Below are 46,700 nucleotides of genomic sequence, written 5' to 3'. Positions count from 1 at the left end.
GAGAGTAGGTCGTTGCCAGATTTTATCAAAACCCTTTACTTTTATAGTAAAGGGTTTTTTTATGTCCAATATATTGTAGCAATAAAAAAGCATGCCTTTTAGCATGCTTATAATAACTCGCCTTTAATCAATAACTTATCCCACTGTTACGATTGTCATATCCTTTAAGGAGAAATACTCATTAGCGGTATTTAGGATTGTATAGGGATCGATGGATTGTATGCTGGTGATGTAATTATTATAAAAAGAGTAATCTAGTCCGTGCATATGGATATTTTTGAATTTACTCATTATGGCAAAAGGTGTGTTAATGCTTGATTGGAAAGAGCCTATTAAATGATTCCTTACGGCATCTAACTCACTGCTAGAAATTGGTTCGTTCTGTAGTATCGAAATCTCTCTTCGAATCTGAGCCAATGTATCATCGAGGCTTTCTTTTATGATATCTGATCCGATCACCAAATAGGAGTCATATTGTAAGTTTACGATACTACTGTATATACCATATGTATAGCCTTTATCTTCCCGTATATTTTTCATGAGCCTAGACCCAAAGTAGCCGCCTAGGATATGATTAGTTATTAGGAGTTTTACATAATCATTATGTGATTTTGATATTATCGGTTTACCTACCCTAACAGAGGTCTGCGAGGAATTGTCTTTGTTTTGATTTATTATTTGAGGTTGAAAATGATATTGAATGTTACTGGAATTGGAATACTTTGCTTTGGGCTTAGTGTTTTGGAAATTGCGAATAATGCTATTTAAGTGTTGATCTAGAGCGCCAGATACAAAAATTTCAAATTGACTTAGGTTTGATGTAAAAAAGGCTTTGATGTCATCAGTTGTGATGTTTGTTATGTCTGTTTCACTGATTATTTTTCCATATGGATACTCATCTCCGAATAAGGCATTCCTGAAGTTCTTGCTAGCGATAACATTATTTTTCCGATTCTGATTCTTGAGATTTTGGATTTGTATGCGCTTTAATGTTTCCAATTCTTCATCAGGAAATGAAGGAGATAATAGAATATCACTAATTATTGGCAAAAGGCTATTAAGATGTTTATTTAAGCAAAGGAGACTGATGGATGGTGCGTCGAATGAAGGGTTAATATCCAAAAATGCACCAAACTGAGCTAGGCTATCAGCGATTTGTTTACTAGTATAATTTGTAGAGCCTTCTTTCAATAACTGCAAACATAGCATGGAGACACCAGGCCTCGGTTCATAATAGTTTCCTCCAATGGGAAACAAAAACTCTAGTTTAATTACGGGTTGAGTTCCTGCATTTAAATAGTAAATATCTACATCGCCTGATGTGGTTTTGCTAACCTGCTTGAGGTCGAAGGTAGATATATTATGAGTTATTGGAGGTAGAGTTCTGTTCAGCATAAATTAGTTAACAACTGACTTTTGGTCTTTCGAAGCTTGATCAAAATTAAAGAGAAGTGTAAATCTTAATGTTTCAGCTAGAGGATGTTCTTGTTGGGACGGAACCAAATAAGCAAAGTCTATACCGAATACTTGATATCTGAAGCCTAGACCTAATGTTAAATATTTTCTATTACCTTTATCTTTAGACTCATAGAAATATCCTGCTCTGGCTGCAAAAGTTTTGTTATACCAATATTCTAATCCTGCAGAAATAGTCACTTCTTTTAATTCTTCACTAAAGCCTCCTTGTGCATCTGAAAATGAACCAAAAATTCCACTGAGAAGCGTTTTATCTGACGCACTACTATCCGCTTGTGGGCTTGGAACTAGAAGTTTATTGAAATCTAATCCAAAAGTAAGTGAATTATAAGGATTGAAGTTGGTAGTAAATGCTGTTCCCAATCTAAGGTTAGTGGGGATAAAGTCTTTATTATCTTCATCCGAGTAGGTAAGCTTAGAACCTATGTTAGATATTACAGCAGCTAGGGCAATGTTAGAATTACTTCCACTAAGTAGTAAATCTTTGTTATAATACATTGCCAAGTCAGCAGCCACACTGTTACCAGGTTGAGCACTCGCACTGCCAGAAGTATAACTTCCTGTAAGGTTAGAATGGATGTATCTTCCTGCCACACCTATGCTAAGGTTCTGTGTAAGTTTTCTTGAATAGGCTGCGTCAATAGCAAATTCTCTTGGGTTAAAATTGCCTTCATCTGCTCCAGTTTCACTTGTGAAGTATATTTCACCGAGATTAAAGTATTTCATTGATAATGATATCGCTTGTTCTTCCGATAGTTTATAGTAACCAGAAAGATACGATATTGACATGTCATTGATTATTTTACCTAACCAAGGGGTATAAGATAAGGAAAACCCAATATCATTTTCTATATATACAAGTTTTGCGGGGTTCCAATATACTGAGTTCGCATCAGCTGAAGTTGCTGCGCCAACATCTCCCATACCACCAGCACGAGCATCTGGTGTAATGGTTAAAAAAGGAACGGCTGTGTTAATGACCCTGCGGTCGTCGTCTGCTCCAGTTAGATCACTTGGATCAGTTATCTGAGCATATAATGTAGTTGTAAAGCTATTGAAGAAAATAACGATAGCTCCTAGGATTATGGTTGATATATATTTCATAAAATAGTGATATTAAACAAATATAATTAATTAATAAGAATAAGTTTTTGGAATGTATGGTTTTTAGCGCCGTCTACGTTTGAACGAACGGATACCTTATAAATGTATAACCCAGCTTCTGTTTTTTTGCCTATTGAATTTTTTCCGTCCCATTCGAACAAATTGATTTCACCAGGTGCATTTTCAAATTCAAAGCTCCTTTTAAGTAATTTCTCTCCTGATATATTTATAATTTCTAATTCAACCTGCAAGTTGTCACCAGCTCGGTTGTGTTTAAAACTAATTACGGTTTTAGATACAAACGGATTAGGAGAGTTTTTTAATTGGCTTATCGCTAATGAACCCTCAGCACCTACAAGGAACTCTACAGTTTTTTCACTACTATTGTTATGTGTGTCCCAAGCTTTGATGGTTAGAGTGTGAAGCCCCTCACTAAGGTTGTTTAAAGGGTATCTGAGCCACCCTTCTTTATAAGTGTTTTTCTTAGCCTTATAGTAATCATTAACTACTACTGATTTCTGATCGTCTAGCTGAACTGTAAGACTGTTATTTACATTATAATTAGAAATGTTAATGCCATGTTCATCCTTTAGATTCGCGACTAATAGGGTGTTGGTGTTTACAGGTATTTTGCTTGAGTAAGTCGAATCTCCAAAGAAGATGTCTATCTCTGGTCCCGTATTGTCATGTGGATAGGAGTCTGTAGAACCTCCTACAATGACATTAATATCTGCTCCATTGGCGTCACTGTTTTTTTGTGCATTTACAGCGTACATACTAATTTTCCCTTTTTCTAGTTGATAAGAAATGTTTTTAGGAACGATAAATTCAGCATCGAATACGCCTGAATTAATACTTACATCACCTCTAAAAAGCGTGTTTTCTCTAGATTTGTAACTGTATGTTAAGCCATTATCTTCATCGCCTAATGTGGTAAGGGTAGCTTCTTTATCAAAAACGGTAATTTCTAAGTCTCCACTAAATTGGGAATCCGTATTGCCAGCAGATTGAAGAACTTTGCCTGTAAGAGATATTTGATCTAATGCACTCAGGGTATCAGTAGACTGTGTTCCTGAAATGGATTCAATAATAATATTTTTTTCCGGATAGTTGAGTCTTAGTGCCGGATCTCCAAGTAAGATGAAATTCCTGTTGCCTACTTGGTTTTGATCTACAGCGTTATTAGCACTGTTATTTTTTGTAATGCGAATAATATCTCCTAATCTTAAATATTGACCATGTGGCTTGGAGAATACGGTATTATAAAAAGCTTGATTTAGTTGAAAATTGGACGAGGCATAAACAGGTCTGCAAGTGCTTATGATGGCGATTCCCCCTTTTTCAGCACTGTTTATAATCACTTCTCCTCCTGATCTGATGGCACTTATGTCATCATGTCTACCAAACTCACAGGTGGCCGTAACAAATAGTGGTAATCTATTTTTATTATCCCAATTTTCTATCTGGGGTATATTTAGAATAGTCTCTTGAGCCCAGACGTTTTTCCCTCCGTGTCCTGTATAATTCATAATAAGGGTGCCTTTTTTAATACTTGCGTTTATAGCCTCTACCATCTCTGGAGACTTTATACTTGGGGCGGAAGCATCTTGCTTATAAGCATCAAGAAATAATTTATTGTAATTGAATGCTGAATAAGTGGTGTCCATGAGCTCACTAAGCTGGTTACTTTGATCAATGTGTAAGTTGTTATCACCATCGTCAGCCACAAAAGCAACAGTGTTTCTCCATGCTCCGTAAGTTTGAGGAGATGAGTAATTGATAATTTTATCTACCACATTCTGCGCTTCTTGTGTCGTAGCTGCAGGAATTCTACCTACTCCTATTTCCAATGAGTGATTTCCTCCTGCTATTTCTGCCCATTCACCTTCTTCATCTTCCATGAAGCCGAAATAATCATCAGAACAATATGTCTGAAGAGGATGCAAAGAATTTCTGGATTCATATGTGGGGACAAAATTAGTGTTGTTAGCCTTGATGTCTTTATAGTCAAAAGTGGCTTTACCAAAGAGCAATACATATTTAAGTGAATGGCTTTGGTCATAGAGGTATTTTATAAAATCCCTCATGGCCGTGATATCTTGTTTGCCACTGCTAAATTCATTGTAAACCTGTTCCGTAGTAACTACAGTAGTGGAAATACCGTCTGCGCGCTCATGGTGGTTAGCCAATTGTAGTGCTTGGCTTTGAAAATTTTTATGAGTAATAATTAATAATTCAGGAACGTTTATATTATGAATGTTCTGATTTTCAATTCTTGATAGAAATTTAGGAGAAGGTAATTGGTTAGGGTCAAAAACTACAAATTCTTTATTGTTCGTAGAGTTACTACCAAATGATATGGTTCCATTTTCATATACAGTGCGTTGTAAAGTAGGGCCGGTAGGGATGGTGACATCAAATACCAGGCAACTGTTTTTGCAGTTATTAATAAAATAAGTAGAAAGGGTAGTTGATGTATTAGCAAAAGATCTAAAAGCAAGTTGATTATCATCAAGTGACATGCTTCTGGTAAACTCAACTATTATTTCTTTAAGAAAGCCTAGCGATCTTCCACTATTATTTCCAGTATAAGAAATACCTAAGTTTAGCGAATTAACTGTAGATGCAGTTTTGGAGGAAAAAGTAGATGTATTTTCTAACCCTTTTACACTATATCTATGCGGATTATTCTGGCTTGGTGTCATGAAATTAGGCACACTATTTACAATTTGTGTCCCTATCTGGCTGCCATTTAGACTTAAAGTAAAACTGCTCTGAGAGAAAGATTGAGCCATTACCGTAGAAGTAACTTGTATGTTGGTATTCGCAGTAATGTTTGGTATTTCTAAAATAATCTGTTCGTTGGATATTCTAGAGTACCAATCTCTACCAGAAAGCAACAAGTTTTCCTCTTCTTTTTTGTAGTAGGCGAAATCAGTGAAAGTAGTAATACGATTATGATTCTGTCCCAGGTCATCAGAGGATTTTACTCTTTTGCCATTTTCAGCACCAATAGACAGGTAATAATAATTGTGATTGCTGTAAATATTTCGTTCATAAGTAATTTCACCATCAGTAGAGTAATTATACTTGTCCGGCCCTTGAGCATAGAAAAGAATGTAATCATCTGAGTTAAATTTACCATCATCCTCTCCTTTCACATATATGTGATTATTTATAAGATCCGCAGGTCTGGGAGCACTATTTTTTTGGGGCAATGTTCCTCCGCCATTGCCATAGATAGCTATCTTCTTAGGATCAATTCTATCAATGGAAATGCCTATAGACTTAAGAAAATTATAATCTATTTTATAAACACCATTATGGTCTATCTCAAGCTTATACCAATCTCCACTTCTTAAAACAGAATTTATTTTCTGTCCGTATAAGTGATAATTAGTGGAAACGGCAAGAGCAAGAAGCGTAAAAGAAAGTACTTTAATGGCTTTAGACATTATGAAACAACATTTGTCTTAACAAACAAGATAGCAAAGTTTAACGTTTCCTGTAATTCTATAATGTTTAAAGTATAGTCTTAGTGACATTTTTAATTAATGACAAAGCGATATATGCTACTATTATAATAGGAATAGCAAAAATCTTAAATACTAGAATAAGAATCACGCTTATAACTAATAGCAAAATTTGAAATATATTCTCTTTCCAGTTCATGGATTTTAATTTAAGAGAGAATAGCTCTACTGGAGCTACCAGTAATAAAGAAAAGATTACAGTTATAGATATAAGAATATCGAAGTTGATTAAGTCCCGGTATTCAGAACTAGTAATAAATGCAATGCTAGAAATAAATAAAGCATTTGCAGGTGTAGGTAAGCCTATAAATACAGACTGCTGCCTGTCATCTATGTTGAATTTAGCTAATCTCAGCGCAGAAAAGACGGCGATCATGAACCCAACGTAGGGCATAATAAAGTGTACAGTGTATGCTGATAACAGTTCAAACATGATTAAGCCGGGCAGTACACCGAAAGTTACCATATCAGCTAGTGAGTCAAGCTCTTTTCCAATAGGAGAACTTACTTTAAGTAGGCGTGCTACAAAGCCGTCTAGAAAGTCAAATATTAGAGCAGCCCAGATCATATAAGTAGCAAAGATTAGTTCACCATTAGCCGCAAGCGTAACTCCTACGCAACCACAGGCCAGATTACTGGCTGTAAGCGTATTAGGTATGTGTTTTTTTATATTCAATCTATTAGTTTTTTAAAGCACAGAAAGGATTAGTTTTTTTCTCTATTTCAGTAGAAGTGGAACCTCCATGCCCGGAGTACACGGTATAATCAGAGTCCCACTGAAATAATTTATTGTGAATACTAGATATTAAAGTTTCAAAATCACCACCTGGTAGGTCAGTTCTTCCTATACTACCCTGAAACAATACATCGCCACTAATACATAGCTTATGCTCATGGTTAACAAAGGCGATATGTCCTGGCGCATGTCCTGGCACAAAAAGTACCTCAAATTTATGACTCCCAATTTCAATAGTGTCTCCTTCTTCTAAGTATTCATCGGCCTCGCTAGGGTTAAACTTAGTGAAACCATATGACGGAGCATATACTTCAACGGATTTTAACGTAGGAACATCCGCCTTGTGTATGTATAATTTTACTTTGAATTTATCTTTTATAAGCTGATTTCCCAAAACATGATCTATATGGCAATGCGTGTTTAAAAGCTTATTTACCTTAATGTTATTATTGTCTATAAAATCAATCAGCTCTTTTGTTTCATAGTCTTCATAGCACCCCGGGTCAATAATAACTCCATCTAAAGTTTCGTCATCATAAACAACATAGGTATTTTCCATAAATGGATTAAACACAAAAGACTGAATCTGTATCATATTATAATTAAGTTTGCCGTATCAAAATTTGTTTTAGACTTTTCAAAAATAAGTCATTTAATTAAATCATTGTGATCAATGTCTGTAATATATGATTATCTCATAGTTGGGCAAGGGCTTGCTGGGTCCGCATTAGCCCATCATCTGCTAGCATTAAATAAGAAAATACTAGTAATAGATGAAAACAGAGAAAATACCTCTTCCAAGGTGGCAGGGGGGCTGTACAATCCGATTACAGGTAGAAAGATGGTAAAGACATGGAAAGCTGATACGCTTTTTCCTTTTATGCACGAATTCTACCAAAACATTGAAAAACAACTGAATACTAAGTTTTTATATGACACACCCATTTATAGACCCTTTATTTCTATGGAGGAGCAGAATGAATGGATGGGGAAAAGTGCTACTCCTGAATATAGCTTATTTATTAAGAAAGTGCATCAGGGGAATCTGTATGATTTTAGTAAAGATAAATTTGGTGGAGTAGAACTTAATTACTCTGGCTATCTGGCTGTTCCAAAATATTTGGAAGCATACCAGCAGCACCTAAAGGCTCAAGGTTGCTTTTTAGAAGATAAGTTTGTGTACAATGACTTGGAAGTAGGGGCAGAAGAAGTTAAGTATAAAGATATTACCTGTCGGAAAATTATATTTTGCGACGGGTTGGGATCACTAGATGGAAAATATTTCTCCTGGCTGCCTTTTAGGCCAGTAAAGGGCGAGGTTATACAACTTCGTGCTAATATTGAGCTGAGACATATTATCAACCGTGGAGTTTTTGTAGTGAAAAAAGATGATAATTACTTTGAAGTAGGGTCTAATTATGATAATAAAAACATGGATCTTGAACCAACCGAAAAGGCACGAGAAGAGATTCTAGGAAAGATGTCTGACATCACTGACTTTTCTTATAAGATTACGGATCAGAGAGCTGGTATAAGACCTGCTACTGCTGATAGAAGGCCTATAATCGGCATGCATCCCGAGTATAAAACTATTGGAATCTTTAATGGATTAGGAACAAAAGGAGTTTCATTAGCTCCGTTTTTTGCTCACCAATATGTTGAATATTTGGAGGCGGATAAAGAACTCATGAATGAGGTCAATATTAATCGGTATTTTTCGTTATATTAGAATTCTTGTCTAGTTATAAATGATAGTATTTAAAAAGTTTATTCTAATTCTAGGTTTCTTGTTATACGTAACTGGGGGTGTGTTGGCTCAGGATGCTGCAGAGAAGTTTGGTAGAAATCGCTTACAGTACGAACAGTTTGAATGGAAGTTTTTAAGTTCAGACAATTTCGATATATATTTCTACGAAGGCAATGATAAAATTGCTAATGACGTAACAGAATATCTGGAAGATGAATTTGAGAAAATAACTGATCTCATTGGCTACCCACCTTATTCTAAGACAAAAATATTTCTTTATAATTCAGTTTCTGATCTACAGCAAAGTAATGTAGGGATAGATGATAAGAGCATAAGCCCAAGCGGACAAACAGACTTCATTAAGTCTAGCATAGAAGTAGCTAACCCTGGCAATATAGAGCAATTAAAAGAAGAACTGTTATATAAGGTAAGTAGCCTTATGGTTAATGAGATGATGTTTGGCGGAAGCTTGAAAGATATGTTTCAAAGTTCTGTGCTACTAAACTTGCCTGAGTGGTTTATAGACGGGGCCGCATTATATGTAGCTAAAGGGTGGAGCATAGAAATGGATGATTATGCCAGAGAGCTAATGAAGACCAAAAAACCTCAAAAACTTAACCGACTTACAGGTAAGGAGGCAGCATTGGCAGGTCAGTCTGTATGGAATTACATCGCTCAAAAGTATGGTAAAAGTAATATTTCTAACATTCTTAACTATACGCGGATCATTAGAAATGAAGAGAGAAGTATCGGAATTACTTTGGGCCGATCTTTTGATAGAGTGCTGCAAGAGTGGCAGGAGTTTTACACTGATATAGATAAGCAGGTTGCTCAGAACTATGAGGATGCAAAAAGTGAACGAGTTATTATAGACCGAAAAAATAAAAAAGGCATTGTTTATAGTTACGTGAAGTTAAGTCCTGATGGTACCAAAGTAGCTTACACTGCCAACGATAATGGCAAGTATGAAGTGAGAATCAGCAATGTAGATGGTAAAAGGAACCGGAAAGTACTAGATGGAGGCTATAAAGTAATTGATCAGGAGGTTAATTATGAAATGCCACTTATCGATTGGGTTGATGATAATACCTTAGGAATAGTAAGAGCTAAAAAGGGGCAATATTATTTTGTGCTTTATGACCTGGCTTCTAAAAGTAAGTTACAGCGTCCGCTTAGAAAGTTTGATAATATAAAAAGCATAGATTTTTCAGATAACGGTCGGCTATGGGTAGCTAGCGCTACTATCGATGGGGTAAATGATTTATACCTAATGACCACGAAAAGAGACAGAATAAAAAGGCTCATGCACGATATCTATGATGATATGAATCCTTATTTCCTGCCAGGAACGAACACTATTGCTTTTAGTTCTAACCGGCTTTCTGATACTCTTAATGTGGAGACTAAAGATTTTGCTAAGGTTACGGATAACTATAACATATTTTACTATAACCTAGATACTACAGATAATGTAGTAAAGCGTGTAACCAACACTATTAGCTCAGATGTAAATCCTTTAGCTCTGAGTTCTGATAAGATTTTTTACCTGAGTGATCAAAAGGGAATAGTTAATATATTCAGTTATAGCCTTAGCACAGGCATCTACACGCAGGTAACTAATTTCTCGAAAAGTATTAAAGAGTTTGATATTAATTTCGAACATAATGCTTTGATTTTTACCATGCTCGAGGGGGACAATGATTATATCTACTACTATCCTGATTTCGATTATAACCAACAAACTTTTACCCCTCTTACAGTAAGGCAACAATTGGAGCAAGTAAAAGCGTTTAAAAACAGAAAAAATAAAGAGCGTAAAGAAGTACTAACCGTAAAAGAAATTGTAGAAAAGAGACTGGCTGAAGCTAAGGAAGAAATGGAAACTCCTGCCGATACTATCAGTACGCCTCCAGCTGACAGCATAACAATAGAGCCAATAGTACAGGATGAAGCAATTATAGATACTGATAATTATTCTTTTGATTCAGCCACGGTAGATGTTCCTGAAGATGATACCGATGTAGTCAATACTAGTAATTATACCTTTGATAATGATGTGGTCAAAGAAGATCAGAATGACTCCTTCCTAGCTCAGTATCGAAAACTAAGGTCTGAAAAGAAAATATCAGGCCCTTTTCCTTATGATAACCGTTTCAGCGCGGATAATGTGGTCACCTCGTTGATAATACATCCACTTATGGGGTTCGGTGTACGCCTAGAAACAGGTATGACTGACATGCTTGAAAATCATAAGTTTAATGGAGGGGTCATGACTAACTTTGATTTACGCAGCGGAGAGGTGTTTGCTCAGTATCAGTATTTGAAGCATTTTGTCGATTATAAAGTTCGCTATGATCGTAGTGTATATTTCTTTGATGACGTATTTCATAAATTTGTAAAAAATTCATTTCAGGTAGGTGCTTCTATCCCTTTTAGCACTAGGGCAAGATTAAGTTTGGAGCCTTTTTATAGCCAAGTAAAATCATTAGATCTTAATAACTTTAATACTAGTTTATCGCCTAATACCATTTTGGATCCTATTACGGATAATTATGGAGGAGCCAATGTGGAATTTGTCTATGATAACTCTACCATCAATGGTATGAACCTTATTGAAGGTTCTAGAGCTAAAATTCAACTTAAGCACTATGAAGGGCTCGATAAGAAAGAGCTTTCTTTCACAAATCTTACCGCTGATGTAAGGCACTATCAGAAGATATATAAAGAAATAGTTCTGGCTACACGAGTGTTCTATGGACGTTCATTCGGCAATAGCCCTAAGCAATTCCTTTTAGGAGGTATGGACAACTGGATTCTTTTCGATGAGAATACATCTGGAGATAATAACCCTTTAGACTTTACCAGTGAACGGTATAATACTGATATTATATTTGCTCAATATGCCACTAATCTAAGAGGCTTTGATTATGCCACTCTGGTAGGAGAAAATACTTTGGTTTTTAATGGAGAATTGAGATTGCCTCTTATAAGAGCTTTATCTAATAAGCCTATTTCATCTAACTTCTTTAGAAATTTACAGTTCATAGGATTTTTTGATATAGGTTCTGCCTGGACTGGACGCTCTCCTTTTCATGAAGATAATAACGTAAGCACAGAGACTATAACTCAAGGAAACTTCACCATATCACTGAAGAATTATCGAAATCCTTGGCTTTATAGTTATGGTGCAGGTTTGCGTACCATGTTGCTGGGCTATTACGTGAAAGTTGACTTAGCATGGCCTGTAGAAGATTATGTTGTAGACTCCCCTAAGATTATGTTTACATTAGGATACGACTTTTAAGTCATTTAAATTTGCCCAACTTTTAATAAAAGACACATTATGCTCATATCCATGACAGGTTATGGTGCGTCATCATATTCTGATGATAACCTTAGTATTAATATAGAAGTAAAGACCCTTAACTCTAAATTTTTGGATCTAAACTTTCGTTTGCCAAAATCATTTTCAGAAAAGGAAATTGAAATAAGAAATATAGTTTCAGAAAAGCTGCAAAGAGGAAAGGTAATGCTTAACATAGATTATGTTAATGAGCAGGATACTACCCTTAAGCAAAGATACAATGAAGAGCTCTTTACACGATACTATCAAAATTTACGCAATCTCGCGGATAAGGTGGTAGCTTCCGATTCAGAGCTTTTTAAAATAGCTCTTAGTGCGCCAGATGTGATTATTAACGATCAGAAAGAAGAAATATCTGATCAGGAATGGGATAAGTTACGATCACTTATAGTGCAAGCAATAGAGCAGTGTGACAGTTTCAGAAGAAGGGAAGGTGCCGAACTTCAGCAAAAATTGGAAAGCTATATTAGCACAATTGCAGAGCATTTGGAAGCTGTGGCTAGTCTTGATCCGGAGCGTGTAGAGCGAATAAGAACCAGAATAAAAAACAACCTTTCCAAGTTTGTAGAGGAAGAAAGCCTTGATAAAAATAGATTGGAGCAAGAGCTGGTTTATTACATAGAGAAGTTAGACATAACAGAAGAAAAGGTCAGGCTGAAAAGCCATCTTGATCATTTTACTGAAGTGCTTAGTGATGAAAATTCCTTGGGTAAGAAGCTGGGTTTTATTTCTCAGGAAATGGGACGAGAAATCAATACCATAGGCTCTAAAGCTAATGATGCAGGGATTCAAAAGCACGTGGTAACTATGAAAGAGGAGCTAGAGAAAATAAAAGAACAGGTGTTGAATATTTTATAAATATTCAACAATCTCTTCTAGTCCCAGGCTGCGTGAGGCCTTTATAAGAATGACAGAATCTGAAAATTCTGTTTCTTTTAAAGCTTCTATAAGCTCTTTTCGGCTGGTGAAATAATTGGCTTCTGGCACATGTTTTAGTGCTGGTTGTATTAATTCCCCACAGAGGTAGATATCAGTGAATTGTTTTTCTGATAATGTGGCACCTAATTTTTCGTGTTCCAGATCGCTTTCAGGGCCTAATTCTTTCATATCTCCCAGAATGATTATTTTTTTCTGAGTTTTCATTAAGAAAAGGTTTTCAATGGCTGAAGCCATAGAGCTGGGGTTAGCATTATATGCATCTAGTATTATGGTGTTAGAGTTCTTTTTAATGACCTGAGATCGATTATTGCTTGGAGAATATTCGCAGACCGCCGTATTAGCAATATTTTCATCAACCTTAAAAAATTTGCCTATACATAATGCTATAGCTATATTTTCGAAATTATATTTACCAATGAGCTGAGTAATTAGTTCTTCTTTATTTTCAGCAACTAAGGTAACATAAGGAGAAGCTTCTTTGAACTCACAGTGATAATAATCACCCTCTGAAGGATAGAATAAAGGAGACTCAAATCTTTTAGACATGTTGGTTAAAATATCATTATTAGAGTTTATCCAAACAGTGCCATTTGTTTTTATTAAGTAATGGTATAGCTCACTTTTAGCTCTTATCACGCCTTCAAAACCTCCGAAACCTTCCAGATGAGCTTTGCCTATGTTAGTAATTAATCCATGTGTAGGTTGTGCTATTTCACATAAAGCCGCTATTTCGCCAATATGGTTAGCCCCCATTTCTATTATAGCTATTTCATGAGAGCTGTCTATATTTAGCAAAGTGAGAGGAACACCAATATGATTATTCAGATTGCCGGAAGTAGCTAGCGTTTTATATTTTCTTGAAAGTACCGCATTAATAAGCTCTTTTGTGGTGGTTTTACCATTAGATCCGGTGAGGCCTATTATGGGTATGCTTAATTGGGACCGGTGATGTAAGGCCAGAGACTGCAAAGCCTTGAGAGTATCCTCTACTACTATATACCTTTCATCAGCCTTATAATCCTTATTATCTATTACAGCCAATGATGCTCCTTTCGATAGTGAGTCGGCAGCAAACTTGTTGGCATCAAAATTTTCTCCTTTAAGAGCGAAAAATACATCCCCTTCTTGTATTTTTCTAGTGTCGGTAGAAACTCGACCACTTTTTAAATAGACGTTATATATTGCTTCTAATTCTTCCATGATTACAAACTTAATATTACTAAGTTATGGTAAAAACTATTATTTAGAACTTATGCTAACTATTTGTAAATCTAGCGCTCTATTCAAACCTTATTTTACAGATGTACGTTACCAAATGTAATTACTTGCTTACACATGAGATTATTTTTAACCTTAACCTGCTTCCTTTTTTTATCTTCGGTTTGCAAATCACAATATGCTTATCAAATTGAAAATGATGTTAAAATCAGGGGCCTTTCTATGCCTTGGGCAGGAGGGATAAACTCAGCTCAGTATAGTAATATAGATCTTAATGGAGATGGCAAGCAAGATCTGGTGGTTTTTGACAGAACCGGAAACAAGGTCAATACATTTGTTTATAAAGAAGGAAGGTATGTCTACGAGCCTGAGTATGCTTATTATTTTCCTGAGAAACTTGATCGATGGCTTTTGCTTAGAGATTTCAACTGTGATGGAAAACCAGATCTCTTCACTGGAGATGCACTTGGTATGAGGGTGTATGTAAATACAACAAAAGAAGGAGAACATCTCAGCTGGAGATTATTTAATAGTAGAGATCCACAACCTTCACCATTACTTTCTCAAGGATTTTCTTCAGCAGTTAACCTTCAGGTAAATACATCTGATTTGCCAGCTATTATAGATGTTGATGGAGATGGAGATCTTGATATTCTTGTTTTTAGACCTAGTGCAAATTCGACCATAGAGTATCATAGAAATATGAGCATGGAGAACAATGGAAATTGTGATTCATTGCAAATGAAACGCATAACCCAGACATGGGGTGGGGTGAAGGAATGTGGTTGCGGCATTTTTGCCTTTGATGGTGATGACTGTGGGCTAAGTGGAGGAAGAGAGGAGCATCAAGGAGGAAAGGCCATGTTTCTTTATGATAGAGATGGAGATGGAGACTTGGATTTGGTAATGTCTGAAGAGACTTGCAGTGGAACCTATTACTTTGAAAATAAAGGAGATTCTCAAGAGGCATATTTTAATGAGGTTGAAACCAATTTTCCTAATGCAGAAGACCCTGCGTGGTTTTATATTTTCCCTTCCGCTCATCATGCAGATGTAGATATGGATGGGCTTGATGATATTATGGTTTCTTCTAATTATTCCTCAAATACCACAGGTAGAATAGATTTTAGTGCTTCCAGTTGGTACTATAAAAACACTGGGGATGGCTATGATCTAATTCAAAAAGATTTTTTGCAAGATCAGATGATTGATCTTGGAGAGAATGCTGCACCAGCGTTTATAGATGAAGATGGAGACGGAGATTTAGACATGATAGTAGGCCAGTTTATTGATAATACGCAAGGAATCTTGACAGCCTCTTTGAAACTATATGAAAATGTAGAAACAATATCAGAACCAGCTTTTGAACTAAAAAACAGTGATTATTTAGGTCTTTCTCAGAGAGGACTTTTTAATTTCAGACCCAAGTTTTATGATGTGAATAATGATGGTAATCCTGATTTAGTAATTAGTGCTACTGATGTTACAAACTCAACCACCTCGATTTATTATATGCTTAATCAGAGTAGCTCTTCATTTGTAGGTTCTGGTGTTTTAGTGCAGTTTTTTAGTTTGAGCGGCCTTGGAGATTACTCAGAAAATTACGAGATAGCGGATATTGACCAAGACGGTCGTTTTGATATTTTGGTAGGAAGGATGACTGGAAGAGTAGAGTATTATCGGAACTTAGGCAGTTGGGGAAATTCTTCTTTTACTCTAGAAAATAATGCTTTTTATAACCTGGATTATAGCACTTCTAGGATAAACCCATCGATTGAAATTGCAGATCTTAATGCAGATGGTAAGTCAGATTTGCTAATAGGAGATCAAAGAGGAACATTAACTATTTTTGATGATTTCAGAAATCATCTAGAAGACCCTGAACCTGGAGTTACAGCCTTTATGAGACCTCGAGGGGAGGATTACCTTACCACATTTGCCTTCGGGAGCAAAACGTACCCAGTAGTTATTAACTTGTTTAATGAAGATCATCCTGCTATTGTAGTTGGGACAGGACAGGGGGGAGTAAATATTTTGCGTAGCACAGAAGCGGTAGAAGGAAGAACTAATTTATATGATTTGGATATATATCCTAACCCTGTAATTAAATCTGAAACCGCTACTGTTAATATTAGTTCAAGATATAGTGGAGAGGCGGTGATTTTGAATATGCTTGGGCAAGCCGTTTCTCAGAAGTTTTCGTTACGTGCCAATGTTTCTAGTAAGGTATATATAGAACATCTGGCAGAGGGAATATATATTATCTATGTAAACGGCTCAAAAAGCATAAGCCAAAAATTTATAGTTGTAGATTGAGATTATTACTTTATATAAAAATAGCTGAAGATCGCTTCCATTTTGAGAAGGTTAACTTTTTAGGTGTTAAGGAGGCAGATGTGTTTGATGTAGATAATTATTCAGACGGACTGACCATTGATTTGGCTATTAAAGCCATGCAGTTATCAGAAAAATTATTGGTTTATATTGATGTAAGAGAAGAGGTGGATATCAAAGGCCTATTCAAAATTTTCCAATATCTTTCAAGGCCACAGCAGCCGCTTACTGTAGTCTGTTCTGGAAAGGGACATCATTTATTAAGTAACCTTTTACGAGCAGTAAAAGGGGATGTTTTCATTCAGAAAAATGAAGAACTAAAGCAATCTATCACTTGGCTAGAGGGTTGATCGGACTTTCAAGGGTGAACTTATCCGCATCTAATTGGGCCGGAAATTTATTTCTGAAACTAATCAGTTCATTTCCGTTCAGACTTGTCGTGTGTATTTTTTCGTCAAAGAGGTTGTGGTAAATCTTTTCACCTTTCGGAGAAATAATAGCAGAGCTGCCGTTATAATTAATGCCTTTTCCATCTTCTCCTGTACGATTTACTCCTATGGTATAGCATAAGTTTTCTATTGCTCTAGCTTGTAATAACACGTCCCATGCAGCTACTCTTGCCTCAGGCCAGTTCGCTACATATATAGCCAAGTCATATGCCAGCTCTCCTTCTGAACTAATGTTTCTACTAAAAACAGGGAAACGAAGGTCATAACACACTAATGGGCAAATGCGCCATCCTTTCAAAGAAACAACGAGTCTTTTACTACCAGCTGAGTAATGGTCATGTTCATTGGCCATTCTAAAAAGGTGTCTTTTGTCATAAGTATGGTATTCTCCAGAGGGAGTCATCCATAGGAGGCGATTGTAATAATTATCATTTTCTTTCACTATGTAACTTCCGCACACGCAGGCTTTGGTTTGTTCAGCCATTTGTCGCATCCATTTAAAAGTGGTGAAGTTCATCGGCTCAGCCAATTTACTTGCCTCCATGCTAAAGCCTGTGGTAAACATCTCAGGGAGTATTATAAGATCAGTACTTTCCTCTATCTGCCATATTTTCTCTTCAAACATGGCGAGATTAGCACTAGTATTTTGCCAGTGGAGGCTTGATTGTATGATGGATACCTTTAAATCTTGCATAGTATTTCAGCGGCTTTTGAAAGAGTAGATTCATTTTTTGCAAAACAAAATCTCAGTACTTTATGATCAGTTTTAGCTTGATTAAAAACAGAAATAGGTATAGACGCAACCTTATGTTCTTTAGTTAGCCATTCAGCCATAGCTACATCTCCCAATTCTGAAATTCCTTTGTAAGATAGTAATTGAAAATAAGTTCCTTTAGATGGTAGAGGCTTGAATCTCGATTTTTTTATTCCTTCTAAAAATATATCTCTTTTCTCCTGATAAAAGTTAGAGATGGAGTTGTAATGACTTTCCTCTTCAAGGAAATCGGCCAATGCCATTTGAGTAGCAGTATTTACACTGAAAGTGACATACTGATGTATTTTTCTTATTTCCTTGGTGATATATTCTGGTGCTATGACGTATCCCACCTTCCAGCCCGTTGCATGAAAGGTTTTTCCAAAGGAGAAAACGGCCATACTCTTTTTAGCTAATTCAGGATATTGCATCACCGTTTTATGGTTATTACCATCAAAAGTAATATGCTCATATACCTCGTCACTTAAAACGTATAGTTGCTCGTACTTTTGGGTTAATTCCTCTAGGGCTAGCAAGTCCTCACTACCTAATACCGCCCCTGTAGGATTATGCGGCGTATTGATGATAATCAGACGAGTTTTGTTGGTTATAGTTTCCTCTACTTGTTCCCAATCTATCTTGAAGTCGGGCCAACTTAGGTCTATGTGTATAGGTTTGCCACCACTGAGTCTTACAGCAGGAGAGTAGCTATCGTAAGCAGGGTCGAATATGATTACTTCATCTCCTGGGTGTACTACTGTTTGTATGGCCACAAATAGCGCTTCAGTGGCTCCTGCTGTTATCGTAATTTCGGTTTCTGAGTTGATTTTAAGCTGATATTGCTTTTGGAAGAGCTCAGCAATTTTTTGTCGGAGTGCAGGAGCTCCAGGCATAGGAGCATATTGGTTATGCCCCTGCTTCATGTAGTAATTAACCAACTCAATAAGCTGAGGAGATACCGGAAAATCAGGAAAACCTTGAGAAAGATTAATGGCGCCATATTCGTGCGCCATTTTAGACATTGTACTAAATATTGTAGTACCTACTTCCGGTAGCTTAGATACTAATTGAAACATTATCGTTTAGCAGGTATTGCTACACGGTAATCTACTTTCATTTTGCCTTTAGTAATGTTTTGAAGTTTACCTTTTAGCATTCTTTTTTTCAAAGGAGAGAGATAATCTGTGAATAGTACTCCCTCAATATGGTCATATTCGTGTTGGATAATGCGCGCCTTCATGCCGTCAAACTCATCTTCGTGCTCCACCCAGTTTTCGTCAAAGTACTTTATTTTTATTTTAGCATTTCTGCTCACTTCCTCTCTAACATTAGGTATGCTGAGACAACCCTCTTCAAATGCCCATGCCTCGCCTGTTTCTTCTATCATTTGAGGGTTAATAAACACTTTTTTGAAGCCTTCCATATCTTCGTCTTCAATAGGAGTACCGTCTACTACAAACATGCGAATGCTTTTTCCTATCTGTGGAGCAGCTATTCCGATACCACTAGCGGCATTCATTGTTTCAAACATGTCTTCGCTCAGCGTTTTTACATCTATCTCCCCTTTTTTTATATCTTCAGCTTTTTTCTTTAATACAGGGTCCCCATAAACCACTATAGGATATATCATATCTTTCTATTTGTTTTGAATAGCAAAATTAAGGATTATTTTAAAAAGAAGCGGGGCTATCCAGATAGGATTGTAATATCAAAGCAGCACTTACTTTATCGATATTGCCTTTTTGCCTTCTATCCTTTTTTTTCATGCCTCCGGAAAGCAGGCTATCTGTAGCTATCTTGCTGGTAAATCTTTCATCTACCTCATGTATTGGTATATTGCTAAAGTTTTTTTGAAGCTTCTCTATAAATTTTTTTACATGACTGGTAGCATCAGTATCTTCATTTTGAAGATTTTTAGGCATGCCTATTACAAATTTTTCCACTTCTTCATTGCTACTATATTCCTTCAAAAAAGAGATAATCTCTTTAGTAGGAACTGTAGTTAAAGGAGATGCGATAATTTTTAAAGGATCAGTGGCTGCAAGACCTACGCGCTTGGTGCCAAAATCAATAGCTATAATTCTACCCACTTAGTTAAACCCTACTTTTTGCGAAAATTTATTTTTAGCTTCTTTTTCTAGCATCAGCGCTTTCGGAAAAAGTATTTCATTTTCTACATGAGCATGGGTAACAAGGCTTTTCTCTAGTTCTTTGAGCTCTTCATAGATAACTTTTACATGCAGAGGTGTTTTGTCATCCATGCTGTAGCCATTGGTTATTTTACGAATGCCCTGCATTTCATCATCATGCTCTTCATGCTCTATGGCATATCGCTGTAACGAGCTTCTCTCCATGAGATAGTACACATGAGAAATGTTGCCTTTGTTTTCATTAATGAACTTATCCAGTGTTTTAATGTAATAAAAAAGCGTATCCTCTTCTTCATAGATATGATGGATAAAATCTTCTACAAATAGAGGGAATACAAATTTCAGATCTTTTTCAATTACATTATAATCCTTATGGTCAGCGTTAAATCCTTGAATGATTTGTGCTATATAAGGAAGTTTTTCTTTTATGAATAAGTAGTGTGCATGTTGTAAATAGGTTATTATTAGGTCAACAGGATATTGATTTAATAATAAAGGAGCCTCTTCTTTGGTCTTTGCAGATTCCAGCTTTTTGGTTACCGTCTTTACGTTTAGCCCTCTCTCTGTGCACGCTTGCTCTAAGGTCTTTTCAGAATAATCATAGAACTTGATTCCAAAATAGTAGAGCACCGATGCGTACACATAGTTATCATCTACTAGTTCGTTTATTTTTCTTTGATTCAAGATAAATTTGTATTTTTATTATTAGAGCAATGTAAATATACAAAACACAATTTAAGAAAATAAGTCAATCAAAATATTAAGTGTTGGAATTTTGGATAAAAAGTAAAAAAAATCGATAGTATTATGGTTGGTTGACTGAGGCAGAATGAAATTGAGCTTAACCATAGAGTAATAGGTTTCGTTAATTAGAAATTATAAGAAGAAAGAAGTTGATTTATTAAACAGTTTTAATTGTGAGTGAATACAATAATTCCAAATACCAAATAAGGTTACCCATAATATTGTTTATAGGAATAGCAGCAGGAGTACTCATAGGAGCTACTTTTACAGACTCCACATCTGTAGTGAAAAATGATCTAAACTCTAATCTGCATAAGTTTAAAGAGGTGCTAACGCTTATAGATCAAAACTATGTAGATACTGTAAATACAGATAAGTTGGTAGATGATGCCATAGAAAAAATGCTTTCAGAATTAGACCCTCATAGCTCATATATACCTGCAAGTGACGTAAAAAAAGCTAATGAAGATTTAAGAGGAAACTTTGAAGGTATAGGGGTAGAGTTTAATATTTTTCAGGATACCATAGTAGTAGTAACTCCTTTAAGTGGTGGTCCTAGTGAATCTGTAGGAGTGATGTCCGGTGATAGAATAATTAAAATCGATGGAGAAGACGTGGCAGGAGTTGGTTTCACCAATCAGGATGTGCAGAAGAGTCTTAAGGGAGAAAAAGGAACTCAAGTAAACATTACTGTAAAAAGGAAGGGTGAAAAGGAACCTATTGAATTTGAGATTATTCGTGATAAAATACCACAGCAATCGGTAGATGCTAATTATATGATAGATGATATTACCGGATACATCAAAGTCAACCGTTTTTCTGCTACTACTTATGAAGAATTTTTGGATGCCTTGAAGCAGCTTAAGAAGAAAGGTATGGAGAGGTTGGTCTTGGATCTGCAAGGCAACCCTGGAGGCTATATGAATCACGCTATAAGAATGGCTGATGAGTTCTTGCCGGATAATGAGAAGATCGTTTATACTCAAGGGAAGCAGTCACGCTTTGATATGGAGGCTTTGGCTGAAAGAAAAGGTGAGTTTGAAAAAGGTGATTTAATCGTATTAGTAAATGAAGGATCAGCTTCTGCCGCGGAGATAGTTACAGGTGCGCTGCAGGACAATGACCGCGCCTTAGTGGTGGGCCGAAGAACTTTTGGAAAAGGACTAGTGCAAAGTCCTATGGATTTAAGTGATGGCTCTGAGCTTCGTTTAACCATTTCTAGATACTACACGCCGAGTGGCAGATCAATACAAAAGCCTTATGACAACATGAAGGACTATAGTAGAGATATGATTGAACGCTATAAACACGGTGAATTTTTTAGCGCCGACAGCATTCAGTTTAATGACTCTCTTAAGTTCGAGACCAGACATGGACGCACCGTTTATGGAGGCGGAGGTATTATGCCTGATTACTTTGTGCCTTTAGATACAGCGCATAGTTCTAGTTACTTGAATAGGCTCTTTACAAGTAATTCTATGCAGGAGTATACGTTTAAATACGTTGGAAATAATAAAACCAGGTTGGAAGGAATGGATTACAAAGATTTCTTGAGAGAATTTACTGTAACAGATAAAATGCTAGAGGACCTAGTACAAGTAGGAGCCTCAAATGGTGTAACTCCTGTGAGAAGTGAAATGAAAGAGCAAAAGGATTTGTTTAAGCTACACACTAAGGCGCAGATAGCTAGGCAAATCTGGGGTAATGACGGCTTTTATCCTATATACAACCAAACCAATGAGGTGCTAAAGCAAGCCTTAAAATTATTTGATGAAGCAGAAAAACTAGAACGAACCAAATTGTAAAATGTATTATCACAGATTAGGAAATATCCCCCCGAAGCGTCATACGCAATTCCCCCAACCAGATGGGGGTTTGTATAAGGAAGAGCTAGTATCTTCAAGAGGTTTTTCAGGGATATATTCTAATCTATATCATATAAATGCCCCAACCCGTGTTAAGTCTGTAGGTCAATCAGAATCCTATGATTCGCCTATAGTTAAGAACTATGGTCTTAAGCATTCTCATTTAAATACTTCCGAAATTGGTGTTACCGGAACAGATTTTCTTAACGCCAGGTTGCCCTTATTGAAAAACGCAGATGTTACGCTCTCTTTATGTAATCCGCAAAGTGAAAGTATGGATTACTTTTATAAAAATGCAGAAGGAGATGAGGTGATTTATATTCATGAAGGCAGCGGATATTTGCTTTCTCAGTTTGGTAAGCTGAGAATAAATAAAGGTGATTATGTGATTATTCCTCGTACTGTTATTTTTCAGCTACAATGGGATCAAGCACCTGTAAGATTACTCATAATAGAATCTGCTGGTCCTGTGGAAACCCCCACGCGTTATAGAAATGAACTAGGGCAGCTTCTTGAGCACGCTCCATTTTGTGAAAGGGATATACGTCCTCCTTCAGAGCTGATCACCCAAAAGGAACAAGGGGAGTATCTAGTGAAAATAAAAAAGCATGGTCAGCTTCATCATTATCACTATAGCCATAGCCCTTTTGATTTAGTCGGTTGGGATGGCTACTTGTGGCCTTATGCATTTTCTATTTATGAGTTTGAACCTATTACAGGTCGTATTCACCAACCACCACCTGTTCATCAGACTTTTCAAGCACAGAATTTTGTGATTTGTTCATTTGTGCCTCGACTTTTTGATTACCACCCTTTATCTATTCCTGCTCCTTATAATCATTCTAATATTGATTCGGATGAAGTGCTCTTTTATGCTGAAGGAGATTTTATGAGTAGAAAAGGGATAAGTAGAGGTTCTTTTACCCTGCACCCGGGAGGTATACCACACGGCCCTCATCCTGGAACTGTGGAAAAGAGTATCGGAGCCAAAGAGACCAAAGAATATGCCGTGATGGTAGATACTTTTAATCCATTATACCTTACTGAGCATGCTCTGGAATACTTGGATGCTAATTACCCTATGAGCTGGACTGAGTGATTGATAATAACCGTTTTTTTTCTTATATTCTGAAGTGAAAAAACGTTAAGGTATTATGGAAACAAGGGTATTATCCTCTAGTAAAGTGAGGTATTACATTGCCTTAAACCTGTCCTTGTGGGTAGTTTTGCTACTAACTATGATCTATGCTTCCATTAAAGCAGAAACCACTATCGGGTTTTTACTTTTTAACCTTACCTATTTCAGCTTATTTTTTTATAAAATTTTTATTCTAAGAACCGCACGGTTAAAGAGCATCCGATTCAACAAACACTTTTTGTATATTGAAGAGCGTAACTGCCCCATAAAATTGCCACTTACTGAAGTTAGAAACGTGGAGCTTCGAAATTTCACGGGGGTACACGTTATCCATTTGGATAGAGATTTTGGGTTTGGTAAAGAAATCTATTTTAAAACATCTTTGTGGTATCCGTTTAATTATAAAAAGGTTAATAAGGATCTTTTTTTATTTAAAAAGATGGTGCATGATTCTAAGTATGAGATCCCCGGCGAAAGTGCTAAATGGGCATTGGCAGGGCATAATGTTTAATTTTTAAATTATTTGCAGCATCTTTGGCCCATGGAAATCATTTGGCTTCTTGTGGGTTTAATTATAGGAGGAGTAGCGGCATGGTTTATAGCTAAATATAAATTTTCTGGCCTAGCTCTGGAAGCTTCTACAGAGAAGAAAATAGCTGATGAGAAGATCATAAACCTGCAACAAGAATCTATTCGTGTAAAAAGAGAGCTTGCAGAAGAAAGAAGCAAAGTCATAGGCCTGAACAATAACCTTTCTACTACAGAGGCCAATTATATCAATTTGCAAGAAAAGCTGAGAGATCAGAAGCGTGAATTAGAAAAACTACAACAGCACTTTACCATACAGTTTAAAAACCTGGCTAATGAGATTTTTGAAGAAAAGAGCCAGAAGTTCACCGATCAGAATAAAATGAATCTGGGAGAGTTGCTAAATCCTTTAAAAGAGCGAATATCAGAGTTTGAGAAGAAAGTGGAGCGGAATAGTAAGGAAAGTCTGGAGCAAAGCAGTGCTTTGAGAGAGCAGATAAGAGGACTAAGAGAGCTGAATCAGCAAATGACTAAAGAAGCTGAAAATCTAACTAGGGCACTAAAGGGAGACAGTAAAACACAGGGTGCCTGGGGCGAGTTTATTTTAGAAAGTATTCTTGAAAAATCGGGTTTAGAAAAGGGGCGAGAGTATTTTGTTCAGGAGTCTTTTACCAATGAAGAGGGGAGAAGACTTCAGCCAGATGTAATAGTTAAATTGCCTGATAATAAGAATATCATTATAGATTCTAAGGTCTCGTTAGTAGCCTATGAAAGATATGTTAGTGGAGAGGAGGCAGATAGAATGATTAACCTCAAAGCTCATTTGCTTTCTATGAGAAATCATATCAAGGGCCTTGATTTAAAAAAATACCAGCAGCTGCATGGGGTGCAAGGGCTAGATTTTATATTGATGTTTATACCTATAGAACCAGCATTTAGTATTGCTGTGCAGGGAGATGCGCAACTTTTTAACGAAGCTTACGATAAAAATATAGTAATAGTAAGTCCTTCTACTTTGATGGCTACGTTAAGAACCATAGCTAATATATGGAAAAATGAGTATCAGAGTCAGAATGCACTGGAGATAGCCAGGCAAGGGGGTAATCTCTATGATAAATTTGTTGCCTTTACTGAAGATTTGAAGAAGGTCGGCAATAGCCTACGTATGACTCAAAATGCTTATACCGATGCTATGAAAAAGCTACATGACGGTAAGGATAACTTAGTGAGGAAGTCAGAGCGATTAAGAGAGCTTGGAGCAAAGGCAAGCAAAACAATTGATCAAAAATTAATAGATAGAGCAGATAATTAATTATGCAAAGTATAACTCCTGACAGTAAATTGAAGAAACTGATAGTAGTAGGAGACAGGGTCTTAGTAAAACCCGTCAAGCAATCTGATAAAACCAATAGCGGCTTATTTTTGCCTCCGGGTGTTCAAGAAAAAGAGAAAATTCAAAGCGGATATATTATAAAAGTAGGGCCTGGCTATCCACTGCCATTACCTACTGATGAGGATGATGCCTGGAAAGGTAAAGACGAACAGATAAAATATATTCCCCTGCAGGCAGAGGAGGGTGATTTGGCTATTTTCCTTCAAAAAGGAGCTATAGAAGTTATTTATGAAAACGAAAGGTATTTTATTGTGCCTCAAAGTTCTATCCTGATGCTGGAGCGTGAGGAAGATTTTTGAAAAAGACTGTTAAGTACTATATGCAACAAGGACTATCAATTAACGCCATGCGCGTAGGCCTGAGATATAAACTGGTGAATTACGGTGAGGTGTATGAGTTTGAAATATTACAGAGGATTAATGATAATAATTTCCTTTTGAAGGATCTCTACACCTTAGAGCAATATGAAATCCACGACCTAGTTAGATTCGGTCGTGGAGATGATTTTGAAATCAGGGAAATGTAATTTACAATTTTCCTTCTTTTCTTAACTGAGCAAATTCTTTAGCAAAATATGTTAAGATGATATCTGCACCTGCTCTTTTCATACTAATCAACATTTCGTTCATGGTATGGGTTTTATCAAGCCATCCGTTTTGAGCCGCAGCTAATAACATGGAATACTCTCCACTTACATGGTAAGCGGCTATAGGAAGATTATAGTTGTCTTTCAGTATCTTAATGATGTCGAGATAGGCTAGTGCTGGTTTTACCATAAGGAAATCGGCACCTTCTTGTACGTCTAAATCAGCCTCTATTAAGGCTTCTCTTACGTTAGCCGGGTTCATCTGATATGTTTTTTTATCACCACTTTTTGGAGCAGAATCTAATGCATCTCTAAATGGGCCATAAAAAGCACTAGCATACTTAGCGGTGTAAGACATGATAGATACATCGGTATAACCATTGGCGTCCAATATATCTCTAATATGACCTATTCTCCCGTCCATCATATCAGATGGGCCTATAATATCAGCACCCGACTGTGCTTGGGATAGGGCCATTTTACCTATGATTTCAAGGCTCTCATCATTAAGTATATTTCCGTTATCATCGACGATTCCATCATGGCCATCAGAGCTGTATGGGTCCATGGCTACATCCGTCATTACACAGGCTTCAGGGAAGGTTTCTTTTACCTTTTTCAGTGCTTGCTGATAGAAAAAAGAATTATCATAACTTTTAGTGGCTAGCTTATCTTTATGACTCTCATCTACTACAGGGAAAATGTCAAAGGCTTTCACTCCTAATTCCAGACATTCCTCTATTTCTTTCAGCATTTTATCTATTCCCAATCTAAAAACTCCTGGCATAGATTTCACCTCTATCTGAGCTTTAGGGTCTTCCAACAGGAAAAGAGGTAAAATAAGATCATCGGTAGATACCTTGGTCTCTTCAACCAAAGAGCGAATAGCTGCTGATTTTCGATTTCTTCTGGGTCTGTAAATCATATTTTTAAAAGGCTTTTGTTCCTTATTTATTGCAGCCGCAAAGATAGATGATACGTATTTATTAAACCTTGTAAATTACGCATATCATTGTCAGAGTAGTTATTTTCTAACCCAGATTACTTCGCTAATAGCTGCTGATTCTGCTGCAATACCTGCTTCTTTTAGGGTGAAAAGCACGCTGTTTAGCATTTTGTCGCTTACCCATCCATCTGTAGCCCATTCTGTAGCATGATACCAGTATTGGGCATCGCTCAAAGGAATTTTGTAGCGCTGGCTGGTGAGTTCAATGGCATCTTCACGCTTCATGAAATCTTCGCATGACTGATGAACTATCTTTAGAAATGAGTCTAGTTCTGTAGCTTTTTCTGCTATGGCTTTGTTGGTAGCAGCTATCATAAAACATGGCCAGGGAGAGATGAACTCTCCTATTCTTCTTAAATATCCTTGAGAAACATAGGGTTTAGTAGTGTATTTTTCCCAATAAAAAATGTCTGCTTCACCACGGTTTAAAGATTTAAGCGCGCCATTGATATCTTGAACAGGTATAAACTGCTCAGCGGACATTTTCTTGCCTTTAGATAGTGCATCAACCGTAGGCATCAGGTGTGAGCCAGAGCCAAACCTACTGATGGCTATGTTTCTTTCAAAAACCTGCTCGTAAGAATTTACATCACTATGCTGGCCAGTATGCACTCCCCATATTAGTGGGGAGATGACATACGGGCTTATTATTTTTGATGGGTTGCCATTTATAATATCTATGATTACTCCTTCTGTTAGTAATATACAAATGTCACATTCGTCGTTTCTCAATGCGGCATTCATGGCGCCTGTTCCTCCTGGGAAATCTGTCCATTCAATATCAATATCAGCCTTAACAAAATCACCCCTTTCCATAGCCAAATGGATAGGTAGATTAAAGTGTTCAGGCACACCACCTACTCTTAGCATGCTCGAGTTAGTATCAGTTAGAAGTCTAAAATTGTTTTTTCAATAATATCACAGCATTCGTTAATCTGAGCCTCGTTCATAACTAAAGGAGGAGCAAAGCGAATAATATTGCCATGGGTAGGTTTGGCTAGTAGTCCATTGTTTTTTAAAGCCACACAAATATCCCAGGCAGTTGAGCTATCAGGAGAGTCGTTAATAACTACAGCATTAAGTAGCCCTTTACCTCTTACTAGACTTAGCTTATCAGTTTTTTCTATCAGCTTAGCCATTCTTTCCCTAAATATTATTCCTAGCTTATAAGCATTTTTGGCAAGCTTTTCTTCTTCTACCACTTCCAGAGCTGCCATGGCTACTTTACAGCCTAGCGGATTACCGCCAAATGTGCTGCCATGCTGACCCGGCTTTATTACTTCCATCACTTCATTATCAGCCAATACTGCAGATACTGGGTAGGCTCCACCTGAAAGCGCCTTGCCTAATAAAACCATGTCAGGCTTAATATCTTCGTAGTTGCAGGCCAGCAATTTACCTGTTCTGGCTATTCCTGTTTGTATTTCATCTGCGATAAAAAGGACATTATGCTTTTTGCATAAATCATAGGCCTTTTTAAGATATCCTTCATCGGGTACCATTACACCGGCTTCACCTTGTATAGGCTCTATTAAAAAACCTGCTATGTCATCTTGTGCTAGCACATTTTCAAGGGCATCAATATCATTATAATTGACGGAAACGAAGCCTGGTGTGTAAGGGCCAAAGTTGTTTCTGGCTCCTTCGTCGTTAGAAAATGATATAATAGTAGTGGTTCTTCCGTGAAAGTTGCCATCACATACTATTATTTTAGCTTTATTTTCATCTATGCCTCTTTTCTCATAAGCATATTTTCGGCATATCTTCAGGGCAGTCTCTACGGCCTCAGCACCTGTATTCATAGGGAGCACTTTCTCAAAACCGAAGTATTTAGTAATGAATTTCTCATATGCTCCTAGTACGTCGTTATAAAATGCTCTTGAGGTAAGGGTAAGTGTTTCAGCCTGGGCCTTAAGTGTATTTATAATTTTAGGATGACAATGTCCTTGGTTTACTGCGCTATAAGCCGAAAGGAAATCGAAATATCTTTTTCCTTCCGCATCCCACACGTACACTCCTTCTCCCTTAGATAAAACTACCGGAAGTGGATGGTAATTATGGGCGCCATACTTATCCTCCAATTGCATTGCCTCCTCAGAACTGATATTTTTTTGTTCGGTAGTATTCATAATGTTAACTTTAATAGCTGTTTAACGGTTTCAAATTAAATTAACTTCAAAAAATTGTTGGTAAAAGATTTAGGAGTGATTGTAACAAAAGTAACAAATTTGGGGAGAGAATAAAGAATTTACGGGTTTCTCTACAGGCAAGCAGGCATAATATTAATATTTTAATAGAATAATTTACACAGTGTTTTGAATGTTATGAAAAAATTTCTGATATTTGCAGACCCAAATTAAAAAAGGATACGAAATTTAACTTTTTATAAAGATGTCAAGAGTTTGCCAGATTACCGGAAAGAGGCCTCAGGTGGGAAATAACGTTTCGCACGCAAACAATAAAACTAAAAGAAGATTTAATCCAAATCTTCAGAAGAAGAGATTTTATATTCCTGAGGAAGATAAGTGGGTAACTTTAAAGGTATCTACTTCAGCGATCAGAACCATTAATAAAAATGGTATTACGGCCGTTTTGAAAAAAGCCAGAGCGAACGGTAACACATTGGTTTAAGTAATTAAAGCATTTAAAAGAATTAATCATGGCTAAAAAAGGCAACAGAGTTCAGGTGATATTAGAATGCACCGAGCACAAAACAACTGGTAAACCAGGAACATCAAGATACATCACTACTAAGAATAGAAAAAACACTACTGAGCGTTTAGAGCTTAAGAAGTATAACCCTATTCTTAAGAAATATACCATTCACAAAGAAATTAAATAACTATGGCTAAGAAAGTAGTTGCAACCCTTCAGAAAAAAGAAGGAAAGAATTTTGCGAAAGTGATTAAAGCCGTTAGATCTGAAAAAACGGGTGCTTACACTTTCAGGGAAGAGATGGTTCCTGTTGATCAGGTTAAGGATACTTTGGCTAAAAAGTAATCAAAACTTATTTGAAATCTTATTAAAGTCCCTTCCGAATAGTAGTCGGAAGGGACTTTTTTGTTATTTTCACCGTGTATATGCGCCTATTTGAATATTCAGTTTCTTTCAATTAGGTATAAACCAACGACATTATGGCAATTTTTGGAGGTCTGTTCTCAAAGGATAAGAAGGAGTCTCTCGATAAGGGATTAGAAAAAACAAAAGAAAGTTTTTTCACTAAGCTTGGAAAAGCGGTAGTAGGTAAGTCTAAAGTAGATGAGGAGGTTTTAGATGAATTAGAAGAGGTTCTCATAACCTCTGATGTGGGCGTAAACACTACTATTAAGATTATTGAGAGAATAGAGGAGAGGGTAGCCAGAGATAAGTACATGGGTGTAGAGGAGCTTGATAGAATTCTCCGGGAAGAAATAGCTGGTTTACTAGCGGAAAATAATACGGAAGATTTAAAAGATTTTTCTATTCCTGAGGTTGTAAAAAGGCCTTATGTAATTATGGTCGTGGGTGTTAATGGGGTTGGCAAAACCACCACTATTGGTAAGCTTTCGGCTCAGTATAAAAGTAAAGGTCTTAAAGTGGTGCTTGGTGCTGCTGATACTTTTCGGGCTGCTGCAGTGGACCAAATAAAATTATGGGGTGAGCGTGTTGGCGTACCTGTTGTGTCTAAAGGTATGAATACAGACCCTTCAGCGGTGGCTTTTGATGCTGTAAAGCAAGGGGTAGATGAAGGTGCTGATGTGGTTATTATAGATACCGCCGGGAGACTACATACTAAGGTGAATCTTATGAATGAGCTCTCTAAAATAAAGAGAGTGATGCAGAAATTTATTCCAGAAGCACCGCATGAAGTATTACTAGTATTAGATGGTAGTACTGGTCAAAATGCTTCAATTCAGGCAAGGGAATTTACTAAGGCAACGGAAGTAAGTGCTTTAGCCATTACTAAGTTAGATGGTACGGCTAAAGGTGGAGTTGTTATAGGTATATCAGACGAATTTAAAATTCCTGTTAAGTATATAGGCGTAGGCGAAAAAGTAGAAGATCTGCAAGTCTTTAATAAAATGGAATTTGTAGATTCTTTCTTTAAGAAGTAATGAATGTTTACTTCTTAAGATAATTAGGAACCGGCGCTTTTCTTAAGGGAATTCTAAACATGATCCAATAGTTAAAGCCCCAGGTTACTTTATCTTCTGCCAGGCCATAACCTGGAATAGTGTTGGGCATAAGTTCTTCTTCTTCAAAATTGCTCATACGAACTTTGAATCTTGCCGTGTAACCCATCCACAGAGGTTTAGCTATTTGTACCTTTAGGCCTGTAGTTAGCTCTATCCAATGTGCCGTTAAATTGTTGTTCTCAAGTTTATCTGTAATCACTCCGTAGGTTGGCGACTTGTCAATGAATGACAGGTTGTCTGAAAAGGAAGATAAAGCATAGCGTAGTCCTACGAATAAAGCGCTTCTGTCTGGGTCTTTAACGAGGAAGTTAATATCTGGACCAATCTTTAAGTAGGAACCCTTCACCTCGTATGAAGCACTGTCGTTATACGAGTCTATTGATTGCTCTAAATGGCCTAACTCAATATTGAAAAGGTATTTGTGAAAGTCTATGTCTGCGGTAATATTGAATTGTTTATAATCATCCTTAGAGAAAGTTTTTATGATGCTTATAACATCAGTACCTATACGCACACCAGTAGGTATGTACATAGTACTTGAGTCTAATTCATTAATTACAGAATCTGTTTTAGCTTTCACAGTTTTCTGTTTGCCTGCTTGTTTATTGTTCTCTTCCTTCTTCTGATCCTGAGCAGAAGAAATTAAACACGCCAAAAGAAGACTGGCGCTAATTAAATATTTTAACATCTTCAGTGCTGCTGTTTGATAATGTATTGTTTACTACCACTACTGAATCCATAGTAGTAGAGGCAATTTCAAGATTTCTTATAATATATTCGATTCCACATTCATCGGAGATGAAACGGGTGCTAACATCATAGGTGAAAGTGATGTTACTTTCGCCATGTTCTGTAACAAAAAGGAAAGTGGAGCTATTCTGGTCGGTTCTTATTGGTAGCTCTACGGAGCTAAAAAGATCTGACTTTGCTATGGACTCATCTTCGAAGCCTTCAGCTTTAATAGAAGAAACCCTTATTTGATCTGCCTTTCCATCTGACTCTTTGTAAAATTTAACTATTGCAGTGGTAGACGAAAGGGTGTTGCAGTCAGGATCTTCAAGGCACGAAGAAAGCCCCAGAAGAGTTATTAAAGTAATATAAATTGTAGCGTGTCTCATTTTATAAATGGCAAATATAAAACTTTAGTTGTCTTCATCTTGTATTATATGCGTAAATGTAGATGATGATATTAATAAAGCGATTTTACTTTCATAGGCTTCTTTTCTATTAAGCGCTAGTTTTAGTAATTTTGCATACATTTTTAATTAGCACGATTTGAAAACTAAGGGTAGAAAGAAGGATAAAGTAAACATCGTTACGTTAGGTTGCTCCAAAAATCTGGTAGATTCTGAGGTAATGTTAACGCAGCTTCGTGGCAACAAGATTAATGCCACTCATGAAGATAGTAAGGACGATGCCAATGTGGTGATTGTGAACACATGTGGGTTTATAGACAATGCTAAACAAGAGTCTATCGATACCATATTAAGATACGCAGATGCTAAACAAGATGGCCTCATTGAGAAGCTATATGTTACAGGTTGCCTATCTCAGAGGTATAAAGATGATCTTGAAAAGGAAATTCCACAAGTGGATGCCTTCTTCGGAACTATGGAACTGCCACTTTTATTAAAAAAGTTTAAGGCTGATTATAAGCATGAGCTCGTGGGAGAAAGAATCCTAACCACTTCTAATCATTATGCTTATTTAAAAATAGCTGAAGGATGTGATAGGCCTTGTTCTTTCTGTGCTATCCCTATTATGAGAGGGAAACATGTTTCTAAAACTATTGAAGAGTTAGTTACAGAGGCCAAGAATCTTGCTAAAAATGGAACCAAAGAGCTTTTGCTCATTGCCCAGGATTCTACTTATTACGGCTTAGATATTTATGGTAAGAGAAACCTTGCTGATTTATTGAGAAGTCTTTCTGATGTAGAGGGTATCGAATGGATAAGGCTTCACTATGCATTCCCAACAGGTTTCCCTATGGATATACTAGATGTAATGGCGGAGAGGTCCAATATCTGTAATTATATTGATATGCCATTGCAGCATGGCTCTACACGTGTGCTTAAGCATATGCGTAGAGGTACTACTCGTGAAAAGCAAGAGGAGCTTATTAATGCTATTAGAGCAAAAATGCCTGATATAGCAATAAGAACTACCTTAATAGCCGGCTACCCAGGTGAAACAGAGGAGGAATTTCAGGAGATGTATGATTTTGTGGAAAGAATGCGCTTTGAGAGGCTTGGAATCTTCACTTATTCTCATGAGGAAAATACGCATGCTTATAATTTTACTGACGATGTTCCTGCTGATGTGAAACAAGAAAGGGCCAATGCCGTAATGGAATTACAGGAAGGTATTTCTTATGACCTTAACCAAAACAGAATAGGCCACACTTATAAGGTGCTAGTAGATCGGATGGAAGGAGGAAAGTATATCGGTAGGACTGAGTACGATTCGCCCGAAGTAGATAATGAAGTAATTATAGATAAAAAAGATGGCCATATCAGGTTAGGTGATTTTGTTCAAGTGAAAATTAATGATGCTACAGAATTCGATCTTTATGGAAGTGTTGTCAATGACTGATAGAATGGCAGTCTGTCAGTGTCATGCGATAACCTTATAATCAAACCGTTTATATGAATACAAGTAAAGTTGATTTTACCGAGACGAACCAGTTCTCCGCATTATTTTTAGATTACATAAAAGGTAAAGATCAACTAAAAGGGTTCTATAGCCAATATCCTGAAAAAAGTAATTTTCAGAGGCAGATTGAAGAGCGGAATTTTTCATCTGATACCAGAGAAGTTTTAGTGAAGGTTTTGAGAGAGCAATATCAGCACTTGGATGCTGAATATGCTCCGATAGGATTGTTGGCAGAGGAGAATACTTTTACTATTACTACCGGACATCAGTTAAATATTTTTACTGGCCCTTTATATTTCATATACAAATTAGTTACGGTAATAAATACCTGCAAAGAACTAAAGCAGGCTTATCCTGAATATAATTTTGTGCCCGTATATTGGATGGCTACAGAAGATCATGATTTTGATGAAATTAGTTATTTCAAACTCAGTGGCAAGAAATATCAATGGGCTACAGATCAAAAAGGAGGAGTAGGAAGATTTTCTACTAAGGGTATTGAAGAAATAATAGCATCAGTGCCTGGTATGCCTCAATTCTTTATTAATGCCTATACTAAGAGTAAAAATCTGACAGATGCAGTGCGCAGCTATGTGCATCATTTGTTTGGAGAAGAAGGCCTTATTGTAGTAGATGCTGATAGTCCTGAATTAAAGACTGTATTGAGGCCTTACATAGAGGCTGATGTAATTAAAAATGAAACCCTTGCTTTGGTAGAGAAGCAATCTTCTGACCTTGAAAAACTAGGCTATAAGACACAGATTCATGCTCGTGAGATAAACTTTTTTTATCTCGAAGATGGCTTGAGAGAAAGAATAGTGAAAGATGAAGGGGTATATCATGTTTTAGATACACAATTATCTTTCTCCGAACAGGAAATTAATGAATTAATAGATAATCATCCGGAAAGATTTAGTCCTAATGTGGTTTTGAGGCCTCTATATCAGGAAGTGGTGCTGCCAAATCTTGCCTATGCCGGCGGACCGGCTGAGGTGGTGTATTGGTTGCAGTTAAAAGCAGCTTTTGATCATTACGAGGTTCCTTTTCCTATGCTTATGCCTAGAAACTTTGCATTGGTAATACCCAGTCCTGTTAAGAGAAAAATGGATAAGCTCGGGGTTATTTACACCGATCTATTTAAAGACAGATCAGGCTTGGAGAAGGAGATTGTAGAAAAGTATAGTACTCATGATATTCATTTGAATGGCCAAAAAGAGGCAATTAGTGAATATTTTGATAAGATTAAAGTCCAGGCTATGGCCATTGACCCCACTCTTGGCCAGCACGTAGAAGCTCAGCAGACCAAGACTAAAAACAGGCTGGAGATCATTGAAAAGAAGTTAATACGAGCAGAGAAGAAAAATCAAGCGGATAAGTTGAGGCAGTTAAATGCTGTTTTAGACGAGCTTTTTCCTGGAGGCAGTCCGCAAGAGCGCGTAGATAACTTCTTAAACTTCTACTTAGAGGACGATGATTTTATTAAAAAGCTAATTATTAGCTTTGAACCTTTAGACTTTAGGTTCAACGTAATTACTAATGATTGATAAAGATACTTTACGGAAAGCTTATTTGAGAAAACGTCTGCTATTATCAGAGGCGGAGTTTGTCAGGAGAAATCAATTATTACAAGAGAGGTTTGAAAAATATATTCGTCAGCACAAGCCTAACGCTGTTCATGCTTTCTTATCAATAGAAAAACAAGCTGAAGTTAGTACGTTTCCTCTCATATCTTTTATGAAAAAGGAGGGGGTAGAGAGGATCGCTATTTCAAAGTCGCTGCCATTAGGCGAACTCTTGCATTATTGGTATGATGAGAAAGTAGTTTTAAAAAATAATAAGTGGGGGATACCAGAACCAGAGGAAGGAACGGTTGCAGATATTGATGACTTGGATATAGTGTTGGTGCCCTTAATTTCATTTGATAAAACTGGGCATAGAATAGGTTACGGTAAAGGATACTATGATCGATTTTTGTCAAAAATACCTAATGTAATTACTGTAGGCCTGTCGCTAAGCCCGCCTCTCGATTCAATCCCTTTTACAGGAGAGTTAGATGTAGCCTTAAATTACTGTATAACCCCGTTTGCAACTTACCAATTCTGATAAGCTACCAATAAGTGTGAAAACTACTCTTATTTAATTAATCCTTACTCCATTTTTCTTTTTGTGAAGAAAGGACATTATCCCAATAAAGTGATAGGAGACGTGTACTGCTATTTTTTAAGGTTAATAAATCGGTTTTTATTACATATTGCGATGCTCGCTAAATTGATTTAGTATCTTGCAAACAAATCAACCTAAATTCTTATACCATGTTTATTTACCTTTATTTCTCGCAAGTCCGAGCCTTCTGACTTGCGGTCTGCTATGAGTTTGAGGGCCTTTCTAGTTCCCTCTATTTAAAAAAAACAATCACTTGCGCTTTTTTATAATTAACAACCAATATCTGTAGTTGGCTCTATAGTTTTTTGTATTAGTTAATTTATGTTCAACCAATTTTATGAAAAGTATTTTTACGTTTTTAGCGCTCATTTTTTGTATTGGCTTTATGAGTGTGCAGGCTATGGATATTTATGTATCTCCTAATGGTAGAGACTCAGGTTCTGGTAGTCAGAGTAATCCTTTATATAGTTTAGATGATGCTATAGATTTAGCTAATGCGGGAGATAGGATCTACATGAGAGGAGGTACTTATCGTTATTCATCAACTATTAAAATTTTGAAAAGTGGACGATCAGGATCTGTTATAAGCGTATTGGCTTATAATGGAGAAGTTCCTGTACTTAACTTTTCATCTATGTCAGAAAATGATTCTAACAGGGGTATTGTGTTAGATGGAGATTATTGGCATTTCAAAAACATTATTATAGAAGAAGCTGGTGATAACGGTATGCTACTATCAGGTAGTAATAACGTATTAGAAGGCTGTATCTTCCGAGCCAACCATGATACAGGTCTACAGATTAGTAGATTTAGTAGTTCTGATAACTCAATAAGTCAATGGCCTTCTAATAACCTCATTTTAGATTGTGAGGCCTATGATAACCGCGATTCTAGAAATGAAGATGCAGATGGCTTTGCCGCAAAACTTACTGTAGGTGTAGGTAATGTCTTCAGAAACTGTGTATCACATCATAATATCGATGATGGTTGGGATTTGTACGCTAAGCCAGAAACCGGACCAATTGGTATTATTACATTAGAAGGCTGTATTGCTCACAATAATGGGATACTCACAGGAGGGGGCTCTTCTGGAGGAGGAGATAAAAATGGATTTAAACTAGGTGGTTCAGGGATCAAGATAAATCATATTGTGCGTAGGTGTATTGCCTATAACAATGGGAAGCATGGCTTTACTGACAATAGTAATATTGGAAGTATTGAATTTACTAATTGTACTTCTTATAATAATAAAGAGTATAACTTTCATACCAGAGATGGGGCATCGCACATATTTAAAAATAACCTTTCTTATAGATCGACTTCCAATGACCGTCTGAGAGGTGACACTTCTGCTCCTAATGTATTTGATAATAAGGATTCATGGCCATATTCTGTAGGTAGCTCTGACTTTGTTACTTTAACTCCCGGCCCTGATAATAACCCTACTTCCAATGGGTTTTTGTCTTTGGCTGCTAATAGTGATTTGATAAATGCCGGCGTTAGATCTTCGGGAATTAAGTATAATGGTTCGGCTCCAGACCTAGGCGCATTGGAGTATGGTGGAACTACCTCGCCAGACCCAGATCCTGAAACATATAAACTAACACTGCAGGCTTCACCTTCTACGGGCGGTAGTATTTCCGTTAGCCCAAATAAAAGTGATTATGAAAATGGTGAAAGCGTAACTTTAACTGCTACTGCGAACTCTGGCTATACTTTTGTCGGTTGGTCTGGAGCAATTTCTGGTTCTGCAAACACAGCCTCTGTTACTATGACCTCTGATAAAACTATTACAGCCACTTTTGAGAGTGCAGATAATGGAGGAGGCGGTGAACCTGAAACTACCGTGAGAATAGAAGATACACACAGTAGTGCACAAGGTCTTTGTGATTATGATGGAAGCCTTAAAAATTATGATAACGCTGATAATGGCTCAGCAATTAACTTATCAAACTCAGCTGATAAATCAATAGTTTGGAAGGTTAACGCGGCACCCTCCGGTCAATACACGCTTACCTGGAGATATACTAATGGGGGAAATAGTGCACATACTCAAGCTATTGTGGCTCATAATGGTCAGCCTGTAAGAGATTTGACATTTCCTAAAACAAAAGATAAGGAGACTTTTGTGACTATATCAACTACTATTTCTTTAAATGAAGGAGTGAATGAGCTAAGTCTAACTACTGCTGAAAATGGAGAATTTGCAGATATTGATTGGATTGAGGTGACGGGGCCTGGTGCTAGTTTTGCCAATTGTTCTGCCAAAAATAGTGAAAGTGTGGTTGTTGAAAATGCAACTGATCTCTTCAGAATTAGCGCAGAAGATTACAGAATGGCCGGTTATGCTACTGTGGCTGGTGATGGATATCAGACCACTACAGGTGGTGCAGGAGGTAGTGTAGTTGTTATTTCTTCTTTAAAAGAGCTAGAAGATTGGGCTTCTTCTCGTGAGAAAGAAACTGCACCGCAGATAGCCTATTTAAGCGGTAAAATTAGTAGTTCAAAAAGTACCGTTGTTACTATTAAGCATGGAGCGAATATTTCTATTCTTGGTTTAGGAGATGGCGCTGAATTAGAAAATGTAGGTCTCAACATCAGAAATTATGATAATGTAATAGTTAGAAACCTAAAAATACATGAAGTATTTTATCCTAATGATGCTTTAACTATTGATGAGTGTAGCCATGTTTGGGTAGACCACTTAGAGCTTCATAGTAAGATTGGGCCTGGCATAGGAGTAGATACTTATGACGGATTACTAGATATCAAGAAAGGGTCTCGCTTTGTAACCGTGTCTTGGTGCTACATCCATGACCACATGAAAACTTCTTTGATAGGGCATACTAATAATTCAGGTCAGAAGGAGCAAGATCGCCAGATGAGAATTACTTACCATCATAATTATTTTTACAACACTTATGGGCGTAACCCTAGCTTGAGATATGGAGCTATACACATGTATAATAACTATTTTGATAAAATTAGTGACTATGGTTTAGCCGCAAGGGTAGGTGCTCATGCCTTGGTAGAAAATAATCATTATAATGATGTAGATATTTCTATGACCACAGATAAGTTTCCTGTAAGTGGTTTACCTAATGGGTATATCTGTCAGTTGGGTAATTTGTTAACCGGAGATACCGGAGCACCAATAATTTCACAAACAGGATGTGACTGGTGGAATTTACCTTATGAGTATCAAATGGAATCAGCAAGTACCTTAGCAAGGGCACTGCCTTCTCAGGTGGGTGTAGGTAAAATAGATATTTCGATAAATAGTAATGCTGTTATTGCCAATGTGGAATCTCATAAGGACGTTGTTATGAGTGCAGCAGGTTTTGAAGTAGAGAATAACTACCCTAATCCATTTTCTGTAAAAACTAGTATTCAATTCCACCTTGATGAAGATGAGCCTGTTAGCTTGATTGTGTATGATATGATGGGCAATGAAGTGTATAAGTTAGAGCATAAAGACTGTAGCCGAGGGCTGAATGAGATTACTTTCCATAGAGGAAATCTTCCGGCTGGAATATATACTTATATATTGAGTACACCGCGAAATGCGGCTAAAAAGAGACTGTCTATAGTTCGATAAATTGTAGGTTTTTTTTAGTTATATAAGTAGAAAGAGGGCCCGTAAATGGGTCCTTTTTTTCTTTGATAGCAAATAATATGCGTCAGGTTGATGCAGGTTGAGAATTACTATTTTTTGTTTATAAATCTAAATTGTGATGAAATTATTTAGTAAAAATTCATTCTTATTTATTTTCTGTTATTCAATAGCCCTCATGCATGTATTTGCTCAGGGGGAGGTTACTCGTTCGGGTAACACGTGGTCTGCAAGGGTTAATGGAAGCACTGTTTATACAGGCGTGCGTATGTTTGATGCTGTAAATGCTGCTTGCTCAAGAGCAGGTAATGGCGCTACAATACATATTAGAAATTCGGGAGATTCTGGCGATGATGGTGGTAAAGTATATGCTATTAGGCCATTAGAAGGACAAACGTTAGATTTTCATAATCACACTGTCAATTGTAACAGTAATGGAGACCTGGCCGTGGCTGTACATGCAGACAAAAAGGATGGTATTACATTGATGAACTTAAAAGTTACGGGTAGCCCCAGGTATGGCATTTGGTTCAGAGGGTGCTCAGATGTAACTCTTACCAATATTACCATGGACTTGGATAAAAATAACCCTGTGGGCTTGGGAATAAGAGTAGATGCATCTACTGCACCAGCTTCTAATCTTACCATCAATGGTACTACCACTGTTAATGGTAGCAAGGGACATGGTATAGAAACTTATGGTTTAAATGGGGTGTCTATTGGTGATGTAACAGTCACGAATACAGGTGGTTGTGGTTTACTATTAAACGAGTCTCAAAATTGTAGTGTAGGAGTTGTTACAGGCAACTATAATTGTTATGGAGGGGGATATGCAACATTTAGAGTGGCTAATGATAACGGATCCACTCACGTGAAGGGTGTTTATTCAAGAAATTCGGGTAGAGGATTTTTTAGCGTATCAGGGAGTCATGACTGTACTATAGATTGGGTAGATATTGCTAATAGCACCAGTCAGGGAATATTTTTAGAAGATGCTACCAATACACATGTGCTTAGCGGTAGTGTAAGTAATGGAAATCCTAATGTGCAGTTTGTTCGTACAAAAAATTGCTCTGTTAATTTAAGTGAGGCGCAATGTAATGCTTGTGGTAGTGGCATTGCTGACGGTCAGGTGTATAGAATTACCCCGAGACATGATGAGAGCAAATCAATAGAGCTGTTTAATTCTGAATCAGTAAATAATGCTAATGTTGAGCAGGGCAGTTTCTTGGAGGCTGATTCTCAGCAATGGTTAGCTCGAGATAGAGGGGATGGATTTTGGAGCTTTCATCCTGTAACGGACCTCAATAGTGCCATGTATGTATCAGTGAGATCTGATGAAAATTCAAATGTAGGAGTTTACAAATATGAAGGTGATGCTAATCAGCAATTCTATTTTTCAAATGCCGGAAGTGGGGGCTGGGTACGTATTAAATCGAAGTTAAAAGGTAATTGTATTGACGTTAAGAATGGCACTAGTGAGGATGGCGCTAATATTGTTCAAATGGAATGCTTGAGTAATCATACGAATCAGATGTTCAGGTTTGATCCTATCGCTGTTAACTCAAAACTGGCAAAAGTTAATTTGAACGAGGAAATGCTCAAAACGGAAGAATTTAGTATTTATCCTAACCCAACTCAAAACACCTTAAACTTGCAATTAGCTGAGGAGCCTTCAGATGCTGCCTTTTATCAGATATTTGATGTAAATGGTAGGCTGCTTAGCTCAGCTAAAATATTTTCTGTTTCTACTCAGTTAGATGTTATTTTTCTGGAGTCAGGCACTTATATAGTACTTATTAATGATCAGGGAAAGGTTCTGAGTAAGAAGATAAGTATTAAATAAGGGGGAGCTGTTAGTAAATTCTAGTTCGAGACGAGCAAGTGAATAGATTAAAAAGGCCGCTATTTTTAGCGGCCTTTTATTAAAGAATGTCTTCAATGATGAACTTTCTGGTGTTAAGCTCAAAGGAATCTCCTTTTGATTTGTCGATGAGCTGCATGCCTAAGGGCGAAGATGGCGCTATAGCAAAATACTCTTTGCCATCTAATACTATTTTGCCAGCACCAATGGCAATATAAAAACTACCATGGTTTGTAGTTACAAGGCTGCCTGACTGTGCTGTTTTATAAGATCTTGCCGGATTAATGCTTAGGATTATTTCTTTCAATTTTTGAGCTTCAGCCAATTGAATGGCGTTGTTCTCCATCTCTTGTTGCATCATTTCTCTTCCGGTTTCATACTTGTCTCCAGCCGAGCTTTTAGTCTCATCGTTAGCGGCCTCCTGCGCAGACTCCATAGCTTCTTTGGCATTCTTTATCCTCTGATCTACAAAGTTCACGCAGTGGTCGTATAGTTTTTTCTTTAAGCTAATTTGCTGTTCCATTTTGAATAGTAATGAATAAACTGCAAAATTTAACAAGTTAAACGAGCAATTAGCCTTTTCCTGAAAAATTATTTTTCTACAGCAATATTCAGGAACGAATCATCTTTGGCTTCGAGCTTGCTTTCTCCCATTAAATAGCTATCTACGGCTATAGCGGCCTCTCTTCCTTCTGAGATAGCCCACACTACTAAAGATTGGCCTCTGCGTGCATCTCCTGCAGCAAACACATTACTTTTGTTAGTTTGGTAGCCTCTGGTTTGGGCATTTCCCCGAGGGTCTTTCTCTATTTCAAAAGCCTCTAGTAACTTATTTTCAGGAGCTAAAAAGCCTATAGCCAAGAGCGCTAGTTCGCATGGTATTTCTCGTTCAGTCCCTTCTATTTCGTTAAAAGAAGGTCTTCCGTCCTCACCAGAATTCCATTCTATGTCTACTAGCTTTACTTTTTCTAACTTGCCATTATTGCCAATAAACTCTTTTGTTAATATAGCCCACTTTCTATCAGCTCCCTCTTCATGAGAAGAAGAAGTTCTGAGCGTCATTGGCCATAGAGGCCAGGGGTCTTTATCCGTTCTGTGTGTCAAGGGCTTGGTAAGTAGCTCTATTTGCATTACAGATTTAGCCCCATGCCTGTTTGATGTTCCAATACAGTCAGAGCCGGTATCTCCACCTCCTATAACAAGTACATTTTTATCTTTAGCAGTAATTTTGTCATTTACTTCATCCCCGGCTACTTCTTTGTTTTGTCGGGTGAGGAAGTCCATGGCAAAATGGACACCTTCCAATTCTCTACCTGGTATTGGAAGATCTCTAGGGTGAGTAGAACCCGCACATATTACCACCGCATCAAAGTTGCTTTCTAGCTCAGAAGCAGGAATATCAGTGCCAATGAAGCTGTTGGTTTTGAAGGTGATGCCTTCTTGCTCCATTACCTCTACTCTTCGGTCTATTACCCATTTTTCTAATTTGAAATCAGGGATTCCATACCTAAGTAAACCGCCTACTCTGTCAGCCCTTTCAAATACGGTAACTAAATGGCCAGCCTTATTGAGCTGTGCTGCTGCTGCCAGGCCTGCAGGTCCAGAGCCTATTACCGCCACTGTTTTACCGGTTCTTTCCTCTGGAGGTTGTGGCTTTATATAACCTAATTCATAAGCCTTTTCAGCAATAGTTTTTTCTATGTGCTCTATAGCTACAGGCGGTTTATTGATGCCTAATACGCAACTTGCTTCACAAGGAGCAGGACATATTCTACCTGTAAATTCAGGGAAGTTATTAGTGGAAGTAAGTATTTCTACTGCTTCTTCCCACTGCTCTCTGTAAACGGCGTCATTAAATTCAGGAATAATATTTCCTAGCGGACAGCCGCTATGACAAAAAGGGATGCCACAATCCATGCAACGTGCCGCTTGCTGCTTAGTCTTATTTTCAGGAAACTCCTCGTAGATTTCTTTGTAATCATTAATCCTTTTTTGAGGGTCTCTTGATGATGGCAGCTCTCTGTCGTATTGTAAAAATCCGTCTTTTTGTCCCATATTATACAGCCACTTTTAGTGATTCTTTTCTTTTTAATAAAACTTTTTTGTAATCGTGAGGAATAACTTTAACAAACTTGCTAAGCTCACCCACCCAGTTTTCTAATACTTTTTGTGCTACCGCACTTCCGGTATTTTTAATGTGGTTTTCTAGCATTTTTCTTAAAAAATCTTGGTCATCCTCTTCAAGTGGATCGATGCCAACCATGCCCTTGTTGCACAGCTTATCAAATGAACTGTCTTTGTCATAGACATAAGCAATACCACCACTCATACCTGCGGCAAAGTTTTTACCCGTAGGACCTAGTACTACTACGTGCCCACCTGTCATGTATTCACAAGCATGATCTCCTACTCCTTCTACCACTACGTTTACTCCAGAGTTTCTCACACAGAAGCGCTCTCCGGCCATACCTCTAATATAGGCCTCACCCTTAGTGGCTCCATAAAAGGCCACGTTACCAATAATTATATTCTCTTCAGCTACAATAGTTGAAGTATGATCTGGGTATACAGAAAGATGACCGCCACACATTCCCTTACCGAAGTAGTCATTCGATTCTCCTTCCAAGTTAAAGTGAACTCCCGAGGTTAAAAAGGCTCCGAAGCTCTGTCCTGCTGACCCTCTGAATTTAAATTCCAGAGTGCCATCTGGCAGCCCTTCGCCCTTATATATTTTACTGATTTCATTAGATAGAATAGCTCCTACTGCACGATCAGTGTTTTTAATAGGGAAGTCTTTGCTTACTTTGGTCTTGTTTTCTAAGGCAGGTTGGGCAGCCTTAACAAGTTCCCAATCTAGCACCATGTCTAGTTCATGATCCTGTTCTACTTGTTTGTAAATTCCTACGTGATCAGGTATGCTTTCTTTAAATAGAATAGGCGTTAGATCAAGACTCTTGTATTTCCAGTGATTAACGTTGCTTCTCACCTTTAATACATCGGTTTGGCCTACCATTTCATTAATGGTTCTGAAACCGAGTTGTGCCATAATTTGTCTCAAATCTTCAGCTAAGAAGGTGAAGAAATTTACTACATGGTCAGGGTCTCCGGTGAATAGCTTTCTTAAATCTTTATTTTGAGTAGCTATACCTACTGGGCAGGTGTTAAGATGGCATTTTCTCATCATGATACACCCTTCCACTACTAATGCAGCCGTAGATATTCCCCATTCTTCTGCTCCGAGAAGCGTAGCTATGGCCAAGTCTCTACCTGTTCTGAGCTGCCCATCAGTTTGTACGGTGATACGGCTTCTTAAATCATTCTTTACCAAGGTTTGGTGAGCCTCAGCTAAACCAAGCTCCCAAGGTAAACCTGCATGGCGGATAGAGCTCAAAGGAGAGGCTCCTGTACCCCCATCAGCTCCTGAAATAAGCACTACATCAGCGTTAGCTTTGCTTACGCCAGCTGCTACCGTACCTACTCCAGCTTCTGATACTAGTTTTACGTTTATTCTTGCGTTTCTATTGGCATTCTTTAAATCAAAGATCAGCTGAGCAAGATCCTCTATGGAATAAATATCATGGTGTGGAGGAGGGGAAATAAGCCCAACACCAGGAGTAGAGTGTCTTACTTTTCCGATCCAGTCATCTACTTTGTGGCCTGGCAACTGGCCGCCTTCACCTGGCTTAGCGCCTTGAGCCATTTTTATTTGTAGTTCGTCAGCGTTAGATAAGTAGTAGCTGGTTACACCAAACCTACCAGATGCTACCTGCTTGATGGCAGATCTTTCCCAATCGCCATTTTCTTTTCTTTCAAACCTTATTTCGTCTTCACCACCTTCCCCACTGTTACTTTTTGCTCCTATGCGGTTCATAGCGATAGCCAATGTGGTGTGTGCTTCATGCGAAATAGAACCAAAAGACATGGCTCCTGTCGCAAATCTTTTGAAGATCTCTTCCTTAGGCTCTACTTCTTCTATCGGAATTGAGTTCCTGCTTTTGAAGTCTAAAAGGCCGCGTAAGGTTAAAGCATCTCTGGTCTGATCATTGATCTTCTGAGCGTACTTTTTGTAGAGATCAAAATTATTGGTTTTGGTAGAGTGCTGTAATAAGTGTATGGTTTCGGGGTTAAAAGTGTGTCTTTCCCCTCTGCGTTTCCATTGGTAAACACCTCCTGTTTCAAGGGTTTTGGTGTTAGCATAATAAGCTCCTCTATGTCTGGCTAATACTTCAATGGCCAAACCATCAAAATCAAGGCCGTCGATTCTCGAAATGGTGCCTTTAAAACACCTATCTATTACTTTTTTGCTTAGGCCCAGCGCTTCAAATATTTGAGCCGATTGATATGACTGCAAAGTGCTTATTCCCATTTTAGAAAGCACTTTTAATAAACCATATCCAATGGCTTTTTGATAATTGCCTACTGCTTCTTCTTCAGTAATATTCTGCTCTAAAAGATTATCTTCGTGAAGCTCTTTTATTGATTCCAGAGCCAAATATGGATTAATAGCACTGGCCCCATAGCCTATTATGGTGGCAAAATGATGAGTTTCTCTTACATCACCGGCTTCTACTACTAAGCCTGCTTTAGTTCTTATTTTATTTTTTACCAGATGTTGATGTATAGCACCAGTGGCAAGTAGTGACGGTATAGGAGCATGTTCTTTATCTACAGCTCTATCTGAAATAATCAGTACTTTTTTGCCAGCTCTTACCGCTTTTTCAGCTGCTTCACAGATAGCATCAAGACCTTGTTCCAATCTGCCTGCTTCTCCATCAGCTAAAAAAACCGAGTTGATTACCTGATAGTCAAACCCGAAGTTGGCCAAGTTCTTAAACTTCTGAAGATCAGAGTTAAGTAACACTGGTTGCGAAATATGGATTTGTTTAGTGTGCTCGGGCGTTTCTTCTAATATGTTTAAACTTTCTCCCACTCTGGTAAATAAAGACATTACCATTCTTTCCCTAATAGGATCGATAGGAGGGTTACTCACCTGGGCAAATAACTGTTTGAAATAACTGGATATATGCTGACTTTGGTCTGACAATACGGCAAGCGGAGTATCTGCTCCCATAGAACCGATGGGTTCAGTGCCACTCACTGCCATTGGCCCTAAAATTACTTTTAGGTCTTCTTTTGTATATCCAAAGGCTTTTTGTCTGAGATCCAGGG

Annotated in this window: 39 protein-coding genes (1 of these 39 only partly in view); 20 read left to right on the top strand and 19 right to left on the bottom strand. The window is 37.4% G+C overall.

Annotation, left to right across the window (positions count from 1 at the left end):
* Positions 1-135: 135 nt before the first annotated feature.
* The 5 genes from JL102_RS13195 to JL102_RS13175 all read right to left on the bottom strand — a co-directional run bounded on the left by JL102_RS13195 (position 136) and on the right by JL102_RS13175 (position 7,444).
* Positions 136-1,395, bottom strand: a complete 1,260-nt coding sequence (locus JL102_RS13195) for a M16 family metallopeptidase (protein WP_202244887.1) — start codon at positions 1,393-1,395, stop codon at positions 136-138.
* 3 nt (positions 1,396-1,398) lie between these two features.
* Positions 1,399-2,580 carry a type IX secretion system outer membrane channel protein PorV gene (gene porV, locus JL102_RS13190; protein ID WP_202244886.1) on the bottom strand — a complete coding sequence of 394 codons (1,182 nt, stop codon included), beginning with the start codon at positions 2,578-2,580 and terminating at the stop codon, positions 1,399-1,401.
* Positions 2,581-2,606: 26 nt separating this feature from the next.
* On the bottom strand, positions 2,607-6,035 hold the full coding sequence (porU, locus tag JL102_RS13185; RefSeq protein ID WP_202244885.1) for a type IX secretion system sortase PorU: 3,429 nt from the start codon (positions 6,033-6,035) through the stop codon (positions 2,607-2,609).
* A gap of 67 nt (positions 6,036-6,102) precedes the next feature.
* Positions 6,103-6,789, bottom strand: coding sequence for a CDP-diacylglycerol--serine O-phosphatidyltransferase (gene pssA, locus JL102_RS13180; protein ID WP_202244884.1), 687 nt, complete (start codon positions 6,787-6,789; stop codon positions 6,103-6,105).
* Between the two features lie 4 nt (positions 6,790-6,793).
* On the bottom strand, positions 6,794-7,444 hold the full coding sequence (locus tag JL102_RS13175) for an MBL fold metallo-hydrolase (RefSeq protein ID WP_202244883.1): 651 nt from the start codon (positions 7,442-7,444) through the stop codon (positions 6,794-6,796).
* Positions 7,445-7,522: 78 nt separating this feature from the next.
* On the opposite strand from JL102_RS13175, the gene JL102_RS13170 reads away from it, so the two are divergent.
* Genes JL102_RS13170 through JL102_RS13160 form a run of 3 tightly spaced genes read left to right on the top strand, consistent with a single transcriptional unit; the run spans position 7,523 to position 12,818 of the window.
* Entirely contained in the window at positions 7,523-8,578 is a 1,056-nt protein-coding gene (locus tag JL102_RS13170) for an NAD(P)/FAD-dependent oxidoreductase (RefSeq protein WP_202244882.1), read from the top strand.
* Positions 8,579-8,597: 19 nt separating this feature from the next.
* Positions 8,598-11,900: a translocation protein TolB gene (locus JL102_RS13165; RefSeq protein ID WP_202244881.1), complete on the top strand. Its 3,303-nt coding sequence runs from the start codon at positions 8,598-8,600 to the stop codon at positions 11,898-11,900.
* A 39-nt stretch (positions 11,901-11,939) separates the two neighbouring features.
* Positions 11,940-12,818, top strand: coding sequence for a YicC/YloC family endoribonuclease (locus tag JL102_RS13160; RefSeq protein WP_202244880.1), 879 nt, complete (start codon positions 11,940-11,942; stop codon positions 12,816-12,818).
* Here JL102_RS13160 and JL102_RS13155 read toward each other — a convergent pair.
* The gene (locus JL102_RS13155; protein ID WP_202244879.1) at positions 12,813-14,099 is read right to left on the bottom strand and encodes a UDP-N-acetylmuramoyl-tripeptide--D-alanyl-D-alanine ligase; all 1,287 of its coding nucleotides are present in this window, start codon (positions 14,097-14,099) and stop codon (positions 12,813-12,815) included. The genes JL102_RS13160 and JL102_RS13155 overlap by 6 nt on opposite strands.
* Before the next feature lie 135 nt (positions 14,100-14,234).
* On the opposite strand from JL102_RS13155, the gene JL102_RS13150 reads away from it, so the two are divergent.
* Both JL102_RS13150 and JL102_RS13145 read left to right on the top strand, forming a co-directional pair.
* Positions 14,235-16,433, top strand: coding sequence for a T9SS type A sorting domain-containing protein (locus JL102_RS13150; protein ID WP_202244878.1), 2,199 nt, complete (start codon positions 14,235-14,237; stop codon positions 16,431-16,433).
* A complete protein-coding gene (locus tag JL102_RS13145) occupies positions 16,430-16,801 on the top strand; it encodes a hypothetical protein (protein ID WP_202244877.1) in 372 nt (123 codons plus the stop codon). Before JL102_RS13150 ends, JL102_RS13145 begins: the two co-directional genes overlap by 4 nt.
* Here the strand turns inward: JL102_RS13145 and JL102_RS13140 are convergent.
* Genes JL102_RS13140 through JL102_RS13120 form a run of 5 tightly spaced genes read right to left on the bottom strand, consistent with a single transcriptional unit; the run spans position 16,782 to position 20,488 of the window.
* Positions 16,782-17,594, bottom strand: a complete 813-nt coding sequence (locus JL102_RS13140) for an amidohydrolase (protein ID WP_202244876.1) — start codon at positions 17,592-17,594, stop codon at positions 16,782-16,784. The genes JL102_RS13145 and JL102_RS13140 overlap by 20 nt on opposite strands.
* The gene (locus tag JL102_RS13135; RefSeq protein WP_202244875.1) at positions 17,582-18,730 is read right to left on the bottom strand and encodes a methionine aminotransferase; all 1,149 of its coding nucleotides are present in this window, start codon (positions 18,728-18,730) and stop codon (positions 17,582-17,584) included. Before JL102_RS13135 ends, JL102_RS13140 begins: the two co-directional genes overlap by 13 nt.
* Positions 18,730-19,284 (bottom strand): peptide deformylase, encoded by a 555-nt coding sequence (def, locus tag JL102_RS13130; RefSeq protein WP_202244874.1) that lies wholly within the window; start codon positions 19,282-19,284, stop codon positions 18,730-18,732. Before def ends, JL102_RS13135 begins: the two co-directional genes overlap by 1 nt.
* 40 nt (positions 19,285-19,324) lie before the next feature.
* A complete protein-coding gene (gene ruvX / locus JL102_RS13125; protein WP_202244873.1) occupies positions 19,325-19,744 on the bottom strand; it encodes a Holliday junction resolvase RuvX in 420 nt (139 codons plus the stop codon).
* Positions 19,745-20,488, bottom strand: a complete 744-nt coding sequence (locus tag JL102_RS13120) for a hemerythrin domain-containing protein (protein WP_202244872.1) — start codon at positions 20,486-20,488, stop codon at positions 19,745-19,747.
* Between the two features lie 233 nt (positions 20,489-20,721).
* Between JL102_RS13120 and JL102_RS13115 the strand changes: the two genes are divergently transcribed.
* The 6 genes from JL102_RS13115 to JL102_RS13090 are packed head-to-tail and all read left to right on the top strand — an operon-like array spanning position 20,722 to position 25,998.
* Positions 20,722-22,353 (top strand): S41 family peptidase, encoded by a 1,632-nt coding sequence (locus JL102_RS13115; RefSeq protein WP_202244871.1) that lies wholly within the window; start codon positions 20,722-20,724, stop codon positions 22,351-22,353.
* 1 nt (position 22,354) lies between these two features.
* Positions 22,355-23,512: a homogentisate 1,2-dioxygenase gene (locus JL102_RS13110; protein WP_202244870.1), complete on the top strand. Its 1,158-nt coding sequence runs from the start codon at positions 22,355-22,357 to the stop codon at positions 23,510-23,512.
* Between the two features lie 55 nt (positions 23,513-23,567).
* Complete coding sequence (locus JL102_RS13105) at positions 23,568-24,062, top strand: hypothetical protein (protein WP_202244869.1); 495 nt, start codon at positions 23,568-23,570, stop codon at positions 24,060-24,062.
* A gap of 30 nt (positions 24,063-24,092) precedes the next feature.
* Complete coding sequence (gene rmuC, locus JL102_RS13100) at positions 24,093-25,391, top strand: DNA recombination protein RmuC (protein ID WP_202244868.1); 1,299 nt, start codon at positions 24,093-24,095, stop codon at positions 25,389-25,391.
* Between the two features lie 2 nt (positions 25,392-25,393).
* Positions 25,394-25,771 (top strand): co-chaperone GroES, encoded by a 378-nt coding sequence (locus JL102_RS13095; RefSeq protein ID WP_202244867.1) that lies wholly within the window; start codon positions 25,394-25,396, stop codon positions 25,769-25,771.
* A 20-nt stretch (positions 25,772-25,791) separates the two neighbouring features.
* Positions 25,792-25,998: a hypothetical protein gene (locus JL102_RS13090; protein WP_202244866.1), complete on the top strand. Its 207-nt coding sequence runs from the start codon at positions 25,792-25,794 to the stop codon at positions 25,996-25,998.
* Position 25,999: 1 nt separating this feature from the next.
* Here the strand turns inward: JL102_RS13090 and hemB are convergent, their stop codons facing one another.
* The 3 genes from hemB to rocD form a co-directional block, all read right to left on the bottom strand.
* Positions 26,000-26,983 carry a porphobilinogen synthase gene (gene hemB, locus JL102_RS13085; RefSeq protein ID WP_202244865.1) on the bottom strand — a complete coding sequence of 328 codons (984 nt, stop codon included), beginning with the start codon at positions 26,981-26,983 and terminating at the stop codon, positions 26,000-26,002.
* A 99-nt stretch (positions 26,984-27,082) separates the two neighbouring features.
* Positions 27,083-27,934, bottom strand: a complete 852-nt coding sequence (locus JL102_RS13080) for a type 2 periplasmic-binding domain-containing protein (RefSeq protein WP_202244864.1) — start codon at positions 27,932-27,934, stop codon at positions 27,083-27,085.
* A gap of 17 nt (positions 27,935-27,951) precedes the next feature.
* Positions 27,952-29,193 (bottom strand): ornithine--oxo-acid transaminase, encoded by a 1,242-nt coding sequence (gene rocD, locus JL102_RS13075; protein WP_202244863.1) that lies wholly within the window; start codon positions 29,191-29,193, stop codon positions 27,952-27,954.
* Between the two features lie 262 nt (positions 29,194-29,455).
* Between rocD and rpmB the strand changes: the two genes are divergently transcribed.
* From rpmB to ftsY, 4 genes are all read left to right on the top strand, one after another.
* Entirely contained in the window at positions 29,456-29,695 is a 240-nt protein-coding gene (rpmB, locus tag JL102_RS13070) for a 50S ribosomal protein L28 (RefSeq protein ID WP_202244862.1), read from the top strand.
* Between the two features lie 28 nt (positions 29,696-29,723).
* Complete coding sequence (rpmG, locus tag JL102_RS13065) at positions 29,724-29,906, top strand: 50S ribosomal protein L33 (RefSeq protein WP_202244861.1); 183 nt, start codon at positions 29,724-29,726, stop codon at positions 29,904-29,906.
* 2 nt (positions 29,907-29,908) lie between these two features.
* A complete protein-coding gene (locus JL102_RS13060; RefSeq protein WP_202244860.1) occupies positions 29,909-30,064 on the top strand; it encodes a DUF4295 domain-containing protein in 156 nt (51 codons plus the stop codon).
* A gap of 134 nt (positions 30,065-30,198) precedes the next feature.
* Positions 30,199-31,158, top strand: coding sequence for a signal recognition particle-docking protein FtsY (ftsY, locus tag JL102_RS13055; RefSeq protein WP_202244859.1), 960 nt, complete (start codon positions 30,199-30,201; stop codon positions 31,156-31,158).
* A 7-nt stretch (positions 31,159-31,165) separates the two neighbouring features.
* Here ftsY and JL102_RS13050 read toward each other — a convergent pair whose 3' ends face one another.
* Complete coding sequence (locus JL102_RS13050) at positions 31,166-31,927, bottom strand: DUF6048 family protein (protein WP_202244858.1); 762 nt, start codon at positions 31,925-31,927, stop codon at positions 31,166-31,168.
* Positions 31,908-32,357 carry a DUF6452 family protein gene (locus JL102_RS13045; RefSeq protein WP_202244857.1) on the bottom strand — a complete coding sequence of 150 codons (450 nt, stop codon included), beginning with the start codon at positions 32,355-32,357 and terminating at the stop codon, positions 31,908-31,910. Before JL102_RS13045 ends, JL102_RS13050 begins: the two co-directional genes overlap by 20 nt.
* Before the next feature lie 157 nt (positions 32,358-32,514).
* Between JL102_RS13045 and rimO the strand changes: the two genes are divergently transcribed.
* The 5 genes from rimO to JL102_RS13020 all read left to right on the top strand — a co-directional run bounded on the left by rimO (position 32,515) and on the right by JL102_RS13020 (position 41,513).
* Complete coding sequence (gene rimO, locus JL102_RS13040) at positions 32,515-33,831, top strand: 30S ribosomal protein S12 methylthiotransferase RimO (protein ID WP_202244856.1); 1,317 nt, start codon at positions 32,515-32,517, stop codon at positions 33,829-33,831.
* A 53-nt stretch (positions 33,832-33,884) separates the two neighbouring features.
* Positions 33,885-35,435, top strand: coding sequence for a bacillithiol biosynthesis cysteine-adding enzyme BshC (bshC, locus tag JL102_RS13035; protein ID WP_202244855.1), 1,551 nt, complete (start codon positions 33,885-33,887; stop codon positions 35,433-35,435).
* Positions 35,428-35,994, top strand: a complete 567-nt coding sequence (locus JL102_RS13030; RefSeq protein WP_202244854.1) for a 5-formyltetrahydrofolate cyclo-ligase — start codon at positions 35,428-35,430, stop codon at positions 35,992-35,994. Before bshC ends, JL102_RS13030 begins: the two co-directional genes overlap by 8 nt.
* 397 nt (positions 35,995-36,391) lie before the next feature.
* The gene (locus JL102_RS13025; protein ID WP_202244853.1) at positions 36,392-39,652 is read left to right on the top strand and encodes a pectate lyase family protein; all 3,261 of its coding nucleotides are present in this window, start codon (positions 36,392-36,394) and stop codon (positions 39,650-39,652) included.
* Between the two features lie 136 nt (positions 39,653-39,788).
* Positions 39,789-41,513, top strand: a complete 1,725-nt coding sequence (locus JL102_RS13020) for an RICIN domain-containing protein (protein WP_202244852.1) — start codon at positions 39,789-39,791, stop codon at positions 41,511-41,513.
* Between the two features lie 79 nt (positions 41,514-41,592).
* Here JL102_RS13020 and JL102_RS13015 read toward each other — a convergent pair whose 3' ends face one another.
* The 3 genes from JL102_RS13015 to gltB all read right to left on the bottom strand — a co-directional run.
* Entirely contained in the window at positions 41,593-42,054 is a 462-nt protein-coding gene (locus tag JL102_RS13015; protein ID WP_202244851.1) for a 3-oxoacyl-ACP synthase, read from the bottom strand.
* A 68-nt stretch (positions 42,055-42,122) separates the two neighbouring features.
* Complete coding sequence (locus tag JL102_RS13010; protein WP_202244850.1) at positions 42,123-43,586, bottom strand: glutamate synthase subunit beta; 1,464 nt, start codon at positions 43,584-43,586, stop codon at positions 42,123-42,125.
* 1 nt (position 43,587) lies between these two features.
* Positions 43,588-46,700 carry the 3' portion of a glutamate synthase large subunit gene (gene gltB, locus JL102_RS13005; RefSeq protein WP_202244849.1) on the bottom strand. The gene runs 1,399 nt beyond the window's last position, so the window shows 3,113 of its 4,512 coding nt (coding positions 1,400-4,512); its start codon lies off the right edge, out of view — the gene reads right to left on this strand; it ends in the stop codon at positions 43,588-43,590.

The organism is Fulvivirga sediminis, from assembly GCF_016757215.1.
Taxonomy (GTDB): domain Bacteria; phylum Bacteroidota; class Bacteroidia; order Cytophagales; family Cyclobacteriaceae; genus Fulvivirga; species Fulvivirga sediminis.
This window is presented reverse-complemented; position numbering and strand designations above follow the sequence as displayed.

Excerpts from the sequence above, each read along its gene's own strand:
- JL102_RS13195 (WP_202244887.1), bottom strand. The coding sequence starts at position 1,395 with ATGCTGAACAGAACTCTACCTCCAATAACTCATAATATATCTACCTTC.
- porV (WP_202244886.1), bottom strand. The coding sequence starts at position 2,580 with ATGAAATATATATCAACCATAATCCTAGGAGCTATCGTTATTTTCTTC.
- porU (WP_202244885.1), bottom strand. The coding sequence starts at position 6,035 with ATGTCTAAAGCCATTAAAGTACTTTCTTTTACGCTTCTTGCTCTTGCC.
- JL102_RS13175 (WP_202244883.1), bottom strand. The coding sequence starts at position 7,444 with ATGATACAGATTCAGTCTTTTGTGTTTAATCCATTTATGGAAAATACC.
- JL102_RS13170 (WP_202244882.1), top strand. The coding sequence starts at position 7,523 with ATGTCTGTAATATATGATTATCTCATAGTTGGGCAAGGGCTTGCTGGG.
- JL102_RS13165 (WP_202244881.1), top strand. The coding sequence starts at position 8,598 with ATGATAGTATTTAAAAAGTTTATTCTAATTCTAGGTTTCTTGTTATAC.
- JL102_RS13160 (WP_202244880.1), top strand. The coding sequence starts at position 11,940 with ATGCTCATATCCATGACAGGTTATGGTGCGTCATCATATTCTGATGAT.
- JL102_RS13155 (WP_202244879.1), bottom strand. The coding sequence starts at position 14,099 with ATGGAAGAATTAGAAGCAATATATAACGTCTATTTAAAAAGTGGTCGA.
- JL102_RS13150 (WP_202244878.1), top strand. The coding sequence starts at position 14,235 with ATGAGATTATTTTTAACCTTAACCTGCTTCCTTTTTTTATCTTCGGTT.
- JL102_RS13140 (WP_202244876.1), bottom strand. The coding sequence starts at position 17,594 with ATGCAAGATTTAAAGGTATCCATCATACAATCAAGCCTCCACTGGCAA.
- JL102_RS13135 (WP_202244875.1), bottom strand. The coding sequence starts at position 18,730 with ATGTTTCAATTAGTATCTAAGCTACCGGAAGTAGGTACTACAATATTT.
- def (WP_202244874.1), bottom strand. The coding sequence starts at position 19,284 with ATGATATATCCTATAGTGGTTTATGGGGACCCTGTATTAAAGAAAAAA.
- JL102_RS13110 (WP_202244870.1), top strand. The coding sequence starts at position 22,355 with ATGTATTATCACAGATTAGGAAATATCCCCCCGAAGCGTCATACGCAA.
- JL102_RS13105 (WP_202244869.1), top strand. The coding sequence starts at position 23,568 with ATGGAAACAAGGGTATTATCCTCTAGTAAAGTGAGGTATTACATTGCC.
- rmuC (WP_202244868.1), top strand. The coding sequence starts at position 24,093 with ATGGAAATCATTTGGCTTCTTGTGGGTTTAATTATAGGAGGAGTAGCG.
- JL102_RS13095 (WP_202244867.1), top strand. The coding sequence starts at position 25,394 with ATGCAAAGTATAACTCCTGACAGTAAATTGAAGAAACTGATAGTAGTA.
- JL102_RS13090 (WP_202244866.1), top strand. The coding sequence starts at position 25,792 with ATGCAACAAGGACTATCAATTAACGCCATGCGCGTAGGCCTGAGATAT.
- hemB (WP_202244865.1), bottom strand. The coding sequence starts at position 26,983 with ATGATTTACAGACCCAGAAGAAATCGAAAATCAGCAGCTATTCGCTCT.
- JL102_RS13080 (WP_202244864.1), bottom strand. The coding sequence starts at position 27,934 with ATGCTAAGAGTAGGTGGTGTGCCTGAACACTTTAATCTACCTATCCAT.
- rocD (WP_202244863.1), bottom strand. The coding sequence starts at position 29,193 with ATGAATACTACCGAACAAAAAAATATCAGTTCTGAGGAGGCAATGCAA.
- rpmB (WP_202244862.1), top strand. The coding sequence starts at position 29,456 with ATGTCAAGAGTTTGCCAGATTACCGGAAAGAGGCCTCAGGTGGGAAAT.
- rpmG (WP_202244861.1), top strand. The coding sequence starts at position 29,724 with ATGGCTAAAAAAGGCAACAGAGTTCAGGTGATATTAGAATGCACCGAG.
- JL102_RS13060 (WP_202244860.1), top strand. The coding sequence starts at position 29,909 with ATGGCTAAGAAAGTAGTTGCAACCCTTCAGAAAAAAGAAGGAAAGAAT.
- ftsY (WP_202244859.1), top strand. The coding sequence starts at position 30,199 with ATGGCAATTTTTGGAGGTCTGTTCTCAAAGGATAAGAAGGAGTCTCTC.
- JL102_RS13050 (WP_202244858.1), bottom strand. The coding sequence starts at position 31,927 with ATGTTAAAATATTTAATTAGCGCCAGTCTTCTTTTGGCGTGTTTAATT.
- JL102_RS13045 (WP_202244857.1), bottom strand. The coding sequence starts at position 32,357 with ATGAGACACGCTACAATTTATATTACTTTAATAACTCTTCTGGGGCTT.
- bshC (WP_202244855.1), top strand. The coding sequence starts at position 33,885 with ATGAATACAAGTAAAGTTGATTTTACCGAGACGAACCAGTTCTCCGCA.
- JL102_RS13030 (WP_202244854.1), top strand. The coding sequence starts at position 35,428 with ATGATTGATAAAGATACTTTACGGAAAGCTTATTTGAGAAAACGTCTG.
- JL102_RS13025 (WP_202244853.1), top strand. The coding sequence starts at position 36,392 with ATGAAAAGTATTTTTACGTTTTTAGCGCTCATTTTTTGTATTGGCTTT.
- JL102_RS13020 (WP_202244852.1), top strand. The coding sequence starts at position 39,789 with ATGAAATTATTTAGTAAAAATTCATTCTTATTTATTTTCTGTTATTCA.
- JL102_RS13015 (WP_202244851.1), bottom strand. The coding sequence starts at position 42,054 with ATGGAACAGCAAATTAGCTTAAAGAAAAAACTATACGACCACTGCGTG.
- JL102_RS13010 (WP_202244850.1), bottom strand. The coding sequence starts at position 43,586 with ATGGGACAAAAAGACGGATTTTTACAATACGACAGAGAGCTGCCATCA.